59 protein-coding genes (2 of these 59 cut by a window edge) are annotated in these 56,092 nt (G+C 54.9%); 35 read left to right on the plus strand and 24 right to left on the minus strand.

The genetic code is table 11. The features are described 5' to 3' along the window. The 3 genes in view from gatA to gatC are tightly spaced (at most 13 nt apart) and all read left to right on the plus strand, a layout consistent with a single transcriptional unit that may run on beyond the window. Positions 1 to 104, plus strand: the final stretch of a protein-coding gene (gatA, locus tag THINI_RS15785) for an Asp-tRNA(Asn)/Glu-tRNA(Gln) amidotransferase subunit GatA (RefSeq protein ID WP_002709554.1). The gene continues 1,375 nt to the left of window position 1, outside the view; the window shows 104 of its 1,479 coding nt (coding positions 1,376–1,479); its start codon lies beyond the left edge, outside the window; its stop codon occupies positions 102 to 104. 13 nt (positions 105 to 117) lie between these two features. Further along, on the plus strand, positions 118 to 1,548 hold the full coding sequence (gene gatB / locus THINI_RS15790; protein WP_002709555.1) for an Asp-tRNA(Asn)/Glu-tRNA(Gln) amidotransferase subunit GatB: 1,431 nt from the start codon (positions 118 to 120) through the stop codon (positions 1,546 to 1,548). A 3-nt stretch (positions 1,549 to 1,551) separates the two neighbouring features. Then, positions 1,552 to 1,839 carry an Asp-tRNA(Asn)/Glu-tRNA(Gln) amidotransferase subunit GatC gene (gene gatC, locus THINI_RS15795; RefSeq protein WP_002709556.1) on the plus strand — a complete coding sequence of 96 codons (288 nt, stop codon included), beginning with the start codon at positions 1,552 to 1,554 and terminating at the stop codon, positions 1,837 to 1,839. Between the two features lie 17 nt (positions 1,840 to 1,856). Here the strand turns inward: gatC and argA are convergent, their stop codons facing one another. Genes argA through THINI_RS15815 form a run of 4 tightly spaced genes read right to left on the minus strand, consistent with a single transcriptional unit; the run spans position 1,857 to position 5,582 of the window. Then, entirely contained in the window at positions 1,857 to 3,137 is a 1,281-nt protein-coding gene (argA, locus tag THINI_RS15800; protein WP_002709557.1) for an amino-acid N-acetyltransferase, read from the minus strand. Further along, positions 3,134 to 3,727: a phosphoheptose isomerase gene (locus THINI_RS15805; protein WP_002709558.1), complete on the minus strand. Its 594-nt coding sequence runs from the start codon at positions 3,725 to 3,727 to the stop codon at positions 3,134 to 3,136. Before THINI_RS15805 ends, argA begins: the two co-directional genes overlap by 4 nt. Before the next feature lie 3 nt (positions 3,728 to 3,730). Next, complete coding sequence (locus tag THINI_RS15810; protein ID WP_002709559.1) at positions 3,731 to 4,096, minus strand: YraN family protein; 366 nt, start codon at positions 4,094 to 4,096, stop codon at positions 3,731 to 3,733. Further along, positions 4,086 to 5,582: a penicillin-binding protein activator gene (locus tag THINI_RS15815; protein WP_002709560.1), complete on the minus strand. Its 1,497-nt coding sequence runs from the start codon at positions 5,580 to 5,582 to the stop codon at positions 4,086 to 4,088. The genes THINI_RS15810 and THINI_RS15815 overlap by 11 nt, the downstream gene beginning before the upstream one ends. Positions 5,583 to 5,883: 301 nt before the next feature. On the opposite strand from THINI_RS15815, the gene THINI_RS15820 reads away from it, so the two are divergent. Beyond that, a complete protein-coding gene (locus THINI_RS15820) occupies positions 5,884 to 7,902 on the plus strand; it encodes a sodium-translocating pyrophosphatase (protein ID WP_002709561.1) in 2,019 nt (672 codons plus the stop codon). Between the two features lie 145 nt (positions 7,903 to 8,047). Then, a complete protein-coding gene (rsmI, locus tag THINI_RS15825) occupies positions 8,048 to 8,890 on the plus strand; it encodes a 16S rRNA (cytidine(1402)-2'-O)-methyltransferase (RefSeq protein WP_002709562.1) in 843 nt (280 codons plus the stop codon). On the opposite strand, the gene THINI_RS15830 is transcribed toward rsmI, so the two are convergent. Beyond that, positions 8,891 to 9,469: a DUF2058 family protein gene (locus THINI_RS15830; protein ID WP_002709563.1), complete on the minus strand. Its 579-nt coding sequence runs from the start codon at positions 9,467 to 9,469 to the stop codon at positions 8,891 to 8,893. A gap of 90 nt (positions 9,470 to 9,559) precedes the next feature. On the opposite strand from THINI_RS15830, the gene ppa reads away from it, so the two are divergent. The 8 genes from ppa (at position 9,560) to lipB (ending at position 17,608) form a co-directional block, all read left to right on the plus strand. Then, entirely contained in the window at positions 9,560 to 10,114 is a 555-nt protein-coding gene (gene ppa, locus THINI_RS15835; RefSeq protein WP_002709564.1) for an inorganic diphosphatase, read from the plus strand. A gap of 60 nt (positions 10,115 to 10,174) precedes the next feature. Continuing rightward, positions 10,175 to 12,109, plus strand: coding sequence for a penicillin-binding protein 2 (gene mrdA / locus THINI_RS15840; RefSeq protein ID WP_002709565.1), 1,935 nt, complete (start codon positions 10,175 to 10,177; stop codon positions 12,107 to 12,109). Continuing rightward, positions 12,102 to 13,214, plus strand: a complete 1,113-nt coding sequence (gene rodA / locus THINI_RS15845) for a rod shape-determining protein RodA (protein WP_002709566.1) — start codon at positions 12,102 to 12,104, stop codon at positions 13,212 to 13,214. Before mrdA ends, rodA begins: the two co-directional genes overlap by 8 nt. 45 nt (positions 13,215 to 13,259) lie before the next feature. Further along, on the plus strand, positions 13,260 to 14,453 hold the full coding sequence (gene mltB, locus THINI_RS15850) for a lytic murein transglycosylase B (protein WP_002709567.1): 1,194 nt from the start codon (positions 13,260 to 13,262) through the stop codon (positions 14,451 to 14,453). A 73-nt stretch (positions 14,454 to 14,526) separates the two neighbouring features. Then, positions 14,527 to 15,345: a septal ring lytic transglycosylase RlpA family protein gene (locus THINI_RS15855; protein WP_154724429.1), complete on the plus strand. Its 819-nt coding sequence runs from the start codon at positions 14,527 to 14,529 to the stop codon at positions 15,343 to 15,345. 60 nt (positions 15,346 to 15,405) lie between these two features. Then, on the plus strand, positions 15,406 to 16,647 hold the full coding sequence (locus THINI_RS15860; protein WP_002709569.1) for a D-alanyl-D-alanine carboxypeptidase family protein: 1,242 nt from the start codon (positions 15,406 to 15,408) through the stop codon (positions 16,645 to 16,647). A gap of 56 nt (positions 16,648 to 16,703) precedes the next feature. Beyond that, positions 16,704 to 16,952, plus strand: coding sequence for a YbeD family protein (locus tag THINI_RS15865; protein ID WP_245536632.1), 249 nt, complete (start codon positions 16,704 to 16,706; stop codon positions 16,950 to 16,952). Continuing rightward, entirely contained in the window at positions 16,940 to 17,608 is a 669-nt protein-coding gene (gene lipB / locus THINI_RS15870) for a lipoyl(octanoyl) transferase LipB (RefSeq protein ID WP_002709571.1), read from the plus strand. Before THINI_RS15865 ends, lipB begins: the two co-directional genes overlap by 13 nt. Here lipB and coq7 read toward each other — a convergent pair. The 6 genes from coq7 to THINI_RS15895 all read right to left on the minus strand — a co-directional run bounded on the left by coq7 (position 17,599) and on the right by THINI_RS15895 (position 22,873). Continuing rightward, positions 17,599 to 18,243 (minus strand): 2-polyprenyl-3-methyl-6-methoxy-1,4-benzoquinone monooxygenase, encoded by a 645-nt coding sequence (gene coq7 / locus THINI_RS15875; RefSeq protein ID WP_002709572.1) that lies wholly within the window; start codon positions 18,241 to 18,243, stop codon positions 17,599 to 17,601. The two genes, lipB and coq7, sit on opposite strands and share 10 nt — an antisense overlap. Before the next feature lie 16 nt (positions 18,244 to 18,259). Continuing rightward, the gene (locus THINI_RS26695; protein ID WP_245536633.1) at positions 18,260 to 18,418 is read right to left on the minus strand and encodes a thioredoxin domain-containing protein; all 159 of its coding nucleotides are present in this window, start codon (positions 18,416 to 18,418) and stop codon (positions 18,260 to 18,262) included. 20 nt (positions 18,419 to 18,438) lie between these two features. Further along, positions 18,439 to 18,912: a thiol:disulfide interchange protein DsbA/DsbL gene (locus tag THINI_RS15880; RefSeq protein WP_245536634.1), complete on the minus strand. Its 474-nt coding sequence runs from the start codon at positions 18,910 to 18,912 to the stop codon at positions 18,439 to 18,441. Between the two features lie 87 nt (positions 18,913 to 18,999). Then, positions 19,000 to 20,178 (minus strand): c-type cytochrome biogenesis protein CcsB, encoded by a 1,179-nt coding sequence (gene ccsB, locus THINI_RS15885; RefSeq protein ID WP_002709574.1) that lies wholly within the window; start codon positions 20,176 to 20,178, stop codon positions 19,000 to 19,002. Then, positions 20,153 to 22,162, minus strand: a complete 2,010-nt coding sequence (locus THINI_RS15890) for a cytochrome c biogenesis protein ResB (protein ID WP_002709575.1) — start codon at positions 22,160 to 22,162, stop codon at positions 20,153 to 20,155. Before THINI_RS15890 ends, ccsB begins: the two co-directional genes overlap by 26 nt. Before the next feature lie 99 nt (positions 22,163 to 22,261). Next, positions 22,262 to 22,873, minus strand: coding sequence for a c-type cytochrome (locus tag THINI_RS15895; RefSeq protein ID WP_002709576.1), 612 nt, complete (start codon positions 22,871 to 22,873; stop codon positions 22,262 to 22,264). A gap of 308 nt (positions 22,874 to 23,181) precedes the next feature. On the opposite strand from THINI_RS15895, the gene yihA reads away from it, so the two are divergent. Continuing rightward, positions 23,182 to 23,793 carry a ribosome biogenesis GTP-binding protein YihA/YsxC gene (yihA, locus tag THINI_RS15900; RefSeq protein ID WP_002709577.1) on the plus strand — a complete coding sequence of 204 codons (612 nt, stop codon included), beginning with the start codon at positions 23,182 to 23,184 and terminating at the stop codon, positions 23,791 to 23,793. 396 nt (positions 23,794 to 24,189) lie between these two features. Here yihA and THINI_RS15905 read toward each other — a convergent pair whose 3' ends face one another. The 5 genes from THINI_RS15905 to rrtA form a co-directional block, all read right to left on the minus strand. Continuing rightward, complete coding sequence (locus THINI_RS15905; protein WP_154724430.1) at positions 24,190 to 25,350, minus strand: Do family serine endopeptidase; 1,161 nt, start codon at positions 25,348 to 25,350, stop codon at positions 24,190 to 24,192. A 76-nt stretch (positions 25,351 to 25,426) separates the two neighbouring features. Further along, complete coding sequence (locus tag THINI_RS15910) at positions 25,427 to 26,356, minus strand: DnaJ C-terminal domain-containing protein (protein WP_002709579.1); 930 nt, start codon at positions 26,354 to 26,356, stop codon at positions 25,427 to 25,429. Between the two features lie 107 nt (positions 26,357 to 26,463). Beyond that, positions 26,464 to 27,330 (minus strand): YicC/YloC family endoribonuclease, encoded by an 867-nt coding sequence (locus THINI_RS15915; RefSeq protein WP_002709580.1) that lies wholly within the window; start codon positions 27,328 to 27,330, stop codon positions 26,464 to 26,466. Positions 27,331 to 27,363: 33 nt separating this feature from the next. Beyond that, positions 27,364 to 28,056 carry a ComF family protein gene (locus THINI_RS15920; RefSeq protein ID WP_002709581.1) on the minus strand — a complete coding sequence of 231 codons (693 nt, stop codon included), beginning with the start codon at positions 28,054 to 28,056 and terminating at the stop codon, positions 27,364 to 27,366. Further along, positions 28,053 to 28,571: a rhombosortase gene (gene rrtA, locus THINI_RS15925; RefSeq protein ID WP_169314628.1), complete on the minus strand. Its 519-nt coding sequence runs from the start codon at positions 28,569 to 28,571 to the stop codon at positions 28,053 to 28,055. Before rrtA ends, THINI_RS15920 begins: the two co-directional genes overlap by 4 nt. A gap of 136 nt (positions 28,572 to 28,707) precedes the next feature. On the opposite strand from rrtA, the gene gspG reads away from it, so the two are divergent. The 16 genes from gspG to THINI_RS16005 all read left to right on the plus strand — a co-directional run bounded on the left by gspG (position 28,708) and on the right by THINI_RS16005 (position 46,021). Beyond that, positions 28,708 to 29,133, plus strand: a complete 426-nt coding sequence (gene gspG / locus THINI_RS15930; protein ID WP_002709583.1) for a type II secretion system major pseudopilin GspG — start codon at positions 28,708 to 28,710, stop codon at positions 29,131 to 29,133. 15 nt (positions 29,134 to 29,148) lie between these two features. Beyond that, positions 29,149 to 29,679, plus strand: coding sequence for a GspH/FimT family pseudopilin (locus THINI_RS23625; RefSeq protein ID WP_002709584.1), 531 nt, complete (start codon positions 29,149 to 29,151; stop codon positions 29,677 to 29,679). A gap of 1 nt (position 29,680) precedes the next feature. Further along, the gene (gspI, locus tag THINI_RS15940) at positions 29,681 to 30,097 is read left to right on the plus strand and encodes a type II secretion system minor pseudopilin GspI (RefSeq protein WP_050988070.1); all 417 of its coding nucleotides are present in this window, start codon (positions 29,681 to 29,683) and stop codon (positions 30,095 to 30,097) included. Next, on the plus strand, positions 30,094 to 30,711 hold the full coding sequence (gene gspJ, locus THINI_RS15945; protein ID WP_002709586.1) for a type II secretion system minor pseudopilin GspJ: 618 nt from the start codon (positions 30,094 to 30,096) through the stop codon (positions 30,709 to 30,711). Before gspI ends, gspJ begins: the two co-directional genes overlap by 4 nt. 200 nt (positions 30,712 to 30,911) lie before the next feature. After that, positions 30,912 to 32,027, plus strand: a complete 1,116-nt coding sequence (locus THINI_RS15950; RefSeq protein ID WP_154724431.1) for an efflux RND transporter periplasmic adaptor subunit — start codon at positions 30,912 to 30,914, stop codon at positions 32,025 to 32,027. A 24-nt stretch (positions 32,028 to 32,051) separates the two neighbouring features. After that, positions 32,052 to 35,837 (plus strand): efflux RND transporter permease subunit, encoded by a 3,786-nt coding sequence (locus THINI_RS15955; RefSeq protein ID WP_002709588.1) that lies wholly within the window; start codon positions 32,052 to 32,054, stop codon positions 35,835 to 35,837. Between the two features lie 18 nt (positions 35,838 to 35,855). Continuing rightward, a complete protein-coding gene (locus THINI_RS23630; RefSeq protein ID WP_002709589.1) occupies positions 35,856 to 37,337 on the plus strand; it encodes a hypothetical protein in 1,482 nt (493 codons plus the stop codon). A 72-nt stretch (positions 37,338 to 37,409) separates the two neighbouring features. Beyond that, a complete protein-coding gene (locus THINI_RS15965; RefSeq protein WP_002709590.1) occupies positions 37,410 to 38,033 on the plus strand; it encodes a nucleotide-binding protein in 624 nt (207 codons plus the stop codon). 59 nt (positions 38,034 to 38,092) lie between these two features. Next, positions 38,093 to 38,854, plus strand: a complete 762-nt coding sequence (locus THINI_RS26060; RefSeq protein ID WP_002709591.1) for a tetratricopeptide repeat protein — start codon at positions 38,093 to 38,095, stop codon at positions 38,852 to 38,854. 222 nt (positions 38,855 to 39,076) lie between these two features. Then, entirely contained in the window at positions 39,077 to 39,943 is an 867-nt protein-coding gene (locus tag THINI_RS23635) for a hypothetical protein (RefSeq protein ID WP_002709592.1), read from the plus strand. Between the two features lie 9 nt (positions 39,944 to 39,952). Continuing rightward, on the plus strand, positions 39,953 to 41,401 hold the full coding sequence (locus THINI_RS15980) for a dynamin family protein (RefSeq protein ID WP_002709593.1): 1,449 nt from the start codon (positions 39,953 to 39,955) through the stop codon (positions 41,399 to 41,401). Positions 41,402 to 41,407: 6 nt separating this feature from the next. After that, positions 41,408 to 42,433, plus strand: coding sequence for an FAD:protein FMN transferase (locus tag THINI_RS15985; RefSeq protein WP_002709594.1), 1,026 nt, complete (start codon positions 41,408 to 41,410; stop codon positions 42,431 to 42,433). A 235-nt stretch (positions 42,434 to 42,668) separates the two neighbouring features. Then, entirely contained in the window at positions 42,669 to 43,433 is a 765-nt protein-coding gene (locus THINI_RS15995; RefSeq protein ID WP_154724433.1) for a hypothetical protein, read from the plus strand. 355 nt (positions 43,434 to 43,788) lie between these two features. Continuing rightward, positions 43,789 to 44,322: a hypothetical protein gene (locus THINI_RS25320; protein ID WP_154724434.1), complete on the plus strand. Its 534-nt coding sequence runs from the start codon at positions 43,789 to 43,791 to the stop codon at positions 44,320 to 44,322. Beyond that, a complete protein-coding gene (locus THINI_RS25325) occupies positions 44,319 to 44,870 on the plus strand; it encodes an Lcl domain-containing protein (RefSeq protein WP_169314633.1) in 552 nt (183 codons plus the stop codon). The genes THINI_RS25320 and THINI_RS25325 overlap by 4 nt, the downstream gene beginning before the upstream one ends. Before the next feature lie 197 nt (positions 44,871 to 45,067). Then, positions 45,068 to 46,021, plus strand: a complete 954-nt coding sequence (locus tag THINI_RS16005) for an Lcl domain-containing protein (RefSeq protein WP_002709597.1) — start codon at positions 45,068 to 45,070, stop codon at positions 46,019 to 46,021. Positions 46,022 to 46,029: 8 nt separating this feature from the next. On the opposite strand, the gene THINI_RS16010 is transcribed toward THINI_RS16005, so the two are convergent. Genes THINI_RS16010 through THINI_RS16020 form a run of 3 tightly spaced genes read right to left on the minus strand, consistent with a single transcriptional unit; the run spans position 46,030 to position 48,840 of the window. Then, on the minus strand, positions 46,030 to 46,290 hold the full coding sequence (locus THINI_RS16010) for a FeoC-like transcriptional regulator (RefSeq protein ID WP_002709598.1): 261 nt from the start codon (positions 46,288 to 46,290) through the stop codon (positions 46,030 to 46,032). 3 nt (positions 46,291 to 46,293) lie between these two features. Further along, on the minus strand, positions 46,294 to 48,597 hold the full coding sequence (gene feoB, locus THINI_RS16015; protein ID WP_002709599.1) for a Fe(2+) transporter permease subunit FeoB: 2,304 nt from the start codon (positions 48,595 to 48,597) through the stop codon (positions 46,294 to 46,296). Positions 48,598 to 48,600: 3 nt separating this feature from the next. Beyond that, complete coding sequence (locus tag THINI_RS16020; protein ID WP_002709600.1) at positions 48,601 to 48,840, minus strand: FeoA family protein; 240 nt, start codon at positions 48,838 to 48,840, stop codon at positions 48,601 to 48,603. Positions 48,841 to 49,050: 210 nt separating this feature from the next. Here THINI_RS16020 and THINI_RS16025 point away from each other — a divergent pair, with 210 nt between their 5' ends. Next, complete coding sequence (locus THINI_RS16025; RefSeq protein ID WP_002709601.1) at positions 49,051 to 49,620, plus strand: hypothetical protein; 570 nt, start codon at positions 49,051 to 49,053, stop codon at positions 49,618 to 49,620. Positions 49,621 to 49,724: 104 nt separating this feature from the next. Continuing rightward, a complete protein-coding gene (locus THINI_RS16030) occupies positions 49,725 to 50,261 on the plus strand; it encodes an rRNA large subunit pseudouridine synthase E (RefSeq protein WP_002709602.1) in 537 nt (178 codons plus the stop codon). 20 nt (positions 50,262 to 50,281) lie between these two features. On the opposite strand, the gene THINI_RS16035 is transcribed toward THINI_RS16030, so the two are convergent. From THINI_RS16035 to THINI_RS16045, 3 genes are all read right to left on the minus strand, one after another. After that, entirely contained in the window at positions 50,282 to 50,581 is a 300-nt protein-coding gene (locus THINI_RS16035; protein ID WP_002709603.1) for a hypothetical protein, read from the minus strand. A 206-nt stretch (positions 50,582 to 50,787) separates the two neighbouring features. Continuing rightward, complete coding sequence (locus THINI_RS16040; protein ID WP_002709604.1) at positions 50,788 to 51,000, minus strand: hypothetical protein; 213 nt, start codon at positions 50,998 to 51,000, stop codon at positions 50,788 to 50,790. A gap of 298 nt (positions 51,001 to 51,298) precedes the next feature. Further along, positions 51,299 to 51,505: a hypothetical protein gene (locus tag THINI_RS16045; protein WP_002709605.1), complete on the minus strand. Its 207-nt coding sequence runs from the start codon at positions 51,503 to 51,505 to the stop codon at positions 51,299 to 51,301. Positions 51,506 to 51,911: 406 nt separating this feature from the next. Between THINI_RS16045 and THINI_RS27365 the strand changes: the two genes are divergently transcribed. Continuing rightward, a complete protein-coding gene (locus tag THINI_RS27365) occupies positions 51,912 to 52,079 on the plus strand; it encodes a hypothetical protein (RefSeq protein ID WP_425358298.1) in 168 nt (55 codons plus the stop codon). 44 nt (positions 52,080 to 52,123) lie between these two features. Here the strand turns inward: THINI_RS27365 and THINI_RS16055 are convergent, their stop codons facing one another. Further along, entirely contained in the window at positions 52,124 to 52,408 is a 285-nt protein-coding gene (locus tag THINI_RS16055) for a hypothetical protein (RefSeq protein WP_002709606.1), read from the minus strand. Between the two features lie 269 nt (positions 52,409 to 52,677). Between THINI_RS16055 and THINI_RS23645 the strand changes: the two genes are divergently transcribed. Both THINI_RS23645 and THINI_RS16065 read left to right on the plus strand, forming a co-directional pair. Beyond that, positions 52,678 to 53,580: an Lcl domain-containing protein gene (locus tag THINI_RS23645; protein ID WP_002709607.1), complete on the plus strand. Its 903-nt coding sequence runs from the start codon at positions 52,678 to 52,680 to the stop codon at positions 53,578 to 53,580. A 106-nt stretch (positions 53,581 to 53,686) separates the two neighbouring features. Next, positions 53,687 to 55,597, plus strand: coding sequence for an ATP-binding cassette domain-containing protein (locus tag THINI_RS16065; protein ID WP_002709608.1), 1,911 nt, complete (start codon positions 53,687 to 53,689; stop codon positions 55,595 to 55,597). 58 nt (positions 55,598 to 55,655) lie between these two features. On the opposite strand, the gene THINI_RS16070 is transcribed toward THINI_RS16065, so the two are convergent. Further along, positions 55,656 to 56,092, minus strand: partial view of a 5'-3' exonuclease gene (locus THINI_RS16070; RefSeq protein WP_002709609.1) — the 3' end only. It continues 442 nt past the right edge of the window; 437 of the gene's 879 nt are visible here — the last part of the coding sequence; the start codon falls outside the window, past its right edge — the gene reads right to left on this strand; the stop codon is at positions 55,656 to 55,658.

Consider the following 56,092-nt stretch of genomic DNA (forward strand, 5'->3'; position numbering starts at 1 on the left):
AGTTGGTCGGCAACTATTTCGAGGAAGCGCGCATGTTGAATATCGCGCATCAGTACCAATCTTGGACTGACTGGCACACCCGTTTGCCAGCGAAGTTTGCGTAAGGAGGAAAGCATCATGGAATGGGAAACCGTCATTGGTCTGGAAATTCACGCCCAGCTTTCCACCAATTCAAAAATCTTCTCCGGCTCATCAATTGCCTACGGCGCGGAGCCGAACACACAGGCCAATCTGGTTGACCTCGGAATGCCGGGCGTACTGCCGGTGTTGAACAGGAAAGCGGTTGAAATGGCTATCCGCTTCGGTCTGGCGATTGACGCACACATTGCGCCAAAATCCGTATTCGCCCGCAAAAACTACTTCTACCCTGACCTGCCGAAAGGCTACCAGATCAGCCAGTACGAACTGCCCGTAGTCGGCAAAGGCCACATGGACATCGAGCTGGAAGACGGCGAAGTCAAACGCATCGGCATCACCCGCGCGCATCTGGAAGAGGACGCTGGCAAATCCCTGCACGAAGACTTCCACGGCAAGACCGGCATCGACCTTAACCGCGCAGGTACACCACTGCTGGAAATCGTTTCCGAACCCGACATGCGTTCCGCCAAGGAAGCGGTTGCCTACATGAAAAAACTGCACGCGCTGGTGCGCTACCTTGGCGTGTGTGATGGCAACATGCAGGAAGGCTCGTTCCGCTGCGATGCCAACGTATCGGTGCGCCGCCCCGGTGCAGACTTCGGCACCCGCGCGGAAATCAAGAACCTGAACTCGTTCCGCTTCATCGAACGCGCCATCAATCACGAAGTTGAACGCCAGATCGACCTGATCGAATCCGGTGGCAAAGTCGTGCAGGAAACCCGCCTGTATGACCCAGATCGTGACGAAACCCGCTCCATGCGTGGCAAGGAAGACGCTAACGACTACCGTTACTTCCCCGACCCTGACCTGCTGCCAGTCGCGATCACGGCGGAAGACATCGAAGCCGTGCGCGCCACCCTGCCGGAACTGCCGGATGCGAAAAAACAGCGTTTCATGAGCGAATATGGCCTCAACGATTACGACGCCAGCCTGTTGACCCAGAACCGTGACGAGGCGGAGTATTTCGAGGCGGTGGCCAAAGCGTGTGGCGATGCCAAACTGGCCGCCAACTGGGTTAATGGGGAAGTCAGCAAAACGCTGGCGGATAACGGTATGGACATTGCCGCCTCCCCGGTCAGCAGCGACGCACTGGTGGAACTGCTCAAGCGCATTCAGGACAATACCGTTTCCAACAAGATCGCCCGCGACGTATTCGCCGCGATGTGGGCTGGCGAAGGCTCCGCTGATGCAGTCATCGACAAGAAAGGTCTGAAGCAGATTACCGACACCAGCGCGATCGAGGCTGTGATCGACGAGATTATTGCCAACAACCCGTCGCAAGTGGCGGAATACCGCGGCGGCAAAGACAAGCTGTTTGGCTTCTTCGTTGGTCAGGCGATGAAGGCTTCCAAAGGCAAGGCTAACCCGGCGGCGCTGAATGACATCCTGAAGAAAAAGCTGGAGGGCTGAACCATGTCTATTTCTGCCGAAGAAGTGAAAAAAGTCGCCCATCTGGCCCGCATGGCGGTGCCAGAAGAGCAGCTGGAGGGTTATGTACGCAACCTTTCCAATATCCTTGATCTTGTCGATCAGTTGAGCGCTGTGGATACCACCGGCGTGGAGCCAATGGCACACCCGCTCGACATGACCCAGCGCTTGCGCGAGGATGTGGTGACGGAAACCAACCACCGGGAAAAATACCAGGCAGTGGCTCCTGAAGTGGAAAATGGCCTCTATCTGGTGCCAAAAGTCATTGAATGAGTGTGGTGGGTGCTGTTTCAGGCCAGTTCCTGGAATAGCACCTGCGAATTGCGCTGGAAGTTATACAGCGATTTCTTGTTGGCGGGGAGTTCTTCCACGCTGCCTTTCACAAACCCGCGTTCCCGGAACCAGTCAGTCGTTTGCGTGGTGAGCACCAGCAGGCGGGTTTTGCCTTGCGCTTTCGCCAGTTGGGCAACGTGCCGCAGCAGCTTGTCGCCCCGGTTGCCGCCCCGGTATTGTGGGTTGACCACCAGACAGGCGAGTTCGGCTACTTCTGGGGCGTCAGTGTCGTACAGGGCAACGCAGGCAATCACTTCGCGGTCGCGGGTGATGATGTGGAACTTGCCGATTTCCAGTTCCAGTTGTTCGCGGGATCGCTTGATTAGCACACCGCGTTGCTCCAGCGGGCGGATCAGTTCCAGGATGCCGCTGATGTCTTCTACCGTTGCCGCCCGCAGGCTTTCAAACTGCTCGGTGGCGACCATGCTGCCTACCCCATCGCGGGTATACAGTTCCAGCAATAACGCGCCATCTTGCGCAGCGTTGAGCAGATGCACGCGCTCAATCTCGCTGTGCAGCAGCAAGCTGGCGATTTTCAGCAGGAAAGGGGAGGCGGAGGGGTCATGGTTGACTTGCCCGGCCACCAGCTCGCGCGGCAGTTGCAAATCATGGTCGCTGAGGAAAATGATCTTGTCGGCGGCGAGTTCTTTCGCGGTGCTGAGTGCTACCTGCTCGTAATCTAGGTTGTAGGTTTCACCACTGGGGGAATAACCGAGCGGGGAAACCAGCACGATGTTGTGGCTGTCCAGTTGTTGGGCAATCAAGGCATGGGCAATGCGGCGGATTTTGCCGGTATGGCTGTAATCCACGCCATCAATGATGCCCAGTGGTTGCGCCGTCAGGTAGTTGCCGGAACAGATGCCGATGTCTTCACCCGCGAAACTGGGTTGGTTCAGGGCATGGCTGAGCAGCTTTTCAATGCGGATACGCAGATGACCGACCGCCTCTTCTACCAGCGGGATGTCGTCAGGCGCGGTGACGCGGATATTGTGGTGGAAATGGGAAACCCGCCCTGCCACTGCCAGCCGCTGGTTAATCTGCGCGCGCGTGCCGTGGACGATGACGATGCGGCAGCCGAGCGCGGCAATGATGGCAATGTCCTGGATCAGGCGGCGGAAACTGTCTTGCTCCACCACTTCACCGGGGAAGGCGATGACAAAGGTTTTGTCCCGGTGCTGGTAGACGTAGGGGGCGGCTTCGCGCAGCAGGAGGACGCTGTTGCCATCGGAACCGGTCATGCGGTTTCGGCCAGCAACAAGTGGTCGACCAGATCGCAAATGCAGTGGATCAGCAGCAGGTGCGTTTCCTGGATGCGGGCAGTGCTGTCGGCGGGTACGCGCAATTCCACGTCGCCGTCTTGCAGCAGGTCTTTCATCTCGCCGCCAGCTTTGCCGCTGAGGGCGATCACGCGCATCCCACTGGCATGGGCGGTTTCAATCGCGCGGTTGACATTGGCGGAATTGCCACTGGTGGAAATAGCCAGCAACACGTCGCCGGGCCGACCCAGTGCTTCAATCTGACGGGCGAACACGCGCTCGTAACGGTAATCGTTGGCGATGGAGGTGAGGGTGGAAGTATCCGTCGTCAGCGCAATGGCGGGCAGACCACGGCGTTCCTGTTCGAAACGGTTGAGCATTTCTGAAGAAAAATGCTGGGCGTCGCCAGCCGAGCCGCCGTTGCCGCAACTGAGGATTTTGCCATTCTGCTGGATGCTGGTGAACACCAGTTGAGCGGCTTGCAGGATCGGTTCCTGAAGCAATCCCAGCGCTTTCTGCTTGGTTTCGATGCTGGCGGTGAAGTGTTGTTGGATGCGTGTCTGCAAATTCATGTGTCAGCCCGATTCAAAAGCGTTTCTGATCCAGTGTATGTGATTGCTGCCTTCTACCGCAACGACATCGAAACGTGCTTGCGCGTCGGGGGCGCGGTATTGAAGGTAGTGTTGTGCGGTGCGGATGATGCGCGCTTGCTTGCGTGGATCAATACTGTGCAATGCGCCGCCGTAACGGTTGTTTTTGCGGTAGCGCACCTCAACGAACACGATGGTGTGCCCGTCCAGCATGATCAGGTCGATTTCGCCGATTTTGAGGCGGTAGTTTTGTTGCAACAGTTTCAAACCGCTGGCCTGTAAATGTTCACAGGCCAGTTGTTCGGTGCTGATGCCGCGTTGCAGGTGCGGCGCGGTGGGTTTACTGTCCAAGCGGTTGCGGTACGCCGTTGATAAAGGTGGCCATCAACAACTTGCGCTGGACTTCGCGGTTACGTGCCAGACGGATGGTGCCGGTTTTGCCGTTGACCTGCGCGTTCGGGTTGCTGGCAATGCTGGGCAGGTTTTTGGCGATCAGGAAGGCATCCATACCCAGGGCATACATGCGCGGGAAGGCGGAGTTGTTCAGGCTACCCGCTTGTAGGGCCTCAATCACCCACGGGATTTCGGTATAGATGATGCCGTCGAGGTCTGAATCCTTGCCGGGGTCAAGCCGCCCGGAGAAGATGTGCGAGGTGGCGTAAACAGGCGTGGATGGGGCTTGCGCTGCCAGCAACGGGCGCATCAGGCGCGCCTGGCTGGGGGAGGCGGCCAGGAACACCATGCTGGCACGGCCCTGGGTGGCAGCCAGCGCGGTTTGCACGTTCTGCATGTAGGCATTGGAGGGGGAGTCCGGGTATTGCTGGATATTGACGACTTGCCCACCCTTGGCCTGATAGGCAGAGCGGAAGGCATTGGCAACCCGCTCGCCCCAACTGGAGGCAGGAGCCATGACGATGGCAGTGCGTTGGCCGCGGGCAGTGGCGAATTCCGCCACCTGACGGGCTTCATCTTCCGGCAGCAAGCCAAACTGGTAGAGCGCGCCCGGCACATTCAGGCTATTGGTGAGGTAATTGAGGCTCAGGATCGGCGTGGTCAACATGCGTGGTTGCGCCAGCAGTTGCGCCAGTGATTCCTTGTCGAGCGGGCCGACAATCATGTCCGCCCCATCTGCCACGGCACGCTGGTACTGGGCGACAGCGCCGCCAGCATTCACGTCGTAAATCTGCACGCTGGCGTTACTGGCCAGGTTATTGCGGGCGGTTGCGATGCCACGGTAGATTTCCTGGCTGACGCTGCCCAGTGAGCCGGATTGCGGTAGCAGGGCTGCGACCCGGTTGACGCTGGTGGGAACCAGTGCCTGCTGGACGTTTTGCGTGCTTCCGCCAGCCATGGCCTGGGCGCGTTTGCGCACGTGCTTGACTTTTTCACGCAGGGCAGGTGAGAGCTTGTCCAGATTGGTGGGCAGGGTGCGCAAGGCGAGTGCAGGGTTGTTTTGTTGCAGGGCCAGCAGGGCCTTGACATAGGCCAGGCGGCCACGGTTTTCACCATCCAGCGCGGAAGCCGGGACTTTTGCCAGATAACTGTTGGTCAGCTTGGCGTCACCAATGGAGGCGGCAATTTCTGCGGCTTGCAGGATAACGCGCTCACGCTGGGGCGAAGGGTAACGGCTGGCAGCGGCATAGTAGGTTTGAGCGGCTTCCCGTTTCTTGCCTTTGCTGAGCAGGGCATTGGCCTGTTCGATGCTGACGTCGCTTTGGCTGGTTGTGTCTGACGAGCCGGGGACAAGGCTGTTGGAGCAGCCTTGCAGCAGAAATGGGGCGGCCAGCAATGCGATCCATAGGTATTGCCGGATGCCGTGGGAGAGTTTTTTGTGCATGGTGTAATCCTGATACCAGTTGGAGAGGGTGAACCAGCCAAAATATAGCACTTTTTCAGACCTTGACTGAATGTTTGCGCGGCAGGCATACGGATTCTTGGATGGGGGGAATACGCAAAAATGATGACAAACATCAATAACCGGTTGTTGGCGGGGGAACTTTTTCGATAAATGTATGCAATCTTTGCGGTTTGTACGCAGAAATAGCGCTATGCTTGTGAGCGGAAACCTGAATTTATTTATCACCACAGATTAAACAAGAGGGTTTCACAATGACTAATAATGTTATGGAGGTGTTCTGATGTCGACGGGATTGGCAGTAGCCATCTTATGCGCAATTGCTGCGCTCATCTATGGAGCCGTTACCATCCGTTGGGTGCTTGCCCAGCCGGAAGGTGATGCCAATATGCGCCGCATCGCGCAAGCCGTGCAGGAGGGCGCGCAAGCCTATCTTAACCGCCAATACACGACCATTGCAGTGGTTGGTATCTTGTTATTTGCTGTTATTTTCGTCGCTTTGGGTTGGAAAACGGCCATTGGTTTTGCCTTGGGTGCTGTGTTGTCGGGCGCTACCGGCTACATCGGTATGAATGTGTCAGTCCGCTCCAATGTGCGCACGGCGGAAGCGGCCAAAGGTGGCCTGAATGCAGCGCTGGATGTGGCTTTTAAGGGCGGCGCAATCACCGGTATGTTGGTGGTGGGTCTGGCGCTGCTGGGCGTGGCGGGTTATTACGCTATCCTAACCATAACGGGCACGTCCTCCGAAGAGGCCAACCACGCATTGGTGGGGTTGGCATTCGGTGGTTCCCTGATTTCCATCTTTGCCCGTTTGGGTGGTGGTATTTTTACCAAAGGCGCTGACGTAGGCGCTGACCTAGTAGGTAAGGTGGAGGCGGGTATTCCGGAAGATGACCCGCGTAACCCGGCAGTTATCGCCGATAACGTGGGTGATAACGTCGGTGACTGCGCCGGTATGGCGGCTGACCTGTTTGAAACTTACGCTGTGACCATTATTGCCACCATGTTGTTGGGCGGCCTGATGATGGGTGGCTCGGAAAATGCCATTATCTACCCGCTGGTATTGGGTGGGTTCTCGATCCTGGCTTCCATTCTGGGGACGATGTTTGTCAAGGCGCGCCCCGGTGGCAAGATCATGAATGCGCTGTACCGGGGGCTGGCAGTGGCGGGGGTGGCTTCGCTGGTGGTGTTCTACCCGATTACTTCCATCCTGATGGCGGATAACGGGCAGTATTCAGTCAATGCCCTGTACGGTGCTGCGGTTATAGGCTTGTTGTTAACAGCGGCCATGGTGTGGATCACGGAATATTACACCGCGACCGAGTACAGCCCCGTTAGGCATATCGCGCAAGCTTCCACCACCGGTCATGGCACTAACGTGATTGCCGGCTTGGGCGTTTCCATGAAAGCGACCGCTGCGCCAGTGTTGGCTGTGTGCCTGGCAATCTGGGGGGCATTTGCGCTGGCAGGTTTGTACGGAATTGCGATTGCGGCGACTTCCATGTTGTCGATGGCAGGTATCATCGTGGCGCTGGATGCTTACGGCCCGATCACTGACAACGCTGGCGGGATTGCGGAAATGGCCGGTTTACCGGAAGACATCCGTAACATCACTGACCCGCTGGATGCAGTGGGGAATACCACCAAAGCCGTTACCAAAGGCTATGCGATTGGTTCGGCAGGTCTGGCGGCGCTGGTGCTATTTGCGGATTATACCCACGCACTGTCTGCCCACCAGACGGGGATGACGTTTGACCTTTCCAACCACATGGTCATTATTGGCCTGTTCATTGGCGGCATGGTGCCTTACCTGTTCGCCGCAATGGGTATGGAAGCAGTCGGGCGCGCGGCGGGTTCGGTAGTGGTCGAAGTGCGCCGTCAGTTCCGTGATATTCCGGGCATCATGGAAGGCACAGGCAAGCCGGAATATGGCACTTGCGTAGACATGCTGACCAAGGCGGCCATCAAGGAAATGATCCTGCCCTCACTGCTGCCGGTAGCTGTGCCGGTCATCGTTGGCCTGACCCTGGGCGCGCAAGCGTTGGGCGGGGTGCTGGTGGGTACGATCATCACCGGGATTTTCGTGGCCATTTCCATGACCACCGGTGGTGGCGCGTGGGATAACGCCAAGAAATACATTGAGGAAGGCAATTTCGGTGGTAAAGGTTCTGAAGCCCACAAGGCGGCGGTAACTGGCGACACCGTGGGCGACCCGTACAAGGATACAGCAGGCCCTGCGGTCAACCCGCTGATCAAGATCATCAACATCGTGGCGCTGCTGATTGTGCCGTTGTTGGCGTGATGGTAACTGTTCACCCACTCTCAGTTTTGAAGAAACCTCTCCTCAACCCTCCCCTTATCAGGGGAGGGGGCAAGTTTGCACTTTCTTGTTCCTCCCCTGATAAGGGGAGGCTAGGAGGGGTTTCTTTGAGGGGATGTGAAACGTCATGACGCAAGGCATTCTCTACTGTGTGGCAACACCGATTGGTAATCTGGAGGACATGACCGGGCGGGCAAAGCGTATTCTGGCCGAAGTGGACAAGGTGTACGCAGAAGACACGCGCGTAACCCGCAACCTGTTTACCCATTTCGGCGTCCAGAACACGCTCGCCAGCTTGCATGACCATAACGAAGCCGACCGGGTGGCCAGTATCCGCGCGGAACTGGAACAGGGGATGCAGCTGGCACTGGTCAGTGATGCTGGCACGCCGTTGATCAGCGACCCTGGCTACAAGCTGGTGCATGCGCTGGGGCAGGAAGGTTTCCGGATAGTGCCAGTGCCGGGAGCCAGCGCCCTGGTTGCGGCACTGTCGGTCGCGGGTTTGCCGACTGACCGGTTTGTGTTTGAAGGTTTCCTGCCTGCCAAACCTTCCGCCCGCCGTAAGCTGCTGGAGGGTTTGCAAAATGAGCCGCGCACCCTGGTATTTTACGAATCCAGCCACCGTATTGCCGACATGTTGGCAGATGTGGCGGAAACCTTTAGCGCAGGTCGGCAGGTAGTGGTATTGCGCGAACTGACCAAGCTCTATGAGACCATTTACCGTGGTAGCGCTGCTGAATTGGTGAAGCAGATCGTGACAGATACCAATATGTCACGCGGTGAATTCGTGGTGGTGGTGGAAGGCAAGGTGCAGGATGAGTCGCAGGGGCAGCTTGAAGCTATCAATGCCGACAAGGTGCTGGCAATTTTGTTGGAAGAGTTGCCCGTGAAGCAGGCAGCAGCGATTGCTGCCCGGTTGACAGGTTTGCCCAAAAACCAGCTATACAAACAGGCATTGGCGCAGGGTTGATCAGCTTTCTGCTTCGGTTACCGCTGTATTGATGACTATCAACTTGTCAGGGTCAAGTGCCAGAATCTGCTGTGCGGTTTCTGCCGTTATCAGGCAGCGTTTCCCGGCCAGGAATGTAATGGCCAGTTTGCTGTCCGCCAGATCTTGCTGTTGCTGTTCGGTGACGTACAGGTATTTGATGTTTTCACCGACAACGAAATTGTAACGGATTTCTGCATCGTCGACATTTTGCAGATTTGCACTGACCAGAGCATCCACTTGCGCGCGCACTTGTTTGCGGCGTTCAGCCCGTTCCCGGCGACGCTGTTCTTCTTCACGGCGTTCTTTCTGTTCAGCCTGGTTGCGGGCTTCGTAGAATTGCGCCAAGTCACTTTTTTCTTTTTTGGCAGGGCGAGGAGCCTTGACTTCCTTGTTCTGTTGGGGCTTTGGCGGGGGTGAAGCTCGCTTGGTCGTATGGGAGGTGTGACCTCTTCTGGGCGCTTGTCTGGAATTGGATGGTTTCGGTTGGCTGGCTTTTTCAGCCTGTTCTTCTGTGACCAGCCCCGCTTTGAGTAACTGGTCAAGTAATGAGTTTGCCATACGGTTCTCTTAAAATTGTCGACAAGTTGCTGTGAGAATTGCTAACAGACGATATAATACCCTGATTTTTCCACAACGGTAGAGCAAACCATGAATATTGATAAAGTTCCTGCGGGGCGCGACGTTCCTGAATGCGTGAATGTCATCATTGAAATCCCGGCGCTGTCCACGCCTGTCAAGTATGAGCTGGATAAGAAAAGTGGCGCTTTGTATGTTGACCGTTTCCTGTCTACGCCGATGTTTTACCCGGCCAACTACGGTTTTATCCCGCATACCCTGGCTCTGGATGGCGACCCGACAGATGTGCTGGTGGTTACCCCAACCCCGTTGATGCATGGCGCGGTCATTCCGGTACGTCCGGTCGGTATGTTGCAGATGTCTGATGAGTCCGGGATTGATGCCAAAATTGTGGCAGTTCCGGCGCGCAAATTGTCTTCTGGCTATCGCGATGTTCAGAATTATACGGATTTGCCACCGTTGCTGTTGCGCCAGATCCAGCACTTCTTCGAGCGCTATAAGGAACTGGATGCAGACAAGTGGGTCAAGGTGGAAGGCTGGGCAGACGCAGATGGTGCCAAACAGGAAATTCTCGCCAGCGTAGCGCGTTATAATCTGGAAAAACCAGAGGAGATTCCATTCTCATAATCTGCTATAGTCGCCCGGTTTTTGACAGGGCAGACAGGATGCTTTCAGCATTGAGGATTCATGAGTGATAGACCCATTAAACTTGAGCGCGATGAGCAACACATGTTCAACGTGCGTGCGCTCATCGCGGGTATCCTTATCCTGTTTGCCCTGTTGGGAATCGTAGGCAGGCTTTACCACCTCCAGTTTGTGGAATACGGTAAGTATGCGGAGCTTTCGCGCCAGCATTACCAGAAGCGTATCCCCACCCCGCCTAACCGTGGCCAGATTTACGACCGCAATGGCGTCCTGTTGGCCGATAGCCATACCCAGTATGTGCTGGAGGTGGTGCGTGACAATATCGGCGATGAAAATGGCGACGGAAAGTCTAGCCTTGCCGATGTCGACGGCTTGGTTGAGCGGTTGGGCAAACTGATCCCCTTGCAGGAAAAGGATGTGCGTTCCTTCAAGACCCAGGTGCGCCGTTTCAAATACCAGCCCATCCCCATCCGTGAAAACCTGACCGAAGAGGAAGTGGCCGCCTTTGCCGTGAACCGCCCGCGCTTCCCCGGTGTGAGCATGGAAGTGCGCATGGAACGGTTTTACCCGCTGGGCAAACTGGCCAGCCATGTCATTGGTTATGTCGGGCGCATTGATTCCCGCGATCTGGAGCGGGTGGATAAGGATGAATACATCGGCACCACCCATATCGGTAAATCCGGCGTTGAGGCTTCGCATGAAGACCGTTTGCATGGGCAGGCGGGGCATCTGCTGGTCGAGGTGGATGCGCATGGCAAGCGTCAGTCTACCGTTAGTGAGAAAGCGCCTGTGGGTGGGCAGGATTTGTTCCTCGGTCTTGACATCAACTTGCAACGCACGGCGGAACAGCTGCTGAATGGTGAACGTGGCGCTATTATCGCCATGGATCCCGGCAATGGTGAAGTGCTGGCGCTGGCCAGCGTGCCGACTTTTGACCCCAACCTGTTCATCAATGGTATTTCGCACAAAGATTACAGCGAGCTGCGGGATAACCCTGACCGCCCGTTGTTTAACCGTGCGTTGCAGGGAACCTATCCCCCCGGTTCCACCATCAAGCCCATGGTGGGCATAGCCGGGCTGGTGGAAGGGGTGGTGACGCCGGGTTCACGGGTGCGCGACCCTGGTTTTTTCCGGCTGTCAGGGCAAAAGCATGTATTCCGTTGCTGGAACAAGCGCGGGCATGGTTCTGTGGATCTGAAATACGCCATCCAGCAGTCTTGTGACACTTATTTCTATGATTTGGCCTACCGGATGGGGGTTGACCGTTTTTCCAGCTCCATGCGCAAGTTTGGGTTTGGTGAAAAGACTGGCGTTGACCTGCCTTCGGAAGCCTCTGGTTTGATGCCTTCCAAACAGTGGAAAGAAGAGCGCTACAAGCGTGACTGGTATCCAGGGGATACCGTTAATATCGGTATCGGCCAGGGCTACTGGCTGGCAACGCCCATACAGCTGGCTCATGCTGTCACCATCATGGCCAATCATGGTACCCGCCTGAAGCCGCATATCCTGCGGGGGGTGAGGATTGCCCGCAACCAGCCGGAGAGTGTACTCAAGCCTGAGCCATTCCCGCCAGTTGAGGCCGATGAGCGGTTCTGGAACCTGGCTATCCAAGGGATGGAAAATGTCATGCGCCCTGGCGGCACGGCGCGCGCGGCGGGTGCTGGAGCTGCCTACCGGATTGCGGGCAAAACGGGTACTGCGCAGGTTTTTGGTTTGGCAGGCGGAAAATATAACGCTGGCCGTATCGCCAAGCGCTTGCGTGACCATGCTTTGTTTATTGGTTTCGCACCGGTGAATGACCCGAAAATTGCTGTGGCAGTCATTGTTGAAAACTCCTCAGGTAGTGGTGGGCATACAGCGGCACCGATCGGGCGCAAAATCATGGATGCCTATTTGCTTAAACAATACGGGGATGACAAACTGACTCCCGATGATGCAGGGCGGGATGCGGGGGGAGCGGAGGATCCACATGATTAACGGTTTATTGCCTTCCTGGTTGACCATTGCGTTACAACGGGTGGATGCGGTGTTGCTGGCAGTCCTTTCGCTGTTGGTCATGTTTGGCCTTGGAACGCTTTATAGTGCCAGTGACGCCAATATGGATCAGGTTCAGCGCCAAATTATCCATTTCCTGATTGGTTTGGGGCTATTGGTGATTTTTTCCCAGATTTCCAGCAAGACGCTCAGGCTATGGTCTCTGTGGTTGTACGGCATTGGGGTGGCCTTGCTGGTGCTGGTGCTGGTGATTGGCGTTACCAAAAAGGGCGCACAACGCTGGCTCAACATTGGGGTGGACATCCAGCCTGCGGAAATCATGAAACTGGCCGTGCCGATGATGGTGGCCTATTACTTTTCTGAAAAGCCTTTGCCGCCCAGGTTTACGGATGTACTGATCGCGTTGTTGCTGGTATTTGTACCGATGCTGCTTATCATGAAACAGCCCGACCTGGGGACAGCCTTGCTGATAGCCACCTCCGGTTTTTTCGTCATTTATCTGGCGGGCATGTCGTGGTGGCTGATTGGTGGAGGGGCCGTGTTGTTGTCGGTAGCGGCTCCGCTGCTATACTTTTTTGGTATGCATGACTACCAACGGCGGAGGGTCGACACACTTTTGAACCCTGAATCCGATTTGTTGGGAACTGGTTACCACATTTATCAGTCAAAAATTGCGATTGGTTCTGGTGGGGTTTATGGGAAGGGCTGGATGAATGGGGATCAGTCCCACCTGGATTTCCTGCCGGAACGGCATACAGACTTCATTTTCGCCGTGTTTGGCGAAGAGTTCGGGCTAGTGGGCAACCTGATCCTGATGGGATTGTACCTGTTCATTATCTGGCGTGGTTTATACCTGGCCAGTAAAGGGGAGGATACATTTGCCCGCCTGCTGGGCGGGGGTCTGAGTGTGTCATTCTTTTTTTATTTGTTTGTGAATACCGGCATGGTAAGCGGGTTATTACCGGTAGTCGGTGTGCCTTTGCCCCTGGTGAGCTACGGCGGTACTTCGGTGGTCACACTGATGATGGCTTTCGGCATCATTATGGGAATGAGGAAACGCAAACGTATTTATCAACGGGAGGGCTGAAGACGGATTTCCGGTGCTTCCCAAGGGTCTATCAGGAGAGAAAACATGGGAATCATGCAGGATTCACCTCAGGGGAAGAAAATATTTGTCCGTTTGGCTAGTGTGGCATTGCTGGGTAGTATGCTGGGTGGGTGTGGCACACCGCCAGGTTCGGCCAGCCCACAGTGGCCGTGGGTATTTGCGCCGCCAGCCGCAGCACCGAATAATCAGTCTTTACCTCCTCCCGTTGTCAGCAATCCGCCGCGTGGCAATACTGTGCCAGCGCCACCATCTGTAACCACCACGCCTCGTCAGCCCGTCAACAGTTCCCCTCCAGGGTTACGCGGCGATTATGCCAGTTATCCGGCCTTGCGCCAGTTTATCGGCAAGATGAACAGCCAGCACGGTTTCGACCTTGCTTTCCTGGAGCAAACATTTTCCGGAGTCCAGCGTGACAAGGAAGCCCTGACCAAGGCGGGGGCACCGACCGAAGGGCAGGCATGGCGCGCCTACCGGCCGATTTTCCTGACCGAGGAGCGCATTAATGGTGGGGTGGAGTTCTGGAACCGCAATGCAGCCTTGATTGATGCGGCGACCCGACAATACGGTGTCGACCCTGAATACGTTGTCGCCATTATCGGGGTGGAAACCCAGTATGGTAGAAATACTGGCAAACACAATGTGTTGGGGGCTTTGACTACGCTGGGGTTTGATTTTCCGCGCCGCTCCAGCTTCTACCAAAAAGAGCTGGAGCAGTTTTTGTTGCTGGCGCGTGAGGAAAAGGTTAGGCCACAGATTTTCGCCGGGTCGTATGCGGGGGCTATGGGCTTGGGGCAATTCATTTCCAGCAGCTACCGCAGCTATGCCATCGACGGCAACCGTGATGGCAAGCGCGACTTGTGGAACCCGCAGGATGCGGTTCCCAGCGTGGCCAATTACTTTGCCAAAAATGGCTGGAAACGCGGCGGTGGGGTTGCCGTGCCTGCATATGTTTCCGGTGGTGGCTATGCTAGTATTGCCGAAACTTCGGCAAAGAAACCTTCCCGCACCCTCAGCCAACTGGCTGCAAGCGGGGTCAGGCCTCAGGGGGCGATCAATTCCGCCAAGGTCAGCCTGATCAAGCTGGAAGGTTCGACAGATGAGTACTGGGTCGGTGGGGAAAACTTTTATGTGATTACCCGTTACAACCCCAGCGTGAAATATGCAATGGCTGTTCACCAGCTTGCGCAGGCTATCCGTCAGCGTAAGTTTGGTTTGTAAGGCGTATGCTTGGGAAAACTGGCCTATCTACAGGCCGGTTTCCTAGTGGGCAATGATAAGAAAGCTGGAAAATATGATGACAATAAACTGGCAATTTTCGGGAGTCTTGCTGGCTTCCATGGCAATGGGGTTGGTGGCGTGCAGCAGCAATGCCGGTAAAAAGGATGCGCAGCCCGCAGTAGCCATTCAGGATGCGGTGCGTGCGCAGCCACGCGCTACTTGTGGTAATGACTCTTCCTATACAATCAATGATAAATCTTATCAGGTGCTGGATTCTGCTGCCGATTATTCCGAAGCGGGTACTGCGTCCTGGTATGGGGCCGAATATCAGGGCACGCCCACGGCGGGTTGTGAAGTTTTTGATATGTATGGTTATTCGGCAGCACACCGGACATTGCCGTTGCCCAGTTTCGCGCGCGTCACCAATGAACAGAATGGCAAGAGCATTATTGTGCGCATTAACGACCGCGGGCCTTTTGACTCGGGCGACTTGATCCAGTTGTCGTTTGCTGCGGCGAATGCGCTAGGCATCAAGGCACGCAGCGGCGCACCGGTGGTGGTGGATGCTATTTCCCCGCAGCAGCTTCCAGCTGGTGTGGCGGCGGCAGCCAGCCCCAAGCTGAGCACGGCAAAAGCGCCAGCCCCGGTCGATAAATCAAAACCCTATTACGTAATCGCAGGTACTTGGCCGGATCAGGGGGCAGCGCTGGACATGTTTGTGCGCTTGACCTCGGTCGGCCTTGGCAAGACCGAAATGGCGACAGCCACGCGCGAAGGGCGCGAAATGTACCAAGTCAGGGTTGGGCCGCTTTATAATCAGGATCAGATTGATAACGTGAAGGATATTCTGGAAAGCAATGGTCTGGCCAACTTCAAGGTGGTTGCGCGCTAGCCGCGTCTCCGTTACCGTAGCATCCATGAAAACAATCCGTCTCAAGATAAAGGACAGATAATGCTTACAAGGATTTTTAAGCCGCTATTATTGGGGTTACTGTTGGCGGGTGGGGTTGTGCTTGCCGCACCGCAGGCCGCTGCGCCGGAGTCAGAGGAACCCGCGCCCAAGGACGTTTCAACCGCTCCTTACAATGACCCGTCCATCCCCACCGAAATCATCTCACTGGCTCCGGGTGTGCCGGAAATCGAGGCCAAGAGCTACCTGCTGGTGGATTTCCAGAGTGGGGAGGAACTGGCGGGTATCAACCCCGGTATGCGCATTGAACCGGCCAGCATCACCAAGCTGATGACGGCTTACATCATGTATCAGGAGCTGGGCAAGGGTAGGGTCAAGCTTGAGGATGAAGTGCTGATCAGCGAGAAGGCGTGGAAAATGGAAGGTTCGCGTATGTTTGTTGAATTGGGCAAAAAAGTCCAGTTCGAGAAGCTGCTCAAGGGCATGATCATCCAGTCTGGCAACGATGCCGCAGTCGCTTTGGTCGAGCATCTGGCGGGCAGTGAAGAGGCGTTTGTAGAGCGCATGAATAAGACGGCCGCTGATTTGGGCATGAATGACACCCATTACATGAATGTCACAGGCTGGCCAGCCCAGAACCATTACACCACCGCGCGCGATATTGTGAAGTTGGTGACTGCCCTGATCACGGATTTTCCGGAATGGTACAAGCTCTATTCGATCAAGGAATTCAGTTACAACAACATCAAGCAGCAAAACCGCAACAAGCTGTTGTGGCGCGACCCGACCGTGGATGGCCTGAAAACGGGGCATACGGAATCGGCAGGTTTCTGTCTGGTGGCTTCTGCCAAGCGCGACAACATGCGGCTGATTTCGGTAGTGCTGGGAGCCAAAAGCGAGGAAGAACGCGCCAATACCAGCCAGCGTTTGCTGGAATACGGTTTCCGTACCTTTGAGACCCACCAGCTGTACGGCGCGGGTGCTGTGCTGGAGACTGCGCGGGTCTGGAAAGGCGAGAAAACGGAAGTACCCGCTGGTGTGATTGGTGATTTGTTCGTCAGTATTACCAAAGGGCGTTATGACCAGCTCAAAGGCGGCATACAGCTTGATAAAGGTATCGACGCCCCCATTAAACGTGGAGATAGGTTGGGTACCATCATCATTACTGACCAGGAACTCGGCAAGGTTGTCAAGGAAACGCCATTGCTGGCGTTGGAAGACGTGCCAGAAGGCGGTTGGTGGCGCAGCTTGGTGGACGGTATCCAGAAGTTTTTTGCGGATTAATAGCGCGGAGTAGAGGTTGAGGCATGGAGCGGTTTGGGCAAGGCGAAGAGTTGGTCATGGAATTTCCCTGTGATTTCCTCATCAAGGTGGTGGGGCGTGCGGATGTGGCGTTTCATGCCCGCATTTGTGAAATTGTTTGCCGTCATGATGACAGTTTTGACCCGCTGGAACGTTTGCAGCGCAAGGACAGTTCCGCCGGTAAATACCAAAGCCTGACCGTGAATTTGCGTGCCATCAGCAAGGAACATATTGACGCCGTCTATCAGGATCTGAAAGCTTGTGAGCTGGTGTTGTGGGCGTTGTAGAAAATACGCTTTTCCCCCTGCGCATCAAGGTGTTGGGTGAAAATGCCGAGTATCAGGTCGTCTGGCGGCAAATGCAGGCATTTACCCAACAGCGTGATGAAAATACTCCCGATGAAATCTGGCTGGTGCAGCATTCCCCTGTTTTCACGCTGGGGCGCAATGGCAAGATGGAGCATGTGTTGGCTCCCGGTGATATTCCCGTCATCCCCATCGACCGTGGTGGTCAGGTGACTTACCACGGGCCAGGGCAGCTTGTCGTTTACCTGCTGCTGGACATTCGCCGTAAAAACAATTTGGGTGTGCGTGATCTGGTGATGCGGATTGAACAGGCCGTCGTCGACTTACTGGCGCATTATGGCGTGGTGGCGGAAGGGGATAGGGATGCGCCCGGTGTCTACGTGCAGGGCAGCAAGATTGCCGCGCTGGGCTTGCGGGTGACCAAAGGCCGTACCTACCATGGTCTGAGCCTGAACGTGGACATGGATTTGGAGCCGTTCCAGCGCATCAACCCCTGCGGTTACGCCGGTTTGCAGGTAACGCAGTGCAAGGATTTGGGGATTATGTTGCAACCGTTCGAGTTGGCGGGGGAGCTATGTGAGTGTCTGGCCACACGGCTTGAATACCCGCTGATTGAGTGGCTCCAGGGTCAAATGTAGTAAGTGCTTTTCGTCATCACCTTCGACATCAGCGGCATCAACAGCTTGCGTACCGGAAACGGCAGTTTTGCCCCGCCGGATTGTATCGCAACATCACCGTGATGGGCTTCATCTTCCCTCATCTTTTGCAGGATCGCCATGTCAGCCAATGCGTGCGCGGGCAGGCGGTTGATGTGTTTTTCCAGGTGTTTGATAACCTGATCTTCGGTTTCTTTGACGAAACCGAGGCTCCATTTGTCACCAATCTTGCCCGCTGCCGCGCCGATGGCGAATGACCCCCAGTAGAATAGGGGGTTCAGCAGGCTTTTCCTACCGCCGAGTTCGTTCAGGCGTTTTTCCGTCCAGTTCAGATGGTCGTTTTCTTCCATGGCGGCACGATCCATCTGTTGCTTGATGTCCGGGCGGTTGGCGGTCATGGCCTGCCCGCGGTACAAACCCTGGGCAGACACTTCGCCGGTATGGTTGATGCGCATCAGCCGGATAATGATATCCCGGTCGGCATCACTCAGCGATGCAGTTTCCTGCACCCCTTCCGCAGGGTTGGGGCGCTCGGTGGTGGGCGCAGTCGCGTGCACCACCCGCATGGACTGGTCAATTTCGGTCAGGATTTTGTCTAACAGGCTGAGTTTGCGCATGGGATACCTCTGCCGATTACTTTGACTCACGCTTGACCAGGTAGTCTATGACCTGAAGCAACTTTTCTTCATTACCAACCATGCTGGGGCTGGTGCGGTATTTACCGTTGACAATGATGACGGGAACCGAATCCGCCTTGGAAAGTTTGCCGACTTCGTCAGCGCGGCTCATCATGGTGGTAAGTTCCATGGATTTTAGGGCGTTGTTAACCTGATCAATGTTGAGCCGATGTCAGTGAAAAAACGGCGCAGAGCGTCGTCATTGTCGATCCTGCGGCGTTGTTTCTGGATGGCGTCAAAGATTTTGGTGTGGACGTTTTTGCTGCCATCCGGGTCGAGCATCTGGCCGACGTAGAACAGGCGGGCATGGAAAGCCCAACGTGGGCTGAGGGTAGCAGGCACGCGGCGGAATTCGACATTGGCCGGTTTGTTTTTCAGGAATTTGCCGATGGTCGGTTCCAGATGCAGGCAGTGTGGGCAACCGTACCAGAACAGTTCCGTTACCTCAATCTTGCCTTCAGCGGCTTGCACAGGCACGGCTGGCGAAAGGGTGACGTAATCTGTCCCTTCCTTGAATTCCTGTGCTTGGCCGGATTCAGGTACGCAGCCGGTCAAGACCAGCAGGATTGTCATTACTAGGCCGAGGGTATGGCCAAACACCTTTTTCATTGCTTCATTGTCTCCCTGAGAATATCTGTTTATCTGGATTGGTTTGTTATCGTTATGGATTGCCCTTCTTGAGACTCGTGACTGCCATCAAAGTTCACCGTAGGAGTGCAGCCCGGAAAGGAACATGTTAACCCCCAGGAATGCAAACAGGGTGACAAACAGGCCGACTACCGCCCACCATGCCATTGGGGTTCCTCGCCAGCCTTTGGAGAAGCGCAAATGCAGCCATGCTGCATAATTTAACCAGACGATTAATGCCCAGGTTTCTTTTGGATCCCATGACCAATAGCCGCCCCATGCCTCTGCCGCCCACATGGCACCTAGGATGGTGGCAATGGTGAAGAAGGCAAAACCCAGTGCAATCGCCTTGTAGGTTATATCATCCAGCAATTCCAGTGACGGCAGGCGTCTGGCCAGCAAACCCGGTGAACCGCTTTTTTCACCATTGGCTTTCAGCAGGTATGCCACGCTGGTCATGGCCGCCAGCGCGAATGCGCCATAGCCGATGAAATTGGCAGGTACATGGATTTTCATCCAGTAACTTTTCAGTGCCGGTACCAGCGGCGTGATTTTGCCAGCGTCGCGCTCGAAACTGTACCACAACAAAAAAGCAACTGCCGCACTAATCACCAGTAACACAAAACCGCCCAGGGTACGGTTTTTGTAACGGCCTTCGTAATACAGGTAGAGCAGCCCGGTAATTAGGCAGAACAGGATGAAGACTTCATACAGGTTGCTGACCGGGATGTGGCCAAATTCCGGGTCAATCAGGTAGGATTCGTACCAGCGCACCATCAGGCCGGTAAAACCCATAACCAGCGCCGCCCAAGTAATGGCTGAAGCTGTTTTCAAAGTAAATTCATGATCGGCAAACAACCCGCCGAAATAGGCAACTGTTGCCATGACAAACAGGGCGCTCATCCACATGATGGCCGATTGGCTGGAGAACAGATATTTCAAACCAAATACTTGTTCGGCATTGCCGTAATTGCCACCGTACAGCCAGATACCCACCAGGCTGAAGGCAGCCACCACCAGGGTATAGGGCTGGAATGCCTTCCAGTACCACCCCAAGCCAATCAGGCCGGGGGCCGTGCAAGCCAGGATACCGATTTCATAAGCATCCATGACGTTGCCGTAAGTGGCGAAGACAAATACCGTGGCAGCCAGCACAATGGCCGCCCATGCCCAGTCTTTCAGCATCAGGCGCTTGAACAGGCTGGGCTGCTCAAGCAGGGATTCAATCGCTTCCTGTGGAACTGACATCTTTCACCTCGCGTGCCATGGCCTGCCGGAATGTCGCGTGCAGGCGCTTGAAATAACGGTCAAATTCTGGCTGGTTACGGTTGGCGCTGCCAGCCACGATGATTTCAGACTGGCCGTTTTCCTGCGGCCTGACCCAAACCCATATTCTACGCTGCGCCACGTAAAACAGCAGGAATACCCCTACTATCAGCATGACACTGCCGAAGTAGACCACATCCTTGCCCGGCGAGCGGGTAATCTGCAAGCCGGATGCCTCAATTTGTTTGAAACTGCTCAGTTGCACAAACCAGGGTGAGCCGTAAGCAGAAATCTTGTCGATGGCCAGCAGGCTATCGTCGAAGAAAGCCCAGTCCGCTTCGGTTGGTGCAGTGCTTACGCCTTCCTGCCTGAGGGTTTCTTCATAGAGGGCGCGCAGCCCGGCGTTCAGGACTTTCATGAAGGCTTCCGATGCGCCTTCCCGCTTGTCTTCGGGGAAGCGTTCGGTGATTTCCTGCATGATGCCTTCGGAACCCTTGCTGGCGAACAGGCTGGTCAGGCGCACCATGGACTCGACCACCTGGTTTTCCACCTCAGCGCTGTTGATGGCGGTTTGCTGCATTGAGCTGCGGGTGGTTTCAATGGCGGATTTCCTTACCAGATCCAGGTTCTGCATATTGGCCAAAAACTTCATGAAGCGGTCTACACCGCCTTTCGGGCCAACAGGGATGTGCAGGTAACGGAAAGGTTCCGCAGGCGAGCCGCGCACACCGCTAATGTAATAGTTCTGCCCCTTGATGCTGACCGGGTTCATGTAGTTCTGGTATTCCATCGCCTGCCCGGTGGCATCACGCAGTTTGAATGTGATGCTGGGGCCGATGTTCTGCTTTTTGATTTTGCCGTCAGCCTGTTCCATGTCATTGATGTTGAACGGGCGGAAGTCATTCAGTTCCAGCTTGTATTGCTGGGTGCTGCTGCTGAGGTTGTAGTCCTGGAATACCTTGCCTTCAATATCCTGCGTGGCGTACTGGGCGCTGAAAGGGTGCAGGCGCAGTTTGACTTCCGAGCCGCCGTCGCCAAAATTGGCCTGATAAATGGCGACATCTTTGTAAATCAGCGGGTGATTGACGGAAATGGTTTTCTCCATCGGGGCGGGCAGATCTTTGTCATGAATGATCAGGTCGCTCTCGAAGGATTTTGGCATCCCGGTGGAGTAATGTTCAACCCGGAAATCTTTCACTTCCACCTCAAACGGCAGGTACTGCACATAGTAGCCATCCCGCATCGGCTGGAAAATGATGTTGGCACGGCTGCCTTCCGGAATGTCCACCGAGCCACGGTAGGAAAAGCTGGAGGCGGGAAGCTGGCTGATGGTAGGGATTTCAGAGGCAGGAATATTGCGTGTTTCCGGTTTCAGTTTGCCTTGCCATTCAGCAACCATCAGGGGCAATCGGCTATCCATCAGGCCACCGAGGCAGATGACGATGATGCCGAGATGGGTTAGCCAGTAACCCCAATGGTTAGCCCCGCCTTTCATGCCAGCCACGACTGTGTGGTCGTCTGCCGTCTTTTGGCGGGTCTTGAAGCCCTGGCTGGAAAGGATCCGTTGCGCCATGGATTGTGCTTCACCTGCGGGCATGGTGGTGTCCATACTGGCCTGGTGTTTCATTGCGCGCAGCGACTTTTCCTGCACGTTTTCACGGAAGTGGCGCAACTCACGCAAAATACCGGGTGTATTACGCCCGACGCAGGTGGTGATGGAAATGACCAGGAAGCCGAGGATGCCAAGGAACCACAGGGCGGAATAGACATCGTACAGCCCCAGTGACTTGAAGATGTCAAACCAGAACGGGCCGAACTTGATCTGATAGTCGGTGTAAGGTTGGTTCTGTTTCAGGATGGTGCCGATGACGGACGCAACCGCCAATACCACCAACAGGCTAATGGCCAGGTTCATGGAACCCAGAAAGTTGATCAGGCGTGTGCTGGCAGTAGGGGCGCTCTTCATACCAAAAGCTTATTGTCTCAGGATGCTGCATTAAAACAACAAAGGGTGGCAAAAGCCACCCCCTGTTTTACATCAAACCGTTACCAAACGGTAATGCCATTATTTCAGGCCAGCGATGTACTCGGCAACCGCATCAATTTCGGCGTCGGTCATGTTGGCAGCAATGTTGCGCATCATCTTGCCAGCATCATTGGCGCGCTCACCCTTGCGGAAAGCCATCAGCTGGTTTTTGACGTAAGTGGTTTGCTGGCCATGCAGGGATGGGAAGTTGGAAGCTGGGTTGCCAGCGCCGGTTGGGCCGTGGCAGGCTGCGCAGGCTGCAACACCAGAGGCATTGTTGCCACCTTTATACACTTGTTCGCCCAGTGTGACTTTGGCTTGGTCAGCTTCGCCTGGCTTGACAGCCTGGCTGGAAAAATAAGCAGCCAGGTCGGCCATGTCCTGATCGCTCAAAGGCTTGGCCTGTGGCGTCATGGTGGCGTTTACGCGCTCATCGTTCTTGAAGTTCATCAGTTGTTTGACGATGTAGCTTTCGTGCTGGCCAGCCAGTTTTGGCCACTCAGGGTTAACGCTGTTACCATCCATGCCGTGGCAGGCAGCGCAAGTCGCGGATTTGGTTTTGCCTGCTTCAGCGCTGCCGCCTTCTGCCCAAGCAGAAGTAGCGACACTGACAGCCAGACCGGTCAGTACAAGCATGAGTGCTTTTTTCATCTCAAAGTGCTCCTAAGATATCTACAAAACTCTGTCATTCATTTATTGTGCCCGGGCAGCTCCCCGTTGTCCGCCTTGATCGGTGCACCTGGCCTAACCGTCTTCACGCGGTTGAGACAACAACTTGCAATCATCGCTGACGCATTTTAATCTGCACCAGCCCGTTGCAGGCATACCATATCCACACGCTCTACAGCTCTTCCGGTGTGTCGCAGCCTTTTCCTAGCGGCGTTCAACCGAAAAAACGACTGGATTGTATACCATATTCCGTTTCGGTTCCGCAAAAAATATTAGAGAATGCTAACATTATGAACCATTACTTTCAGCAGGCAGCTTTTCTGCAAAGCGCCACTACACGCAAAACCATGCCTGCGGAGGCTGGGCTGGAAATTGCTTTCGCTGGCCGTTCCAATGCGGGAAAGTCGAGCGTAATCAACCGTGTGTGTTCGCAAAAATCACTGGCCAGAACCAGTAAGACGCCTGGGCGTACCCAGTTGATCAACTTTTTCCGCCTGCCGGATGGCAGTTTTCTGGTGGACTTGCCGGGGTATGGGTATGCCAAGGTGCCGGAGGCCGTCAAGCTGGAGTGGCAGAAATTCATCGAATCCTATCTGGTGCAGCGCAGCACCCTCAGAGGCTTGGTGCTGGTGATGGATATTCGCCACCCGATGACGGAATACGACCAGGCCATGTTGCGCTGGGCATATGGCAGGGCGCTGCCGGTTCATGTGCTGCTGAATAAGGCAGACAAACTGACAAGGGGGGCGGGAGCTGGTGTGTTGTTGCAAGTGCGCAAGGAGCTGGGCAAGTTTGGCGTGGTTTCGGTACAGACCTTTTCTGCGCTGAACAAGCAAGGTTTGGATGAGTGTTGGAATATTCTCGACGGATGGCTAGGTAGGGACGAGGGAGGGCAAGATTGATGCAGCCCGATCAGAAATATTCAGGAAGAGTTCATTTCCTCTGGGGTACTCTTCACGTGTGGAAAAAAGGAACCCCGGCCAAACAGGGGGTCTAAAAAGCCGGGGTTTAATGAACAGGTCTGGATTGGGGACACCAAACCTGTATCCGTAAACAGGAAATACAGATGCCGGGCTTAAGCATCGTTAAATCGTACATCCTGATACTTCACGGAAACTTTTAATATAAGTAAATCTATCCTTCCCTTTCGGGATTGCTAGGATAATAGCTTATTTCATCGCACTATAAAAATAAAATAGTTTGATGTTTTTTTATTTTTTTCTATCATTTCTTCTTCTTTGAAAATCTTGTTGCCTGCCTAGGTTTTGCGCGCAACTTATCCGCAGGCAACACATGCCTTAACGCAAGCCTTTTTCCCAGAACGGTTGCCCGGCGGCGATATACGGTATTTCATTGCCGGGGCTTGCAGAGCGGTTACTGCCGTCTGAGCCAATGACAACCGTTATGTTGCGTGGGCGGCCAGCGCGCAGCAATGTCATGTGGACTTCCGACCCCACCCGCAAATCGCCTACCATGTTTTTGACATCAACAGCGCCGGTAATATTTTTGCTATTGAGTTGCAGGATGATGTCACCTGGCTGGATTCCCGCATTTTCTGCTGGTGATGCGGCAATGATCTGGCTAATAATGGCCCCTTCATTAGGGCTGAGGCCGAAGTTGCGTGCTGTTTGAGCATCAATATCCTGAACCTCGATACCCAGCTGGCCGCGTTCAACCTTGCCATACTCGACTATCTGGGTAATGACCCCGGCAGCGGTGTTGATCGGGACGGCAAAACCAATACCGAGGTTGCCGCCCGCCTGGTCGCCCAGGATGGCCGTATTGATCCCGATCAGTTCGCCCCGCAGGTTGACCAGCGGGCCACCTGAATTACCGAGGTTGATGGGCGCGTCAGTCTGGATGAAGTTTTCATACTCACTGATACCCGGGTTGCGGTGCAGGGCGCTAATGATGCCTGAGGTAACGGTCTGTCCGATGCTGTAAGGGTTGCCGATGGCAACTACAAAATCCCCCACCCGCAGACGGTCAGAGTCGCCAAAGCGCATGGCCGTCAGGCGTTCCGCCGGAATCTGCAAGACTGCCAGGTCTGCGCGCGGGTCAACGCCGACAACCTCGGCAGTGTATTTACGGCCATCCTTGAGGGTGACGTGGATGGCGTCAGCACCCTCAATAACGTGGGCATTGGTCAATATGTGGCCGCGCTGGGCGTGGATGATGACACCAGAGCCTGTACCGCTGATTTGTCGCTCACCATTGGACGTAGCCTCACCAAAAAAGCGTTTGAAAAATGGGTCATTCAGTAGGGAGTCATTAATGGGTTGACGCCCTTCCGTGGTGATATTGACGACAGCTGGGGTAACTTTTTCCAGCATGGATGCCAGGGAAGGCAAGGGTTGCCCGTTGATTTCGGCAGGGAGTGCCGCACAGGCAATATTAGTCCCTACCAGTGGCAGGATGAGGGTCGCGGCTAATACCATCTTGCGCATTGCAGGGAGCATGACCATAGTTTTACTGTTCTCGGTGTAGGTAGTATCCAGTGTTTTCAGACAGTTATCCGGAGATAAAGGTTCCTTGTCAAGTAATATGCTGCCGCGGGTTCCAGTCGAACAGCGTTTTCATCCGGGCATAATACTCTTTTTGTTCCGCAGTATCAGCAGGCGGGGTATTAACGTGTAGCACAATGTATAAATCGCCCGGTTCCCTGCCACTAGGCAAGCCCCGGCCTTTCAGTCGCATCTTTTTGCCGGATTGGGAGCCGACTGGGATTTTCAGGCTGATTTTACCCGCCAGTGTGGGCACGGTAATCGTCTCACCCAAAGCAGCCTCCCAGGGTGTGATGGGTAAATCCATGAGAATATCATTGTTTTCCAGCCGGTAAAGCGGGTGCTCCTTGAGTTTGACCTTGAGGAAAAAGTCAGATCCGTTTGGCCCCTTGCCGGGTATGCGGATTTTTTTGTCACCATGCACGCCCGCTGGAATGTGGATCTGCATACTGCTGCCCGATGGCAGGCGAATGGTTTTGTTGGCACCGCGGTAAATGTCTTCCAGATCCAGCTGGATGGTGGCCGTTTGCCCAGGGGCATGAATGTTACCGCCAGGAGGAGGGGGCGGTTGGCCACGGCGGAAGCTGGAGCCAAACAGTCCCTCAAAAAAATCGCTGAAACCGGAGGATGAACTCTGGTTGCCAAAGCCACGGCGGGCGATGTCTTCAAAAAATGAGGCATCAAACTGGGGGGAGTTTCCCGTGTTTCCCCAGTTGGGCGGTGGTTTGAAATTGTCACCTGCACGCCATTTGGAACCCAGTTGGTCATAGCGGGCGCGCTTTTCTGGGTCGCTCAGCACTTCGTTGGCTTCGTTAACTTCCTTGAAGCGATCTTCCGCGCCTTTTTCCTTGTTACGGTCAGGGTGGTACTTGGCTGCCATGCGCCGGAAAGCTTTCTTGATGCTTTCCTGGTCGGCTGTGCGCTCGACCCCCAAAATTTTGTAGTAGTCTTTGTATTCCATGTGATACCTCTGCCGTCGAGTCTACGATAAAAAACGCCGCATAAGCGGCGTTTTTTATCCAGCCATCATAAGGGTTGCGAATTAGGATTCAATTGCCCCACTTGAATTTACTCAATATTTTGTACCTGTTCACGCATTTGCTCAATCATGACCTTGAGGTCGACTGCGGCTTGGGTGGTTTCCGAATCGTTGGATTTGGAGGCCAGCGTGTTGGCTTCGCGGTTGAGTTCCTGCATCAGGAAATCGAGGCGGCGGCCTACCGGCTCGTTGCGTTCCAGCACGTCGTTGATTTCGTCCAGGTGCGCCATCAGGCGGTCGAGTTCTTCATCGACATCCAGACGCTGGGCAAGTAGCACCAGCTCCTGCTCGATGCGGTTGTAGTCGGGGGAAAGTTTCAGCTCTTCAATGCGGTTGAGGATTTTTTCCCGTTGGGCGGCGATGATGCCGGGGCGGTGCTTGCGGATGCGCACGTTGATTTCGGCAATTTGGTCGCAACGCTGATAGATGAAATCGGCCAGGCGTTTGCCTTCGCGTTCGCGCATTTCCAGCAGGTCATCGAGGGTGTCCTGCAACAGGGCTTTGGCGTGGGCGGACAGAATGTCAGTGTCGGGCGCTACATCTTGGGCAACGCCGGGCCAGCGCAGGATGTCGACCGCCTTGAGGGGTTCAGGGTTGTCGGTGATGGCTTCCAGTTGGCGGCAGGCGATGATCAGGGCGCGTGCCAGCGGTTCGTTGATGCAGATTTCGCTGTTATCGCCCTTGGTAGGGCTGAAACGCAGGGTGGCTTCGACCTTGCCGCGCTTGAGGGTGTTCTGGATGGTTTCCCGGAAGGTGTTCTCCTGGCTGCGTAGTTCTTCTGGCAGGCGCAGACTGATGTCGAGGTAACGGTGGTTGACCGTGCGTACTTCCCAGTTGAGTACGCCGTGCGCGGTGGTGAGTTCGCGGTGGGAAAAGGCCGTCATGCTGCGGATCATGGCTGATGCTTCCGGTAGGTTTTCAACAAGGGGTTAATGGTAGTCGATTTGCGCCCCGGCTTCATGCTTTTGCCGCAGGATTGAGCGCGCGCAAGACCAAATGTCGACTTGCTGTACACCATGGGCAAGCAACAAGGATGCCAGTTCCCGGGCGGTGGAACCGGTGGTGATAACGTCGTCGAAAATGGCGATATGTTGGTGACGGATGGGCTTTTGCACCCGGAACGCCTGATGCAGGTTGTGCTGGCGCTGGTTGGAATCGAGTTCGGTTTGTGCCTGGGTAGCTTTGTGGCGGGTGATGGTGTCGGTCAGTAGTGGAATGGCCAGCTGTTTTGCCAATGGTCGCGCCAGTTCCAATGCCTGGTTGAAACCGCGTATGTGTAAGCGTGCCGTATGCAACGGAACTGGCAGGATGGCATCCGGTACTGTGGGCAGTTGCGACAGGATGCCGACGGCGGTGAGTTCCCCCATGACAGCCAGTTCGCGCAGGTTTTTGCCGAACTTGATCCCCAGTAGCAGGTTGTTGATGGGCGGGTGGTAGGCAAACGCGCTCAGACTGGCCGTGCAACCAGCGATGGTCGGATTGTATTCCACCGGTAGCCAGGGCAAATCGGCGTGGCAGGCTTCACACAACGGGTAGCCGGGCAGTCTGGGCAGGCCGCAAAAAGCGCAACCCGGATGTAGCAGCAGGTTTGCCGCTTGTAACAGGTGTGCGGCTACTTTCATGGCTTTCGGCATGTCCGCAACAGGGTGGATATACCAAGCAACAGTGCACTGGCCATGCCGTAAACATGGGCGGCATAAATGACGGGGGCTTCAATCAGGTCAGCAGACAGGGTTTCCCCCCCAAGCAACCAGTCCCACAATGTTTTACCGCAGATACCGGCCAGGATGATCGCTGCCATTACCCATTCCCGCAGAGCCAGCAGATGGATGCCGGCCAGCAGGAACAAGCCATACAGCACGCCTGAAAAGCCTGCATACCAAATGACTTCGGTGCTCATGAACCACAAGCCAGCGCCCACGCCGGTAGCGATGAACACAATCTGGCCGAGGAATGCCCATTTGCTGGGTGGCTGCTGCTGAATCAATGCAAGTATCCAGAACCCGGTCAGGTTCATTGTCAGATGCCAGTAATTGGTATGTACCAGGCTGCCAGTCCAGATACGCCACACTTCGCCCGCCTCAATCAGGTAACGCTGGTATAGCAATGCATTGTGAAAAAATTGTAATAAAGGCAACAACACCGTGAATATAGTGGCAATCAGGCAAATGTTCCCGCAAACGCGGGTTGTGGGGAAGGCTCTATGGGTGTGCAACATGTCTGACAGTATGCCAGAATCACGTTAACGAAATCTTGTTTAGAGGATGAAACGCATGACTACAGGCAAAATGATGCCATATCAACGGAGGCAAAAAGGTTTTTCCTTGACGGAGTTGATGATCGTCATCGTCATTATTGGCATTTTGCTGGGGCTAGTGTTCAGCAACCTCAATGTCATGGGTGACGCACAAAACCTGAAGGCCAAAAAAGAGGTCGGTGACCTGAAAATTAAGCTGGAAATGTACCGCGCCGACAACGGTTCCTTCCCGCCATCGGGGGCGCTAGGTGCGCTGGTGAACAAGCCGGGTGATGCGCCGCGCTGGCATCCGTATATGAAAGCCCTGCCCAAAGACCCATGGGGCAATGACTACCGCTACCTCAACCCAGGCACGCACGGCAGTGAAATCGATATTTACAGCCTTGGCCCCGATAAGCGCGAAGGTACGGACGACGACATCGGTAGCTGGCAGCTGGAATAATAGGGGGAGGCGGCCATGCGTAAAGGTTCCCGGCTGAGAAGGCGTTGCCATTCAGGGTGGCGGGGGTTTTCCCTGCTGGAAATGCTGATTGTCATCATGGTGATCGGCATCCTGTATTCCCTGGCGGGTTCCATGCTCAACCTGTCGGTTTCCGACCCGCTGAATGAGGAGGTAAGCCGCCTGCAAACGCGGGTGCTGATGGCGCAGGATGAAAGCATTGTGCGCTCGCAGGCGCTGGCGTTGGGCTTCAGTGATACGGGCTATGCCTTTTTTGCCCAGGACGAACACATGCAATGGCAGCCTGTGCAGCAGGATGCCTTGTTGGGGAATTATGTGTTCCGGGGGGAGTATGAGCCAACCCTATACCTACAAGGGCAGGAAGTTGCCCTGCCTGCGGCCAGCCGTATCCGCCCGCAAGTGTTTATCCTGCCTACGGGGGAAATGATGCCGTTTGAGTGGCGTCTGCGCGATACAGGCAAACGTGAGGGTATAGTCAGGTTTGACAATGTTGGCCGTGTACTGGATGCAACGGCGGAGACTGGCTAAGGTGCGCCGCATATCCCCTTCCATTTGCTGCCAGCAGGGTTTCAACCTGATCGAAATCATGTTTGCCCTGCTGTTGCTGGGGTTAGTCATTGCTGTCAGCGTGGAAACCAGCAGTGGTGATTTCGCCGGTTATAACCGCATGAAAGACACTACCTTGGCACGTTGGGTGGCGCTTAACCGGATTACAGAGGAACAGACTGCCAAGGGTTTCCCAGCCATTGGCAAGGCCGAGGGCAAGGCGGAAATGGGCGGCACATCTTGGCAATGGCAGCAGGAAATTACCGCCATGCCGGGGGAGGCAGATTTGCGCCGGATCAAGGTCAGTGTATTCCCTGCTGGGCAGGAGCGGCAAGTGATGGCAGTGGAGGTAGGCTATGTGGCCAACCCGCAACCACGGCGCAGGAATAAGGCGCAATGAAACATTCCCGTGGCTTTACCCTGGTTGAGTTGATGATTTCACTGGCGGTGTTTGCCTTGTTGGTGATGATGGCGTATCAGTCGGTTAATTTGTTGTTGGATGCAAGCCGTCGGGTGGAAGAGCCACAGGCTGAATTCCAGCAGTTGCAACGTGCGATGGCTTTCGTGGAGCGGGATATGCACCAGTTGGCACTGTTGCGCCCCGCGAACAATGGTCAGGAGCGCGAGGAAGACAATAGCATCATCCAGCCTGAAGCATTGGGGGTGTCGCTGGAATTTACCCGTGGTGGTAACCCCGATGTTGCCTGGCAGTTGCGGGCGGATGGCCAGGGCATGATGCGCAGCAGTTTGCAGCGGGTTCGTTATGTGTTGGAAGATGGTAAATTGCTGCGGCAAACTTGGAATCTGGTCGACCATGTGGAAAGTGCGCAGCCGGTATCGCTGGTCTTGTTGGATGGGGTGGAAGGGGAACCACGCTTCCGTTTCAGGCTTGAGGCCGGGGGTGGCTTTGTGGACAAGTTGCCGAAAGTGCTGGAAAAACTGGTGGCGGTGGAGTTCTCTCTCCAGCATAAACGCTTTGGAAGCGTGCGGCGTATTTTCATGACATATTTATAAGTATATGCTAATATTCGTGTCTATCTGACTGGAATTGGATGGATTTACAGGATATAGTTTCGCCTAGATTATCCGGAGGGGATGGTGAGGTTCAGGTGCGCGTGGCGTCACTGGTGTTTCCTCCCGCGCGCTTTCAGGATTACGCCGCTTTGAGGAAAGAACAAACACCGATGAGGATAAAAATAAATACGCTGTGGTTAATGGCAGTGCTCGTGTGCAGTTGTCTGCTGCCTGTCGTACAGGCAGCAGACATCGTGCGTGTTGAGTCCACCAGTTCATTGTCACAGTCCGTACTGGGAAGTACCGTCATTCCCTACAAGGAAGTGACGTTATCCGCGCAGGTGCCCGGTGTGGTCAAGCTGGTTGCAGGTGAGGCGGGTTCCAGTTTCAAGCAAGGCGATGTCATCGTTCAGGTGGATGAGTCCCAGTTATTGGCCAAGCGCAATGCTGTCTTGGCACAGATTTCCATTGCCCAGGCGGCGTTGCAAAATTCCCAGGCGCAATATACCCGAGAGTTGGTTTCCCCGCGCAGTAAAGATATTGGCGCGATGCCCGGCTTTGGCTTGCCTGCGATGTTTGACATGTTTGCGGTACGCCCGTTCGCTGATTCGTTTATGGGTAATTACGATTCCGATATGGGCCGTTATACCGACCTGATGAGCAGTGCTACCGGCGTTTCGCAGGCGCAAAGCAATTTGCAGCAGGCTGTGTCGCAGTTGCAGGAAATTGAAGCAGCTTTGCGTGATGCCAAGTCAATGGCTCCCTTTGAAGGCATTATCTTGGAAAAGATGGTGGAAGAGGGTGATACCGTCCAACCGGGTCAGCCCTTGATCAAATACGGTTACGTCAAGTATAAACGCTTGTTGGCGGATGTGCCTTCCGGATTGGTAGGTAACCTTGCCGAAGGGATGGTAGTGCCGGTCAGGATTGACGGCAATAGCAGTACCATGGCGAAGGTTTCACAGATTTACCCGGTCGCTGACCCCAACCGCCATACTGTAACGGTGAAGTTTGACCTGCCCGTGGATATTGTGGCCGCGCCGGGCATGTACGCGGAAGTGTTTTTGCCTGAACCCAAAAACGGCGATGCCAAGGTCATCGTCATTCCGAAAACGGCCTTGTTGAGCGGGCGCAGCTTACCCAGCGTGCTGGTCGTGAATGACCGCAATACGTCGGAGTTGCGGCTGGTGCGCCTTGGTGCAGAACAGGGCAATGGCATGGTGGAAGTGGTGTCTGGCCTGAAGCCGGACGAGCGTGTCATTGACAAGCCGCCTGCGGGTGTTTCATCGGGCTGGATGCCCTTTAAAAATCAATAGTATGCCTTGTGATGGAAAGTAGATATGACTGATTCCCAACATACCAATCCAGCAGCGCCGCACCATAATCTGGGTATGGCCGGTTCCATGGCCAAGGCATTTATCACTTCGCCGCTTTCCCTATTGCTGTTGCTGGCTTTCTTTGCTGTTGGCTTGCTGGGCTTGCAAATGACGCCACGTCAGGAAGATCCGCAGATTTCCGTGCCGATGGTGGATATTTTCGTGCGTTACCCCGGTGCGTCGGCGCAAGAGGTGGAGAATCTCATTGCCCGCCCGCTGGAAAGCATCATGTCGGAAATGACCGGGGTCGACCATGTTTACTCCTATTCCGCGCGCGAACAGGCGATGGTGACGGTGCAGTTCATCGTCGGTCAGCAGCTTGAGCCTTCGCTGGTCAAACTGTATGACAAGCTGGAGTCCAACAAAGACCGTATTCCTATTGGCGCAAATCCGCCGTTGGTCAAGCCCAAGGGTGCGGATGATGTACCGCTGGTGACCCTGACCCTGTGGTCAAATGAAGTAGATGACGCCAACTTGCGCCTGGTAGGGCTGGATGTACTGCAAATCCTGCGCGAGGTGGAAAACACCAGCCAAAGCTTTATTGTCGACGGGCGACATGAAGAACTGAAAGTGGAAATCCTTCCCGAGCGCCTGGCGACGTTTGGCGTTTCCCTGGAGCAGGTGGCGAACGCGATCCGCATGGCTAACTCCCAGCGTAATACCGGGGCGGTGGAGCCGGATGAGCGTGTGTTCCGGGTATACAGCGGTGCTTTCCTCAATTCTGCCGAGGATGTGAAACGTCTGATGGTGGCGGTCATTGAGGGGCGTCCCGTTTATGTACGTGACGTGGCGACGGTGACGGAAGAGCCTAGCGATGCAGCCCGTTCGGTTGGTTATTACACCGGCCATGAACTGCCAGAAGGCGCGGAACAGGCTGACAATGCGCCTGCAGTCACCTTGGCGATTGCCAAAAAGCATGGTACCAACGGCGTGGATGTGGCCAATGCGGTGCTGGCGAAGCTGGAAACCCTGAAAGGGCGCATTATCCCTGACAATATCAATGTGGCTGTCACCCGTAACTACGGTGAAACCGCTAAAGCCAAGGTTGATGAACTGATCTTTAAACTGTTCGTGGCGACCGGCGTGGTGACGCTGCTGGTGTGGTTCTTCCTTGGTTTACGTGCTGCCGGGGTGGTGCTGATCGTTATTCCGGCGGTTATTACCACGACCGTGTTTTCGGCCTGGCTTATGGGTATGACCATTGACCGGGTGAGCTTGTTTGCGTTGATCTTTTCCATCGGGATTCTGGTGGATGATGCCATCGTGGTGGTGGAAAATATTTACCGCCGCTGGTTGTTGATTGAGGATACCGATGTTGAAACCGCGATTGACGCGGTGCGTGAGGTGGGTAACCCGACCATTCTGGCGACCGCCACCGTTATCGCCGCTCTGCTGCCGATGGGTTTCGTCAGTGGCATGATGGGGCCTTACATGCTGCCCATCCCGTTGCTGGGTTCGGTAGCGATGGTCATCTCGCTGTTTGCCGCCTTTGCTTTCACACCCTGGTTGACCAACCGTTTCAAGCCATCCCTGCAAAGCCTGCATGAGTCCGCCGAAAAGGAGCACAAGCAGGCCGCCAAGATGGAACGCTTTTTCCGTGGCATCATTGTGCCGCTGGTGACGAGCAAGGCCAAGGGACGTTTGTTCCTGCTCAGCATTGTGGTGGTGTTCTTTGCCTTTATGTTGCTGTTCTACCCGTTCAAAGCCGTGCGGGTGAAAATGCTTCCGCTAGATAACAAGCCTGAATTCAATGTGGTACTGAACATGCCGGAAGGTACGGCGCTGCCTGTCACCGCCAATCTGGTACATACGATGGCGAGCAAGCTGCAAGGCATTCCGGAAGTGACCGCGCTGCAAACCTATGTTGGTACAGCTTCACCCTTCAACTTCAATGGTTTGGTGCGGCATTACTACCTGCGCCAGCAAGCTTGGCAGGCTGACATCCAGGTGCAACTGACGGACAAGCATGATCGTGAGCGCACCAGCCACCAGATTGCGGTGGAGGCGCGCGCGCTGTTGCAACCGCTGCTCAAAGGTACTCGTGGCAAACTTCAGGTGGTCGAAATGCCGCCTGGCCCACCCGTGCTGCAATCCGTGGTGGCGGAAATCTATGGTCCGGACGCTAATACCCGCCGCCAGGTGGCAGCGGATATGACGAAATTCTTCGGCCAGGCCGCAAACCTGGATGACGTGGACAGCATGATGGAAGACGACCACGACATCCTGCGTTTCATCGTCGATTCCGACAAAGCGCAACGCAATGGCATTACGGCGGAAGATGTCAACCGCACGCTGGAAATGGCCATGGGGGGCTTCATCTTGGGCGACATCAAGAAAAACGCCCTGATTGACCCAACCCGCATTGTCATGCAGGTACCGCTGAGCGCCCGGTCGCAGATTTACCGTTTGTCGCAATTGCCGGTCACCAACCATACCGGGCAATTTGTGCCATTACATGAGTTGGGCACATTCGTATTCGACAAGCAGGATAAGCCGATTTACCGCAAGGATTTGCGCCCCGTCGAATTCGTCACGGCAGAAACGGTTGGCCGTTTGGCTGCGCCTGTTTACGGTCAAGGTCAGGTCGAAACTTTGCTAGCGGAAGCCAACAACGGTGAAGGCTACGTGACGCCGGATGGAACCCGCTTGGTGGAGCAGGCATTCTGGCTGCGCTCGCCAGAGGGGGTGGAAAGCAAATCCGCCTTTGAGTGGGGCGGGGAATGGACGGTGACTTGGGAAACTTTCCGTGACATGGGTATCGCTTTTGCTGCTGCCCTGGTATTGATTTACATGTTGATCGTGGCGCAATTTGGCAATTTTACCTTGCCGGCGATTATCATGGCGCCGATTCCGTTGACCCTGATCGGCATCGTGCCGGGTCACTGGTTGATGGATGCCGAGTTTACGGCCACATCCATGATCGGTTTCATTGCATTGGCCGGGATCATTGTGCGTAACTCCATCCTGTTGGTGGATTTTTCCCGCGAGGCTGTCGTCAGGGGAGAATCGGTGTTGGAGGCGGTAATCCATTCCTGCGAGGCACGTACTCGGCCTATCATTATTACGGCGCTGGCGTTGTTTGGCGGCTCCATGGTGATCTTGTCCGACCCTATTTTCCAGGGTATGGCGGTTTCACTGATTTTTGGTGGCGCGGTGGCAACCCTGCTGACCTTGTTGATCATTCCGCTGGGTTGCATCAGTGCAGGCAAATCCCTGGGCGGATGCCCGACTGATGGTGGCAATGGCGGAACCCCCCTCGGTGGTGGCTCCGCAGGCAAGGGCCATGCCGTTGCGCATGAGCCTGTCAAATCTGGCAAAGGCGCTGGTGCCGCCGCCAAAGACGTGATGGCTTACACTGGTATGTATGTGCTTTCGTTGGGAAAAGGCTTAGCCAGTGGTATTGCAGGTTGGTTGGGTGCTGGGCGCAAGTTGATGCAAAAGCGTAAAGAGCGGAAAACGGCGCAACAGGCAAAGGTGCGCCAACAAGCCAAAGTGCAGGCCGCTGCCGTAGTTGCCAAGGAAGTTGCCGGCAGTCCAGTTACAAAACCAGCGCAACCAGCAGCGCCGCAAAGTAATGGCCAGGACGTAAAGCCGGTGCAGACAAAAGATTCAGTTGGGGAAGCCGTCAAGGAAGACGTGACTTCAATACAAAACCAGCAACCCAGTGACATGGCTCCGCTTCCCGGTGAATTCCTGGAGCGCAAGAAATCCTCTGGTCGGCGGGGCATAAAACTCAAGACGGATATTTAATCTGGAAGGAAAACTAGCATGAAGACATTCAATAGAAAGCAACTTGCGTCAGCAGTTGCCACGGCGGCGACTTCAGCTGCATTGGTATTGCTCAACGCGAATGTGTGGGCTGAACCAGCAGATTTACCTCCGGCTCCTCCGGGGCCTTTTGTTATTGAGGCCAGTGGCGATCAGGCTGCTGCTACGCAAGGCGCTGACAGTGCAGCCCTGGCCGCACCAGTAGCGCCGGCAGCCCCTGCCAAGCCGGATGCGCCCGCAACACCGGCCTCTCCTGATGCACCGCAAGCGCCTGCCAAACCCGAAATGCCAGCGAAACCCGAAGTTCCTGAAGCCCCGGCAAATGTCAGTACTGACGCTGCTGCCACTGATGATACGGCTGGATCTGCTGATGCAGCAGCAATACAAGCGCCTGCCGCACCAGCTGCCCCGACAGTTCCGGACATGAAAGCGCCCGAAGCGCCAGTAGCCCCTGCTGTTCCAGATATGAAAGCACCCGAAGCGCCAGCAGCACCTGCGGTTCCCGATATGCAAGCTCCTGAGGCATCTGCCGCACCAGCAGCGCCTGTGATGGCAGCTCCGGCAGAAGGTGCTGCCAAGGCAGAAGCAGGCCAGGTTTCGGCGGCTCCGGAACAGCCAGACATTCCGCCAATTCCTGAGCAGCCTCAAGTGCCCGCGCAGCCTGAAGCGCCAGCTGTCCCCGCACAGCCTGAAGTTCCGGCTCAACCTGAGGTTCCAGATGTCCCGGCACAGCCTGAAGTTCCGGCAGCGCCAGCCGTGAAGACGGTTGAAGTTCCGGCAGCACCTGCTGTTCCGGCTACGCCTGATATCAAGGTTCCGGAAATCCCGGCAGCGCCAGCCATCCCCGAGATGAAAACGCCAGACGCTGCTACTGCCCCAGCCATGCCAGCACCACCGGCAGAGCCTGCCAAGGCTGAACCACCGGCTGCCCCGGCAGTGCCAGCAGAACCGGCCAAGCCAGAGCAGCCAGCCGTTCCTGCCGAGCCAGCAAAACCAGAACAGCCAGAGGTTTCTGCCGAGTCGGCCAAACCAGCCGTTCCTGCTGAACCGGGTAAGGCCTCGGCCAGTGCGACACCTGAAGTGCCAGCCATGCCGACACCGCCACTGATGCCGCAGCCGCCTGCGTATTATTACCTGTACGCAATCCCGATGCCGCCACAGGGGTATGGTGAAGGCGCTATGCCGCCGCCACAATATAATGTGCCGCAGATGCAGGGGCAGCCGGTTCCACCGCAGATGCAACAGCGTATGCGTAACCCGGAAATGCACCAGTACATGCCGCAAGGCTATCCCATGGGGCGTGGCCAGGGTGGCCCGGGCATGATGATGCAAGGCGGTCAGCCAGGCTCAGGCGCTGGCATGATGCGTGGCGGGCCGCAAGGCCAGGGGCGCATGATGCAGCAGGCTCCAGGCAATATGCCAGTGCCGCCTATGCCGAGCCAGGAGGGTGATGTGCCTGCCCAGCCGCCGGTGCAGCAGTAAACGTGTGTCTGCCCGCTGCCCGGATACCAGGGTGGCGGGTTTCCAGTGCAACCGAGACGAAGTGAGTCCCTGATGATTACGCTGATTGGTAACCTCAAAGGCGGAACCGGCAAAAGCACCATCACGTTCAATCTGGCGTTGTGGGTGGCGACCCGTCACAACCGGCATGTGGTTGTGTATGACCTGGATCCACAGGCAACCACGGTTGATGCATTTGAAATCCGTCAGGAGGAGGGGTTTCTGCCTGCCATTGATCCGGTGACCTCAGTGGCCAGTCTGGGCAGCGATGACGCCAATTCTGAGGTGCTGGTAGACATGGGTCTGGCTGATATGGCGGCGGTGGAAACTGCTATCAGTAAAGCTGACCGTATCGTGGTGCCGGTAGCGCCCAGTCAGGCGGATGTCTGGTCAACCCAGCGTTTCCTGAAAATGATTGCGGATATCCGCAGCGGTAAGCCGGTAGAAATACTCGGCATCATTAACCGGGCGGATACCCATCATGCTGTGCGTGAAACCGGTGAGGCAGCTGAGGCCATGCAAATGCTCGGCGGCATCCAGTTGCTGGAACCGCGCCTGTATATGCGCACGACTTACCGGCGCTCTTTCAGCGAAGGTCTGGCCGTGTTCGAGATGGAGCCACGATCCAAGGCAGCGTTGGAACTCGATGCCCTGGGGCGAGCCCTGTATCCTGTGTGACGACATAAACGATAAACGTAACCTGATTTTTTTGATTTTGGGGTTTTAAGGAGATTTAGATGAATATTTTACGTTGGTTGATGAAACATCCTATCTTGCTGGCATGGTTGCTGGCTATTATCGCCATCCTGCTGAACTTTGGCATGAGCGGCAAAACTGGCGATCATGAGCAGGAAGCCGCTGCTGAACACGGCCAGCCAGCCGCTGAAGTTGCTGGCTCCCATGCCGGTAGCGAAGTCTCCCAACAAGCCGGTGATGCTGCTGTAGCTCAGGCAGGCGCAGCCCCGTCAGCTGACGGTTCGGCAACCCAGAACGCCCCGGCGCAACAAGACGTTGTGGCTGGTATCCAGGCTGCCCCGGCGCAACTGGCAGCCCCTGTCGCTCCACCGCAGCCACCGGCACCTGCTGCCCCAGCACAACCGGCAGCCCCTGTTGCTCCAGCACAACCAGCTGCTCCTGCACCAGCTGCTGCCGCTGCAACTACCCAGCAACAGGCAGAGGGCGCGGCTTCCACTTCCGAACAACCTGCTGATCTGCTGCGGGCAGCGCGTGAAGCTTATTGGAGCAATGAGTTAGATAGTGCCGTTGAGTTCTATTCATCCCTGCTCAAACAGTCACCTGATTCCATTGATTACAAAGGGGAGTTGGCGAATGTGTACTGGAAGCTGGGCGATACCGAAAAGGCTTCTGCCTTGTTTGTGGAAATTGCCCCCAAACTTGCGGAACAGGGCCGTGTAACCGAAGCATTCAACATGAAGTTATACGTAGACATGGTTGACCCTGAACTAGCCAAGCAGATTGATGCCGCCCTGGACAAATAATTTGTGGCGGTAGGTATAATGAAGGCAGGTTTGGGGTTTGACACAACCTTGGCCTGCCTTTATTGTCATAAAGAAAACAAAAAGATAAAAACGAACAATACCAAAGGATAGGTGATGAAAAAGATGTCCAGTCAAACGGACATGCCGTAAGGCATTCACAGTAGCACACCGCAGTTTTCCTGTATGAGGCAGGTTCAGATGCGGGCAACAGGAGCCATTATTATGGGAACGGTCGAAAAAACTCCGAAAATGGACGATATCGAGCATGAATTGCACGATGTTGAGGATGAATTGCAGGATTTCGAGGAGCGTCAGGTCAGCGTAACCCGCACCTTGCAGATGATTGTCTACCCGGCAATGGTCGCCTTCATCATTCTGTCCGCCTATGGCTTTTATCTGGTGCAGTCGCTAACATCGGATGTCCATGAGTTGACGAAAACCATTTCAGACATGCACACTTCGGTGAAGGACAATATGGCGCAAATTTCGGGTAATATGAACACCATGACCGGGCAGATGGGCAGCCTGGTGGCTTCGACCAGCCAAATGACTTCCAACATCGTCGACATGAATGGCAGCACCCAGAATATGGCTGGCAACATGCAGCAGATGAATGCTTCTACCCAGAATATGGCGGTATCAACTTACAATATGCAGCGTGATGTCTGGAGCATGAACAAGAACATTTCCGGCCCGATGAAGATGTTCAACAAGTTCACGCCGTTTGGCAGTGACAAGACTACGCCGTATGTCGTTCCGCCACCTGCTGTTGCAACCCCATACTACAATTATTATGGCTGGCCACAGGCTCCTACCGCGCAGGTGTCTGCGGAAGCAGTAGCTGCCAGCAATGCACCAGCAACACAACAAACCCTGCAGCCAGAGAACGGTGTTGCCGTTAATGCTGGTGCGCCTATGCCTATGCCTGTGAGCGTGGAAACAGCGGTTGAGGCTGCGCCAGTGGAATCGGTGCCTGTGGTTGGGCCGCCAACGCCGGATGAGGGTGCGGCCACAGCCAGGGATGGCCATAGTGCCATCATGCCAGAGCAGGATATGCTTGCTGCTGCCACCGCCATTGCCACCAAATAGAGGATAATCATGACGCCAGCCAAGCGAATGGAACAGCGCCTGAAAAGGTTGCAGGAGCACCTCAAACGGGAAAATCCGGTGTTGGTTGATGCTGTCAACCAATATCGGGAACTGGATGCGGTTGCGCAGAAACTTGGTTTGTTGACGAATGGCGAATCCTACGCGACCCAGATTTCCTGGTGGCCGCTGATTTCAGTCCTGGGGACGTTTTCAGCAGGCAAGTCCAGTTTTATCAATACTTTTCTCGGTATCGACTTGCAGCGTACCGGCAATCAGGCGGTGGATGACCGTTTTACCGTGATTACCTTCAGCCCTGATGCGCAGGTGCGTACCCTGCCGGGGCTGGCGCTGGATGGTGACCCACGTTTCCCTTTCTACCAGATCAGTGAGGACATTGAGCATGTTTCCGCTGGTGAAGGGGCAAAAATTGATAATTACCTGCAAATGAAGGTGGCCCCCAGCGAAAAGATACGCGGTAGGATTCTGATTGACTCACCGGGGTTTGATGCCGATGAGCAGCGCAAGGCAACCCTGCGGATTACCGACCACATTATTGAATTGTCCGATCTGGTGCTGGTGTTTTTCGATGCCCGCCACCCTGAGCCGGGTGCTATGCAGGATACCCTGGAACACCTTGTCAAAGGGGCGATGCGCCGCAATGACAGCAGCAAATTCCTGTTTATCCTTAACCAGATTGACACTTCCGCGCGGGAAGACAATCTGGAGGATATTGTGTCGGCTTGGCAAAAGGCATTGGTGCAACAGGGTCTGTCCGCAGGTAGCTTCCATATTCTGTTCAATGACCGGTTGGCGACACCGGTGGCGGACGAGAATGTTTGGGCGCGCTATGTTGCCAAGCGAGATGTCGACTATCGCCGGATTATGGCACGGGTGGATGGGGTAAACATTGAGCGTGTTTACCGTATCATCGGCAGTATGGAATCCTTGGCTAACCAGATTGAACAACAGGCGATTCCGCGCTTGCGCGAAGCTTTGCAGCGCTGGAAGAAACAAGTGCTGGCGGCGGATGCGCTGGTGTTTGGTTTGCTGGCAATAGCCTTTTTGGCCATGAGTGTGGAATTCGGCTACTGGGAAGGGCTGTTGTTCAACCCTCCATGGTTGGCTTCGCTTGCTGGTAATGTCTGGGCAACGGGCGCAATTATCATTGTGATTGCGTTGCTGGCTTTCGGCGTGCATTTCCTGATACGTAACCGTTTGGCCAAGCGGGTTGCAGAGCGTTTAAGCAAGGAAGAGACCTTCGGCAACTTGTCCACAGCATTCATGAAAAGCACCAAGGTCTGGCGCAGCATTTTTCAGGGTTCCCCGGCAGGCTGGAACCGGCGCACCCGTGCCCGGGTGGATGCGATACGCCACGCCACAGACCGTTTTGTGCAGCATTTGAATGACCGCTTCACCAGCCCTTCTGGTGATAAGGGCAAGTCTGGCAAGCAGGCTTAGTTGGGAATGCGGCCTTATCTTCTTTATAAAGCGCCAGCCCTTGTGTTGGCGCTTTGTGTTTTGCTGCTGTCCGCCTGTGAACGGCAGTCAGGGTTAAAACTGGAGGGGATGCAGGGCACGGCTTTGTGGCATGTCACCCTAACTGACCCACCGGCAGATGTTGCCCCTGAAACCCTTCAGGCTGGTCTGGAACAGGCTATGGCTACATCGGCCAAACGGATTGCGAGCTGGGACAAAGATTCGGAAATTTCACGTTTCAACCAGTACCAAGAAGCTGGCTGGTTTCCCGTATCGGCGGAACTGGCGGAACTGGTCAGCATGACCCTGCAACTCAGCAAGCAAAGCAACGGCGTATATGATGTAACCATTGCCCCGTTGATCAAGTTGTGGGGGTTTGCTTCCCATGATGCAGCCAAGGATGTTGTGCCTTCCCAAGCCGATATTGATGCGGTGCTTGCCAAGGTGGGGTATCAGAAATTACAGGTGCGTCTTGACCCTCCTGCCTTGCGTAAAACCCAGGCTGACCTTCAAGTGGAACTGGCTTCCGTCGCGGATGGCTTTGCTGCGGATCAGGCCGGGCTGTATCTGGAGTCATTGGGGGTCAGGCAATACATGGTGGAAGTCGCTGGAGAAGTACGTGCCCGGGGCAAGAGTCCGCGCGGGGATGCTTGGCGGATTGCCATTGAAAAGCCGCAGGAAGAGGGGCGGGCCATCCAACAAGGCGTGCATTTGGAGGATATGGGGCTGGCGACTTCTGGGGATTACCGGAACTTTTTTATCCAGGGCGGTAAACGTTATTCGCATACCATTGACCCCGCTAGCGGATACCCGGTCACCCATAACCTGGCGTCAGTCTCGGTTCTGGCGGATACTGCGGCACTTGCGGATGGCTATGCCACTGTATTGATGGCGCTGGGGGAAATCAAAGGCAAGCCTTTTGCTGAACAGCATGGTGTTTCTGCCTATTTTATCTGGCGCAAGCAAGACGCTTTTGAAACCTACGCTACGCCTGGGTTTGCAGCGTATTTTTAGTGCTGTAATTGCGTCTTGATGTGCTTTGGGTAATCGCCAATCTGGCTATGTGTTTATTCTATTCCCAATGAATTAAGTAATTTATTTATTGGAAAATAAATAAAATTTGGTATCAATATCGTTTTGGCGTGCTGATTTGTTGTTGAAATGTGATATAAAAAAGTGTGAAAAAGCATTCTGTGAAAGGATAGCTTTTATGGGAGTGTTAGACTTGAAACATGGAGTAGTGTTAATCATGAGTCTGTTTGAAATAAAAAAATCCACATTAATAAAAATAATCATTGGTTCGCTGATCTCAGTGACCTCACTAACTGGTTGTTCAACCCTCAATAACATGGTTGAACTGAATTCCGGGTCTGATTCAGAAATGGATAGTCAGGATATAGCCAAGTATGCCCGTAGTCAGGAAGATGTTTATCGGTCGTTGCTCACGCTTGCAGGATTGCCCGACCATCCAGCCACAACCGATGAATGGAACCAGTTCATTATGGCAGGTGTCCAGTATTCCAATCAGAAATGTGAAAATTATCTTGACGCGGTGCAATGGGCGAAAAAAGGCAGCCTCCGCGACGGAAGCCTGCTCGGGCAAACAGGCGCCTTTACCAATAGCATTATGGGTGTAGCCAAAGCTAGCGCCCGTGAATTGGCGATGACAGCGGCAGCCTTTGGGTATGGACGTTCTGCATTTGAAACCTTCAACAGTGACCAGTTGGCAGGGCTGGAGTCCTCTACCATCCGCAAGCTGGTGCATGACATGCAACAACGCTATCTGGACGACCTGAATGCCAATCAGTATACCCAACGCTCTGGTGCGTTTAATGCCTTGCAAGGGTATATCCGCCTATGTTTACCTGGCAATATCGAGGCAGAGGCAAATAATGCAGTCAGAGGGACTAAGCCAAGCAGCCGTTCGGCAACAGGTGGGGTCAATACGATGCCATATATTACTTTGGATGCCAATTCGGACGAGATGCCAAATTCAGAACCAAATGGATTCTAATAATATTCTTATATAGACTTGATAGATTTATACCAGCCAAGCTCAAGATGGTTTAATGTACTACGTTTGACTTATGGAAGGCTTGCTATTTTTTCTGGGGTTGCGTAATTTTTTTCGATTTGTGCTATAACAATAAAAGCTGAAGTTGCTTCAGTTAATATTTTTATTAACTATCTCTATTGGTTATGGCTTATGAAAGAAATTCTTGTTTCCAGAAAAGGTTTGGCAAATAAAACCTCCGGTTTGACAGTTGCCATCGTTTTACTGGCTTCTTTGTTGAGCGCCTGTGACAACAATAACAGTGCTGTAGGTGGAGCTACTGATACGTCAGGCACCAATAGCAGTGTGGGCGTGGATGGCTCAACAGGTGCTGGTGCAAGCGGTTCAACCACCACCGGTGGCACTGATAGCAGCACTGGTACTAGTGGTACTGGCATCGACGGCGCTGGAGGCACGGGCAGCACCGGAACTGGCACCGACGGCACTGGAGGCACGGGCAGCACCGGAACTGGCACCGACGGCACTGGAGGCACGGGCAGCACCGGAACTGGCACCGACGGTACTGGAGGCACGGGCAGCACCGGAACTGGCACCGACGGGACTGGAGGCACGGGCAGCACCGGAACTGGCACCGACGGGACTGGAGGCACGGGCAGCACCGGAACAGGCACCGACGGCACTGGAGGCACGGGCAGCACCGGAACAGGCACCGACGGTACTGGAGGCACGGGCAGCACCGGAACTGGCACCGACGGCACTGGAGGCACGGGCAGCACCGGAACTGGCACTGGGGGCACGGGCAGCAGCACTGGTACCGAAGGGCGTTACACCAAGCTCGACGCTTCAGGAGCTTCCTTGGCCAGTGCGGCTGGCAGCTGGACATGCGTGAAAGACAATACCACCAGCCTGGTGTGGGAAATCAAGTCAAACACGGCGGGCGACCCACGTTACCGGGAGTGGCTCTATCAGCTAGGTCATGGCGGTATGTCGCCAGCTGGTGGTTCTTATCCCTGTGCTGGTGTAGGCACTTGTGATAGCGATGCCTACATCCAATTGGTGAACAGCATGGCGCTGTGTGGGAAAACCAACTGGCGTTTGCCCACGATCCTTGAACTGGTCGGTACTTCAGGTTCAACGACAGGCAGAGGGGAAGATGGAAAATTCCCTGAGCCAGGGGTTCCCACAGGTATTGCAAATTATGCCGCGACGGGTGACCCTGCCATAGATACCTCTGCCTTTAATGACATGCGTTTTGCTGATGGAGCGGTTGTTGCTTTGTACCAGTATCCTTTCCTGTCTTCTTCCGTGTCGCCTTCTGGAACCCAAGTGGGTGCCAATTTCCTGGTTACAACGGACTTGTCGATGCAGATATGGCCTTTTGTCGGTATTAACCCACGCGATAACCTGACGCGCATCCGTCTGGTTTCTGGTAACTGATAATTAGTCCTGCTGATGGTTGTGTTTTTAAGACGCTTCCATCAGCTTTGTTTATCTTTTGATGTAAAAAAGCTGTAAAAATGCTCCCGTCAGTCTGTCTCGATTAAATCTTTTTTCTATCTTGTGCTATAAATAAAATCGGCTTAATAAGTTAAGCCAAGGAATGACTACAAACCCAATAAACCAGGAAAATGGATATGAAGATTGATTTTTTGTCTTTTGAGGAAAAAAGTATCATGTTCCACAAGATGAAAAAAGTAGGGCTGATGGCGGCACTTGCCGTTTCTGTTTCTGTTTTGTCTGCTTGTGGCGGTGGCGGTAGCAGCACTGTTGATTCTACCGACACCGGTACGGGCACATCCACCACCGGTACAGGCACGTCCACCGGTACGGGCACGTCCACCGGTACGGGCACGTCCACCGGTACGGGCACGTCCACCGGTACGGGCACGTCCACCGGTACAGGCACGTCCACCGGTACGGGTACGGGCACATCCACCGGTACAGGCACGTCCACCGGTACGGGTACCGCTGCCAAAACATTTACCCAGATTCTGGATGCAAACAAGCGGGTCGCTTGTGTTACGGATTCATCCACCAGTCTGACATGGGAAGTCAAGACAGTCCCATTCACTGATGCAGCTTCCGGCACCTCCCAGACCCGTGATTATCGTGACAAAGATTATGGCTATATTTGGGGTAATGGCGGGCCAGCGGCGGCAACTTCAGCGGATAAGGCCAGTGTACTGTTTGGTGGTGCTTCTACGGGAACCTTGACCAGTTCCTGCTCCATGGTAGGCAGCACTTTGGCCACGTGCGATACAAATGCTTATATCAAGGCGTTGAATGATGCGAAGCTGTGTGGCAAGTCAACCTGGCGTTTACCAACTACCGCTGAACTGAAAGGTTTGATTGATACTTCAGTTGCCAACGCGCCTTACATTTACTCTGCTGTTGGGCCAACCGAAGGGTATGACAACGGGACGGATAACCTCAATGCATTTATCCGTGGCTATTGGACAAGCGATGCGGGTACAGCCTCTGGTACACGCAAAGTGGTAAACTTCTACAGTAAGGATGCAGCGCGCCAAGTGCCTGAGCACGTAGAAAGCTTCCAGTTCTACGATTTCATCCGCGCTGTTGCGAAATAAGCAGCACGCTATCGGGTGGTAAACCAGCGAAGCGGGATTTCCCTCTTCACCCACTCATAAACTGTGGCGGCCTCCGGGTCGCCACAGCTTTTTCCGCCACACCCACCAGAACTACAAGCGGAAGCCTGCTCCCGCACTTTGCCCTTGCGCTGCCAATAACTGAGTGCAAACCGTGCCGCGTCAGGCGATATGTCGAAATGGGTTGCCACATCATGCAGGCTGGCAACGCCATGCCGCTTCAGATAGTCGCGGATTTCACCCAGCAACATGGCTCAGCCCATCCGTAATTGCAGGCTGGAGGGCGGATGCTTGCCCTTGCGCCCACCCAGGTAAAAAGCGTAGACCGCCAGCGCGAAGATTCCCATGATCAAGGCTGTCCAGACCAGTGATTGTGCCGGATGTTGTGCAAAGGTCGCCAGCTGGTAGAACAGCACAGCAGCACCATACCCCAGCCCAGTGCTCCATGCCACACCCAGCGCTGCCCAGCGCGGGCCAACCTCGCGGTACATTGCCCCGGTGGCAGCCACGCAGGGAAAATACATCAGGATGAACAGCAAGTAGGCAAACGCGCCAATTTTGCCGTCAAAATACTGGTTCATGGCGACGAAAGTGGCTTTGCTGACCTCTTGTTCGTCATCAATTGTGCCGAAACCCAGCGGGTCGCCCAGATTAGCCATTGCATCCCCCAGATTGGTCGGGATAGTTGCGATAGCTTCCTGCAAACCTGCGGTGAGGCTGTAGCCTGTTTCTTCTTCTCCGCTGTTTGAGGGGGAAGTGCCCATTTGGCTGTAGAGCGCGTCCAGAGTGCCCACGACCACTTCTTTCGCCAGCAGATCGCTGACAATACCGACCGTTGCAGGCCAGTTATCCTGCTGGATACCCAGTGGTGAGAACACCGGTGTGACAACTTTGGCCGTCGCGCTCAGCACAGACTTCTCGGTATTCTGGTTGCCGAAACTGCCATCCGTACCCAGACTGTTGACCACGTTGATGACCATCACCACCATCACGATCAGTTTGCCCGCGCCGACGATGAAGCCTTTCAGCTTGTTCCATGTGTTGATCAGGATGTTGCGCAAGCCTGGAATCTGGTAGGTTGGCATTTCCATCACGAAATGGTCTGCGCCGCCCTGTAACAATGTTTTGCGCATGATCAGCCCGGTAAGGATGGCGAAAGCGATCCCGGTCAGGTACAACAGGAACACGATGTTCTGTCCACCACCCTGGAAAAAGGCGGCGGCAAACAGTGCATACACCGCCAGCCGTGCACCACAGGACATAAACGGAGCCATCAGCACGGTGAGGATGCGTTCACGCGGGCTATCGAGCGTGCGGGTCGCCATGATGGCGGGCACATTGCAGCCGAAGCCAACGATCAGCGGCACGAATGCCTTGCCGGAAACCCCAAGCTTGCGCATGAACTGGTCCATCACGAAGGCCGCGCGCGACATGTAGCCGGATTCTTCCAACAGGGTCAGGAACAGGTATAACGCGGCGATGATGGGGATGAAGGTCGCCACCACCTGCAAGCCACCGCCTAGCCCATCCGCCAGCAGCGTGGTCAGCCATTCGGGCGCGAAACTTTCCAGCACATGACGGACGCCATCCACGGCAACGGTTTGCACGGCAATGTCGAAAAAGTCGATGAATGCCCCGCCCAGGTTGATACTGAACAGGAATAGCAGGTACATCATGGCCAGGAAAATCGGCACGCCAGTCCAACTCCCCAGCACCCAACGGTCTACCTTGTCGGAAAGGGTACGGCTGATTTTGCCGCGTTCGTGCACCACTTCCTGTGCCATGCGGGTGGCGAGGTCGAAACGTGCATCCGCCAGCAGGAAATCCAGGTCTTCGCCGGTAGCATCCTCAATTTTACGGTGCAGGGCGTAGATAGTTTTTTCCACTTTGCAGGTTTGTAGCGCAAACAGCGCGTCAGCGCGGTCTACACCTTCCGACTGCGAGCAGACGTGCTGGATGGCAGCTTCAACACTATCGTGGTAGGGAATATCGAAGTGGACGGTGGAAGAGCTGGGGATATAATGGCAGATGGCATGGTGAACCGGGCGCAAATCCTTGTCGTTGCGCAAGGATACCGGGATGACCGGGCAACCAAGGCGCTCGTGCAGGGCTTGTACATCCACCTGCCTGCCGCGCCGTTCCGCCACATCCATCATGTTCAGCAGCACCAGCATGGGCACGTTCAGTTCGCGCAGTTGCAGGGTCAGGTACAGGCCGCGTTCCAGCGTGCTGGCGTCCAGAATGTTGATGTAGAGGTAATCATGGTGTTGCTGGACAAACTTGCGGGCAACCGCTTCGTCGGCGGAGGTGTCGCTGAAATCCAACGAATAAGTGCCGGGCAGGTCGACCACGTGCAGGTCTTCATTGAGCAGGCGGCACTGGCCTTCCTTGCGCTCAACTGTGACCCCTGGCCAGTTGCCGGTACGCTGGCGCGCGCCGGTCAGCAGATTAAACAGGGTGGTTTTGCCTGCGTTGGGGTTGCCCAGCAGGGCGATTTCTTTGTGCAAAGCTGATCGCGGGCAGCGTTTTTCCTGTGCGTTACAACATTCTTTTGCCACGGTTTACTCCTGCACATGCACCATGATTTTGTCGCTGATGGAACGGCCCAAGCTGATACGGTTATTGCCTGTGCCCAGCACAATATCGCCCCTGCGGTTGCGCAGGACTTCAATACGGGTACCCTTGCCAATACCCATGCCCAGCAGACGGATGCGGGTAGGGTTATCCGTTTGTACGGACTGGACGTGGGCAGCGGTCATTTCTGCCAACCAAGAAAGGGGTTGGGCTTCAGCGAGGCTCATGCTGTGCTACCTGTATATGAAAATGATTCTCAAATTTATATTAGATGTTTTTAATCTTCAAGTTCTACTGAACATTTTATTGGATAGCTTGTCATAATCGGTGATGCATGGATTGACAACCTGCATCAGGTCGTGGACTCCTCCGACAATCTTACCTCCCTGGGTGGCCAGGGAGGTACTTTTCCAGCCACAGGTGATATGAGGGCTACTGTGAAAATAACGAACTACTTTCTTCCCGCACTGCTGCTGTTCGCTGTAGCCGGATGCGACCGTCTGGAAAAGGATGTGATGTCGGCACCGGATGACGACACGCTTGACCGTTACGGTCTGGATACTGTGAAACTGGGTGATAAACGGGCAGAGGCAGGCAAACAACTGCAAGCCTTGCTGGATAAGCCCATGCAATGCAAACCGGGGAAAACCGGGCTAGGTGACAGTCGCAAGGCATATGTACTGGAAGAGTGTACCGCAACGCCTGCCAATGGTGAGGTAGGCAATCTGTGGGATGAGAAACTGAGTTTCTTCAAGGCTGTTTTTGTGGAAAACCAGCTGTGCAGTCTGGAACTGCAACTGAAAACCTCCGGCGACTATGAAGCCCTGTATGACGCACACGGCAAAAAGATTCTCAACCTGTTTGGCAAACCGGATGAGGCAACCGCCAAAGGGGTTGTCTGGCAGCGCGAAGGTGACGAAGCCACGCTGAAGGATTTGGGTAATGGACGCATCAATGTGGAAATCCGCAACAAAAAGGTTATGCAAGCGCTGCATCACAAAGGATAACGATAGAAAGTTTAACAATATAAAAAATTACCAGGGGCTTGTGGGGCAAACTGACGGGGCATAACTGATAAGATGCGCAATGTTGTTGTTACACCTGCGTTGTTATGCCCCGTATCCTTCTTTTCAACAAACCGTATGACGTGCTTTGCCAATTTACCGATCAGGAAGGCAGGGCGACGCTTGCCGACTATATTGCTGTTCCCGGCGTCTATGCGGCTGGCCGTCTTGACCGCGACAGCGAAGGCTTGCTGCTGCTGACCGACAATGGCAGCCTGCAACACAAAATCGCCAACCCCAAACATAAAACCCGCAAGACCTACTGGGTGCAGGTGGAAGGCGCACCAACGGATGCCGATCTGGAACCGTTGCGCAAGGGCGTGATGTTGAAAGATGGCATGACCCGCCCGGCGCGTGTACGCCTGATAGAGGAACCACCCAGCTTGTGGCCGCGCAACCCGCCCATCCGGGTACGCCAATCCATTCCTGACAGTTGGCTGGAGCTCACCATCAGCGAAGGCCGTAACCGGCAAGTGCGGCGCATGACTGCGGCTATCGGTTTTCCAACCTTACGTCTGATCCGTTACCGGATTGGTTCCTGGACGCTGGATGGCCTAGCCAGTGGGGAATGGCGGGAAGCCTGAGCCAGCAAGCAATGTTCCGCTCAGTAGTTGCGTTTGCGTAGGCAAGTTTCAATGCAGCGCAAAACCTCGTATTCCATTTCATCGGCATCGTTAATGCGCATGTAAGCGCCGAGGAATGAAACAACGCGGCGTGCCAGCTGCTGGTGGTCTTCATCCGGGGCAATGACGGCGGCGTAAAGTTCCTGGTCGTCCCGCAAGAAACTGCAAATCAGGCTTTTGAGGGGAGAGTCATCCAAGCTGACTTGTACGGCAAGGCTTTGGGTATGCTTGCGTACCATCACAAAATTATCTGCCATCACGCTGATGATGGGGTTCTCCATGGCATTCTCCTGCGGTGCGTTGTAGTTGGCATTCTGAATTATGACAGCCAGCTTAAAGCATAGGTCGCGACAGGCACTCCCTTCAAGTGGTATTAAGGGGGGGGGAATTTTGGCGTCAGATTCGGGGACATGCGCAGGAGCGCAAAATATTGCGCCCCTACTGATTGCAATGGCAGGAAAAATGGGTAAGCAGGGCGGCAAGCATTTCAGGATTTGCCACTGTCAGCCTCATCGCAAGCCACTTCTTTCTGGTTGCCGTCCTCGAAATGCAGGCGGCAGCGCTGTGGCCCAATAGGCTCGTTCTTAACAATGACTGGCATGACGCTACTGGTTGCTGCTGTCGTTTTTGCTGGCTCGGATTCAGCTGCCGCTACGGATACCGCCATCAATAGAGCGGTAGACAAAATATACTTGAACATAACAAAAGCCCCTGTGAAGTTGATTTTAAGCCCGCAGCCCGATGCAAATATTTATCTTGACTGCTTGAGTATGATTATCTATTTGTTATTAATTTGAATCCGTGATGACAAACACATTTAATGAGTATTTTGGCAAATATACGTCTTATTACCCAATGGGCAATATAAGTTAAAATTTGATCAATTAATTTGAGGGTGCGAGAAGGGGGGGGGAAAATAGAGGGGGAGGGGAGTCAGCAGGGAAACAAACGCCACCCTGCCCCCGGAGTCCGCTAGGGGCAGGATAATAAATCAAGAATTATTCAGCAGCAGACGGCGCGCAGGCCACGTCCTTGGTGCTTGCGTCTTCAAAATGGATGCGGCAAGTACCTGGTGCAATGCTCTCATTTTTGATGATGACCTGAAGTTTATGGGCAGCAGCCGGAGTAGTTGTCAGTTGGTCAGAAGCTGCGACAGCAGCGAACATCATCAGTGACAAAACGGTAGTCATTGCAAACTTAAACATTTTCGTGGCTCCATAAACAGTGGTTGGTCGTGCAGGTAAGTGCGTCTTGTATGGGTTGAATTATGCGGAAAATATTCGGGCGAGTACGTGATGGTTAGCACATTTTGGGAGGGACGACAGCGGATTTGCGTTTAGAGTGTGATGAAGGTCACAAGTGGAGGGGCGGCTCTCTTCATTTTGCGTCATGCAGGTTGCCATTTGTTCGTGGCTCGAAGTGAATTATAGCATTCACAAGCAGCCTGCTGGTCTGCTATTAATGCAGCATCCCTTCCATCAACCAACCTGAACCCATGCCCAAAGCCTTTATCAGCTACGCCCGCGACGGTGGCCACGGTGAAAATCTGGCGATTGAAATGTTTGGGAGTGGTGTCAGGATGCTTGGCAGGAAAAATTGCCAGCAAGTTCTGTGATAGATCCAAAGGCATCGGGTTTGGGTGTTTTTTATGTAGTGCGTGGTGGTTCTTGGTGTACATTTGGAACATCTACCCGTTCTTCAACCCGCCATAAGAATGGATATGAGGAGCGTAGCTTTGATCTTGGTTTTCGTATAGCCGTAGATGATGCTGGGCTATAACTGGGTGGAAAAAAAGTTTGGATAATGCCTCAATTCGCTGAGGATTATTCCAGATTCTTTAAATCTTCAAGGTCTTTTGATCGACCACTGGCAGTCTTGTTTTTCTTGAAGTCTTCAAGGCTGATGACGTGTATGGTAAGACCGTCATATTCCACATCCAGCCGCTGGGCGTAACTGTCGGGAAACTCCACGCCGTCCGGCTGGGTCAGCAGGTCAATCCGCAGTGGCGGGTAGCCGTGGATACCAAGCGCATAGCCACCTACCAGCAGGTACTCAACCCCGTGACTGTTGAGTAACCCGATAAACTCTTTGAAGTCTCGATGGAACATCTTTGCGGAAACTCATCCAGGATTGGCGAAGCATTTCGATGGCGTCAATGCGTTCAGCAACAGGGCGGGTGATCCAGTAATGGTAGTCGGATGGCTGCTCCTTGTTAGTGGTGACGCACACAACCTTGCGGATCATACGGGGCGGGGATGTTGGGGTTTCTGCTTCCACTGGTTGCTCACGACTGATTTGATAGGCGAATTATAGCATTCACAAGCTCCCTCTAGTCTGCTATTAATGCAGCATACCTTCCATCAACCAACCTGAACCCATGCCCAAAGCCTTTATCAGCTACGCCCGCGACGGTGGCCACGGTGAAAATCTGGCGACTGAAATCCAGCAGCAATTGCAGGCTGCCGGGTTTGCCGTGTTCCGCGATGTGACTGGCTTGAAGCCTGGCGACCCGTGGTTCCACAAACTGGAGTTTGAACTTGAAACCAGCGATGTGATGGTGCTGGTGTTGTCGGAGAAGGTACGCAAGTCCAAGTGGGTGCATAACGAATTCAGCATGGCGGAGGAAATCGGCATTCCGGTGATCCCGGTGCTGGCGGAGGTGATCCGGCAGCCGTTGTGGGTGCGGCATTTGCAGATTCTGGATTTTTGCGGGGCGCGGGATTGGCGGGTGTTGCTGGATGCGGTGGGTTCGCCTGTGGGAACCCTCACCCCCCAGCCCCCTCTCCCAGTGGTAGAGGGGGAGCAAGAGAAGGTGCGGCCTCTTAGCCCCTCTACCTCCGGGAGAGGGGTTGGGGTGAGGGAAAACGACCTGACAGGTCGTTACATCATTCATGATAACGGCACAGTAACGGATACCCAAACGGGCTTGATGTGGAAACGGTGCAGCGAAGGGCAAAGCGGTGCTGATTGTAGTGGCAACCCTGCCGAGTATAGTTGGAATGCTGCCATGTCTAAATTTGGCGAGGGGGTAAGTTTTGCTGGCTACAACGATTGGCGTATGCCGACTATCGAAGAACTGAAAACTCTTGTGGATAAAAGCCAGAAGCCGACGATTAACCAGACAGCATTTCCCAATACACCTTCTGCGTGGTTTTGGTCGGCGTCTCCTGTTGCCTACAACGGCTACGGCGCATGGTACGTCTACTTCTTCGATGGCCACGACGGCTACTACGGTAAGGTCAACGGTGGTTCTGTTCGTTTAGTTCGTAGCGGACAGTGATTTTGCTTTTTGCTTCTGCGGTAGTCAGTGTGAGTTCGGTGATATACTCGGCGGCATCGAAGAAACTCCTTCCCACTTTCGTGCAATGGAATAAGCCAACAACCACATGCTAGTCTTCTCCGACCTCTCCCTCCGCCGTGGCGCCAAGCCGCTGCTGGAATCCGCCTCCTTCTCCATCCACCCCGGCCAGAAAGTCGGCGTGACCGGCGCGAACGGCGTGGGCAAATCCAGCCTGTTCGCCCTGATCCGGGGTGAACTCGCGCAGGATTCCGGCAACTTCAGCAAGCCGCCCGGCTGGGTGCTGGCGCATGTGAAGCAGGAAACGCCTTCCAGCGAACAGACCGCACTCGACTATGCCCTGCACGGCGATGAAGAATACATCAGCCTGCAAGCGCAAATCGCCCAGGCCGACGGTGCACACCTTGGCGAACTGCACGCCCGTCTCGACGCCATCGACGGCTACACGGCGGAGAGCCGCGCCGCCACCCTGCTGCACGGCCTCGGTTTCAAGCCGGAGGACATCGCCCGCCCGGTCAGCAGCTTTTCCGGCGGCTGGCGGATGCGCCTCAACCTCGCGCAGGCGCTGATGTGCCGTTCCGACCTGCTGCTGCTCGACGAACCGACCAACCACCTCGACCTCGACGCGGTGATCTGGCTGCAAGACTGGCTGAAAAGCTACCGGGGCACGCTGCTGCTGATTTCGCACGACCGCGAATTCCTCGACGCCATCTGTACCCACATCGCCCACATCGAACACGGCAGGCTCACGCTCTACACAGGCAACTATTCCACCTTTGAAATCACCCGCGCGGAAAAACTCGCCCAGCAACAAGCCGCTTTTGAAAAACAGAAGCGCGAACGCGAACACATGCAAAAGTACGTCGACCGCTTCCGCGCCCAGGCCACCAAGGCACGGCAGGCACAAAGCCGCCTCAAGGCGCTGGAACGCATGGAAGTGATTTCCGCCGCGCACGTCGACTCGCAATTTCATTTCAGCTTCCGCGACCCCGAAAAACTGCCCGAACGCTTGCTCAACATGCAGGGTGTGGCGATTGGCTACGGTGACAAAACCATCATCACCGGGGTGAAACTGCAAATCCTCGCCGGTGAACGCATCGGCCTGATCGGCCCCAACGGTGCGGGTAAATCCACCCTGATCAAGTTCCTCGCCGCCGAACTGCCTGCACAGGCGGGCGAATGCTGGCAGGCGCAAGACCTCAAAATCGGCTACTTCGCCCAACACCAACTGGAACAACTCAATCCCGACCAAACCCCGCTGCAACACATCCGCGAACTCGACAAACAGGCGCGCGAACAGGACTTGCGCAACTTCCTCGGCGGCTTCGGCTTCCAGGGCGTGCGGGTGGATGAGGCAGTCGCCCCATTTTCCGGCGGCGAAAAAGCCCGCCTCGCCCTCGCGCTGCTGATTTACCAGCGCCCCAATCTGCTGCTGCTCGACGAACCCACCAACCACCTTGATTTGGAAATGCGCCTTGCCCTCAGCATAGCCTTACAGGAATTCGTGGGTGCAATGGTCATCGTCTCGCACGACCGCCACATGCTCAAAACCGTCACCGACAAGCTGCTGTTGGTGGATGCAGGCAAAGCCACGGAATTCGAAGGCGACCTCGACGATTACACCATCTGGCTACAAACCCGTTTCCGCCGCGAAGAGGATGAATCCCGTAGGGGCGAACCCCCGTGTTCGCCCAATCCCCCCGCGGCCCACACCTCCGCTGGACGCAAAGACCAACGCCGCGAATCCGCCGAAAAGCGCAAACAACTCCAGCCCCTCAAACGCAAGGTCGACAAGCTCGAAGCCGAAATGGACAAACTCAACCAACAAAAGCACCTGCTGGAAGAACTGCTCGGCGACCCGGAACTCTACACCGAAGGCCACAAGACCAAACTGAAACAAATCCTTCAGGACAAGGCTACGCTTGATGCCCGTCTGGAAACCGTCGAAATGGAATGGATGGAAGCCAGCGAGGAATATGATGCTGCGATGAAGATGTAGGGGCGTATTGCATACGCCCATTCTCGGCAGCCGTTAAGAGGGCGTATGCAATACGCCCCTACACCTGTGCCCAAAGAGTGAATTGGTGATCAGTAAGGTTCAACAATTCGCACAATGTCTGTAACCGGGGTAAATCTTTCTCCTCCCGTCGCAAATCCAGCGGAATATCCGGCACTTCGCAATCAATCCCCGTCAACTGCCGCGCCAGCCGCACCGTCGCTTGATGTTCCTCCACCAGCGCCTGCAAGCGCTTCGCCCCACGGGTTTTCATTTGCCCGATTTCAGGAATCCGTGATAGCAAAATCTCGGTATCCTTGAATTTCTGCAACAGCCGCGCCGCAGTTGCCATGCCAATTCCTGGAATGCCGGGAATGTTATCCGCCACATCGCCAGCCAACGCCAATTGACAGGGAATCTGCTGCGGCCACACGCCGAATTCCTTTTTTACCCCGCCAGATGTTAATGGCTTGCGCTTGCCGTAATCCCACCAGATGT

Source organism: Thiothrix nivea DSM 5205 (assembly GCF_000260135.1).
GTDB classification, from domain to species: domain Bacteria; phylum Pseudomonadota; class Gammaproteobacteria; order Thiotrichales; family Thiotrichaceae; genus Thiothrix; species Thiothrix nivea.

What these genes read in the sequence shown, in the direction of transcription:
- gatB (WP_002709555.1), top strand. Translation starts at nt 118, where the DNA reads ATGGAATGGGAAACCGTCATTGGTCTGGAAATTCACGCCCAGCTTTCC.
- gatC (WP_002709556.1), top strand. Translation starts at nt 1,552, where the DNA reads ATGTCTATTTCTGCCGAAGAAGTGAAAAAAGTCGCCCATCTGGCCCGC.
- argA (WP_002709557.1), bottom strand. Translation starts at nt 3,137, where the DNA reads ATGACCGGTTCCGATGGCAACAGCGTCCTCCTGCTGCGCGAAGCCGCC.
- THINI_RS15805 (WP_002709558.1), bottom strand. Translation starts at nt 3,727, where the DNA reads ATGAATTTGCAGACACGCATCCAACAACACTTCACCGCCAGCATCGAA.
- THINI_RS15815 (WP_002709560.1), bottom strand. Translation starts at nt 5,582, where the DNA reads ATGCACAAAAAACTCTCCCACGGCATCCGGCAATACCTATGGATCGCA.
- THINI_RS15820 (WP_002709561.1), top strand. Translation starts at nt 5,884, where the DNA reads ATGTCGACGGGATTGGCAGTAGCCATCTTATGCGCAATTGCTGCGCTC.
- rsmI (WP_002709562.1), top strand. Translation starts at nt 8,048, where the DNA reads ATGACGCAAGGCATTCTCTACTGTGTGGCAACACCGATTGGTAATCTG.
- THINI_RS15830 (WP_002709563.1), bottom strand. Translation starts at nt 9,469, where the DNA reads ATGGCAAACTCATTACTTGACCAGTTACTCAAAGCGGGGCTGGTCACA.
- ppa (WP_002709564.1), top strand. Translation starts at nt 9,560, where the DNA reads ATGAATATTGATAAAGTTCCTGCGGGGCGCGACGTTCCTGAATGCGTG.
- mrdA (WP_002709565.1), top strand. Translation starts at nt 10,175, where the DNA reads ATGAGTGATAGACCCATTAAACTTGAGCGCGATGAGCAACACATGTTC.
- rodA (WP_002709566.1), top strand. Translation starts at nt 12,102, where the DNA reads ATGATTAACGGTTTATTGCCTTCCTGGTTGACCATTGCGTTACAACGG.
- mltB (WP_002709567.1), top strand. Translation starts at nt 13,260, where the DNA reads ATGGGAATCATGCAGGATTCACCTCAGGGGAAGAAAATATTTGTCCGT.
- THINI_RS15855 (WP_154724429.1), top strand. Translation starts at nt 14,527, where the DNA reads ATGATGACAATAAACTGGCAATTTTCGGGAGTCTTGCTGGCTTCCATG.
- THINI_RS15860 (WP_002709569.1), top strand. Translation starts at nt 15,406, where the DNA reads ATGCTTACAAGGATTTTTAAGCCGCTATTATTGGGGTTACTGTTGGCG.
- THINI_RS15865 (WP_245536632.1), top strand. Translation starts at nt 16,704, where the DNA reads ATGGAATTTCCCTGTGATTTCCTCATCAAGGTGGTGGGGCGTGCGGAT.
- coq7 (WP_002709572.1), bottom strand. Translation starts at nt 18,243, where the DNA reads ATGCGCAAACTCAGCCTGTTAGACAAAATCCTGACCGAAATTGACCAG.
- THINI_RS26695 (WP_245536633.1), bottom strand. Translation starts at nt 18,418, where the DNA reads ATGATGAGCCGCGCTGACGAAGTCGGCAAACTTTCCAAGGCGGATTCG.
- THINI_RS15880 (WP_245536634.1), bottom strand. Translation starts at nt 18,912, where the DNA reads ATGAAAAAGGTGTTTGGCCATACCCTCGGCCTAGTAATGACAATCCTG.
- ccsB (WP_002709574.1), bottom strand. Translation starts at nt 20,178, where the DNA reads ATGTCAGTTCCACAGGAAGCGATTGAATCCCTGCTTGAGCAGCCCAGC.
- THINI_RS15890 (WP_002709575.1), bottom strand. Translation starts at nt 22,162, where the DNA reads ATGAAGAGCGCCCCTACTGCCAGCACACGCCTGATCAACTTTCTGGGT.
- THINI_RS15895 (WP_002709576.1), bottom strand. Translation starts at nt 22,873, where the DNA reads ATGAAAAAAGCACTCATGCTTGTACTGACCGGTCTGGCTGTCAGTGTC.
- yihA (WP_002709577.1), top strand. Translation starts at nt 23,182, where the DNA reads ATGAACCATTACTTTCAGCAGGCAGCTTTTCTGCAAAGCGCCACTACA.
- THINI_RS15905 (WP_154724430.1), bottom strand. Translation starts at nt 25,350, where the DNA reads ATGCTCCCTGCAATGCGCAAGATGGTATTAGCCGCGACCCTCATCCTG.
- THINI_RS15910 (WP_002709579.1), bottom strand. Translation starts at nt 26,356, where the DNA reads ATGGAATACAAAGACTACTACAAAATTTTGGGGGTCGAGCGCACAGCC.
- THINI_RS15915 (WP_002709580.1), bottom strand. Translation starts at nt 27,330, where the DNA reads ATGATCCGCAGCATGACGGCCTTTTCCCACCGCGAACTCACCACCGCG.
- THINI_RS15920 (WP_002709581.1), bottom strand. Translation starts at nt 28,056, where the DNA reads ATGAAAGTAGCCGCACACCTGTTACAAGCGGCAAACCTGCTGCTACAT.
- gspG (WP_002709583.1), top strand. Translation starts at nt 28,708, where the DNA reads ATGACTACAGGCAAAATGATGCCATATCAACGGAGGCAAAAAGGTTTT.
- THINI_RS23625 (WP_002709584.1), top strand. Translation starts at nt 29,149, where the DNA reads ATGCGTAAAGGTTCCCGGCTGAGAAGGCGTTGCCATTCAGGGTGGCGG.
- gspJ (WP_002709586.1), top strand. Translation starts at nt 30,094, where the DNA reads ATGAAACATTCCCGTGGCTTTACCCTGGTTGAGTTGATGATTTCACTG.
- THINI_RS15950 (WP_154724431.1), top strand. Translation starts at nt 30,912, where the DNA reads ATGGCAGTGCTCGTGTGCAGTTGTCTGCTGCCTGTCGTACAGGCAGCA.
- THINI_RS15955 (WP_002709588.1), top strand. Translation starts at nt 32,052, where the DNA reads ATGACTGATTCCCAACATACCAATCCAGCAGCGCCGCACCATAATCTG.
- THINI_RS23630 (WP_002709589.1), top strand. Translation starts at nt 35,856, where the DNA reads ATGAAGACATTCAATAGAAAGCAACTTGCGTCAGCAGTTGCCACGGCG.
- THINI_RS15965 (WP_002709590.1), top strand. Translation starts at nt 37,410, where the DNA reads ATGATTACGCTGATTGGTAACCTCAAAGGCGGAACCGGCAAAAGCACC.
- THINI_RS26060 (WP_002709591.1), top strand. Translation starts at nt 38,093, where the DNA reads ATGAATATTTTACGTTGGTTGATGAAACATCCTATCTTGCTGGCATGG.
- THINI_RS23635 (WP_002709592.1), top strand. Translation starts at nt 39,077, where the DNA reads ATGGGAACGGTCGAAAAAACTCCGAAAATGGACGATATCGAGCATGAA.
- THINI_RS15980 (WP_002709593.1), top strand. Translation starts at nt 39,953, where the DNA reads ATGACGCCAGCCAAGCGAATGGAACAGCGCCTGAAAAGGTTGCAGGAG.
- THINI_RS15985 (WP_002709594.1), top strand. Translation starts at nt 41,408, where the DNA reads ATGCGGCCTTATCTTCTTTATAAAGCGCCAGCCCTTGTGTTGGCGCTT.
- THINI_RS15995 (WP_154724433.1), top strand. Translation starts at nt 42,669, where the DNA reads ATGAGTCTGTTTGAAATAAAAAAATCCACATTAATAAAAATAATCATT.
- THINI_RS25320 (WP_154724434.1), top strand. Translation starts at nt 43,789, where the DNA reads ATGGCTCAACAGGTGCTGGTGCAAGCGGTTCAACCACCACCGGTGGCA.
- THINI_RS16005 (WP_002709597.1), top strand. Translation starts at nt 45,068, where the DNA reads ATGAAGATTGATTTTTTGTCTTTTGAGGAAAAAAGTATCATGTTCCAC.
- THINI_RS16010 (WP_002709598.1), bottom strand. Translation starts at nt 46,290, where the DNA reads ATGTTGCTGGGTGAAATCCGCGACTATCTGAAGCGGCATGGCGTTGCC.
- THINI_RS16020 (WP_002709600.1), bottom strand. Translation starts at nt 48,840, where the DNA reads ATGAGCCTCGCTGAAGCCCAACCCCTTTCTTGGTTGGCAGAAATGACC.
- THINI_RS16030 (WP_002709602.1), top strand. Translation starts at nt 49,725, where the DNA reads ATGCCCCGTATCCTTCTTTTCAACAAACCGTATGACGTGCTTTGCCAA.
- THINI_RS16035 (WP_002709603.1), bottom strand. Translation starts at nt 50,581, where the DNA reads ATGGAGAACCCCATCATCAGCGTGATGGCAGATAATTTTGTGATGGTA.
- THINI_RS16040 (WP_002709604.1), bottom strand. Translation starts at nt 51,000, where the DNA reads ATGTTCAAGTATATTTTGTCTACCGCTCTATTGATGGCGGTATCCGTA.
- THINI_RS16045 (WP_002709605.1), bottom strand. Translation starts at nt 51,505, where the DNA reads ATGTTTAAGTTTGCAATGACTACCGTTTTGTCACTGATGATGTTCGCT.
- THINI_RS16055 (WP_002709606.1), bottom strand. Translation starts at nt 52,408, where the DNA reads ATGTTCCATCGAGACTTCAAAGAGTTTATCGGGTTACTCAACAGTCAC.
- THINI_RS23645 (WP_002709607.1), top strand. Translation starts at nt 52,678, where the DNA reads ATGCCCAAAGCCTTTATCAGCTACGCCCGCGACGGTGGCCACGGTGAA.
- THINI_RS16065 (WP_002709608.1), top strand. Translation starts at nt 53,687, where the DNA reads ATGCTAGTCTTCTCCGACCTCTCCCTCCGCCGTGGCGCCAAGCCGCTG.